This is a genomic window from Pseudomonas sp. GD04019 (assembly GCF_029837695.1).
Lineage (GTDB): Bacteria > Pseudomonadota > Gammaproteobacteria > Pseudomonadales > Pseudomonadaceae > Aquipseudomonas.
This window is the reverse complement of record NZ_JAOEEA010000006.1, coordinates 57,672-115,342: the sequence shown is the minus strand read 5'-3', so window position 1 is coordinate 115,342 and position 57,671 is coordinate 57,672. Positions and strand designations below refer to the sequence as shown.

48 protein-coding genes and 1 tRNA gene (2 of these 49 cut by a window edge) are annotated in these 57,671 nt (G+C 62.0%); 31 read left to right on the top strand and 18 right to left on the bottom strand.

Translation table 11 applies throughout. From position 1 onward, the window contains the following. From recC to N7607_RS11270, 6 genes are all read left to right on the top strand, one after another. Positions 1-1,320 carry the final stretch of an exodeoxyribonuclease V subunit gamma gene (recC, locus tag N7607_RS11295; RefSeq protein WP_279867886.1) on the top strand. Its footprint begins 1,953 nt before the window's first position, so the window shows 1,320 of its 3,273 coding nt (coding positions 1,954-3,273); its start codon lies off the left edge, out of view; it ends in the stop codon at positions 1,318-1,320. 74 nt (positions 1,321-1,394) lie between these two features. Next, positions 1,395-1,991 (top strand): nucleotidyltransferase domain-containing protein, encoded by a 597-nt coding sequence (locus tag N7607_RS11290; RefSeq protein WP_279867885.1) that lies wholly within the window; start codon positions 1,395-1,397, stop codon positions 1,989-1,991. Continuing rightward, positions 1,988-2,428, top strand: coding sequence for a DNA-binding protein (locus N7607_RS11285; RefSeq protein WP_279867884.1), 441 nt, complete (start codon positions 1,988-1,990; stop codon positions 2,426-2,428). The genes N7607_RS11290 and N7607_RS11285 overlap by 4 nt, the downstream gene beginning before the upstream one ends. Beyond that, positions 2,425-6,108: a UvrD-helicase domain-containing protein gene (locus N7607_RS11280; RefSeq protein ID WP_279867881.1), complete on the top strand. Its 3,684-nt coding sequence runs from the start codon at positions 2,425-2,427 to the stop codon at positions 6,106-6,108. The genes N7607_RS11285 and N7607_RS11280 overlap by 4 nt, the downstream gene beginning before the upstream one ends. 121 nt (positions 6,109-6,229) lie before the next feature. Beyond that, positions 6,230-8,068 (top strand): exodeoxyribonuclease V subunit alpha, encoded by a 1,839-nt coding sequence (gene recD / locus N7607_RS11275; RefSeq protein ID WP_279867880.1) that lies wholly within the window; start codon positions 6,230-6,232, stop codon positions 8,066-8,068. 9 nt (positions 8,069-8,077) lie between these two features. Next, positions 8,078-8,515: a hypothetical protein gene (locus N7607_RS11270; RefSeq protein ID WP_279867879.1), complete on the top strand. Its 438-nt coding sequence runs from the start codon at positions 8,078-8,080 to the stop codon at positions 8,513-8,515. Positions 8,516-8,596: 81 nt separating this feature from the next. Here N7607_RS11270 and N7607_RS11265 read toward each other — a convergent pair whose 3' ends face one another. Further along, a complete protein-coding gene (locus N7607_RS11265) occupies positions 8,597-9,358 on the bottom strand; it encodes a TerC family protein (protein ID WP_279867878.1) in 762 nt (253 codons plus the stop codon). Between the two features lie 89 nt (positions 9,359-9,447). Next, positions 9,448-10,752, bottom strand: a complete 1,305-nt coding sequence (locus N7607_RS11260; protein WP_279867877.1) for a CitMHS family transporter — start codon at positions 10,750-10,752, stop codon at positions 9,448-9,450. A 193-nt stretch (positions 10,753-10,945) separates the two neighbouring features. Between N7607_RS11260 and N7607_RS11255 the strand changes: the two genes are divergently transcribed. Continuing rightward, positions 10,946-11,347, top strand: coding sequence for a GFA family protein (locus tag N7607_RS11255; RefSeq protein WP_279867876.1), 402 nt, complete (start codon positions 10,946-10,948; stop codon positions 11,345-11,347). 9 nt (positions 11,348-11,356) lie between these two features. Here the strand turns inward: N7607_RS11255 and N7607_RS11250 are convergent, their stop codons facing one another. Together N7607_RS11250 and N7607_RS11245 are read right to left on the bottom strand one after the other, a co-directional pair. Continuing rightward, positions 11,357-13,318 carry a DUF4105 domain-containing protein gene (locus N7607_RS11250; protein WP_279867910.1) on the bottom strand — a complete coding sequence of 654 codons (1,962 nt, stop codon included), beginning with the start codon at positions 13,316-13,318 and terminating at the stop codon, positions 11,357-11,359. Next, the gene (locus N7607_RS11245) at positions 13,318-13,638 is read right to left on the bottom strand and encodes a DUF2388 domain-containing protein (RefSeq protein WP_279867875.1); all 321 of its coding nucleotides are present in this window, start codon (positions 13,636-13,638) and stop codon (positions 13,318-13,320) included. Before N7607_RS11245 ends, N7607_RS11250 begins: the two co-directional genes overlap by 1 nt. Before the next feature lie 342 nt (positions 13,639-13,980). Here N7607_RS11245 and N7607_RS11240 point away from each other — a divergent pair, with 342 nt between their 5' ends. The 14 genes from N7607_RS11240 (at position 13,981) to N7607_RS11175 (ending at position 30,243) form a co-directional block, all read left to right on the top strand. Next, positions 13,981-15,231, top strand: coding sequence for a glycosyltransferase (locus tag N7607_RS11240; RefSeq protein WP_279867873.1), 1,251 nt, complete (start codon positions 13,981-13,983; stop codon positions 15,229-15,231). Then, on the top strand, positions 15,228-16,769 hold the full coding sequence (locus tag N7607_RS11235; RefSeq protein ID WP_279867871.1) for a glycosyltransferase: 1,542 nt from the start codon (positions 15,228-15,230) through the stop codon (positions 16,767-16,769). The genes N7607_RS11240 and N7607_RS11235 overlap by 4 nt, the downstream gene beginning before the upstream one ends. Further along, positions 16,760-17,635: a class I SAM-dependent methyltransferase gene (locus N7607_RS11230; RefSeq protein ID WP_279867870.1), complete on the top strand. Its 876-nt coding sequence runs from the start codon at positions 16,760-16,762 to the stop codon at positions 17,633-17,635. The genes N7607_RS11235 and N7607_RS11230 overlap by 10 nt, the downstream gene beginning before the upstream one ends. Before the next feature lie 80 nt (positions 17,636-17,715). Continuing rightward, positions 17,716-18,861, top strand: a complete 1,146-nt coding sequence (locus N7607_RS11225) for an acyltransferase (RefSeq protein WP_279867869.1) — start codon at positions 17,716-17,718, stop codon at positions 18,859-18,861. 26 nt (positions 18,862-18,887) lie between these two features. Then, complete coding sequence (locus N7607_RS11220) at positions 18,888-19,742, top strand: FkbM family methyltransferase (RefSeq protein WP_279867867.1); 855 nt, start codon at positions 18,888-18,890, stop codon at positions 19,740-19,742. 9 nt (positions 19,743-19,751) lie between these two features. Continuing rightward, on the top strand, positions 19,752-20,648 hold the full coding sequence (locus N7607_RS11215; protein WP_279867866.1) for a GDP-mannose 4,6-dehydratase: 897 nt from the start codon (positions 19,752-19,754) through the stop codon (positions 20,646-20,648). 201 nt (positions 20,649-20,849) lie between these two features. Then, positions 20,850-21,821, top strand: coding sequence for a GDP-mannose 4,6-dehydratase (gmd, locus tag N7607_RS11210; protein ID WP_279867865.1), 972 nt, complete (start codon positions 20,850-20,852; stop codon positions 21,819-21,821). A gap of 6 nt (positions 21,822-21,827) precedes the next feature. After that, positions 21,828-23,270 (top strand): mannose-1-phosphate guanylyltransferase/mannose-6-phosphate isomerase, encoded by a 1,443-nt coding sequence (locus N7607_RS11205; protein ID WP_279867864.1) that lies wholly within the window; start codon positions 21,828-21,830, stop codon positions 23,268-23,270. A gap of 136 nt (positions 23,271-23,406) precedes the next feature. After that, complete coding sequence (locus N7607_RS11200; RefSeq protein WP_279867863.1) at positions 23,407-24,213, top strand: ABC transporter permease; 807 nt, start codon at positions 23,407-23,409, stop codon at positions 24,211-24,213. Between the two features lie 19 nt (positions 24,214-24,232). Continuing rightward, complete coding sequence (locus N7607_RS11195) at positions 24,233-25,591, top strand: ABC transporter ATP-binding protein (RefSeq protein ID WP_279867862.1); 1,359 nt, start codon at positions 24,233-24,235, stop codon at positions 25,589-25,591. An 81-nt stretch (positions 25,592-25,672) separates the two neighbouring features. Next, on the top strand, positions 25,673-26,545 hold the full coding sequence (locus N7607_RS11190) for an FkbM family methyltransferase (RefSeq protein WP_279867860.1): 873 nt from the start codon (positions 25,673-25,675) through the stop codon (positions 26,543-26,545). A gap of 92 nt (positions 26,546-26,637) precedes the next feature. After that, the gene (locus N7607_RS11185; RefSeq protein WP_279867859.1) at positions 26,638-28,014 is read left to right on the top strand and encodes a glycosyltransferase family 1 protein; all 1,377 of its coding nucleotides are present in this window, start codon (positions 26,638-26,640) and stop codon (positions 28,012-28,014) included. After that, the gene (locus N7607_RS11180) at positions 27,986-29,134 is read left to right on the top strand and encodes a glycosyltransferase family 1 protein (RefSeq protein WP_279867857.1); all 1,149 of its coding nucleotides are present in this window, start codon (positions 27,986-27,988) and stop codon (positions 29,132-29,134) included. Before N7607_RS11185 ends, N7607_RS11180 begins: the two co-directional genes overlap by 29 nt. Then, the gene (locus N7607_RS11175) at positions 29,134-30,243 is read left to right on the top strand and encodes a glycosyltransferase family 4 protein (RefSeq protein ID WP_279867856.1); all 1,110 of its coding nucleotides are present in this window, start codon (positions 29,134-29,136) and stop codon (positions 30,241-30,243) included. Before N7607_RS11180 ends, N7607_RS11175 begins: the two co-directional genes overlap by 1 nt. Here N7607_RS11175 and N7607_RS11170 read toward each other — a convergent pair. The 6 genes from N7607_RS11170 to N7607_RS11145 form a co-directional block, all read right to left on the bottom strand. Beyond that, the gene (locus N7607_RS11170; RefSeq protein ID WP_279867854.1) at positions 30,182-31,321 is read right to left on the bottom strand and encodes a hypothetical protein; all 1,140 of its coding nucleotides are present in this window, start codon (positions 31,319-31,321) and stop codon (positions 30,182-30,184) included. The two genes, N7607_RS11175 and N7607_RS11170, sit on opposite strands and share 62 nt — an antisense overlap. Before the next feature lie 35 nt (positions 31,322-31,356). Further along, positions 31,357-32,799 (bottom strand): MBOAT family protein, encoded by a 1,443-nt coding sequence (locus N7607_RS11165; RefSeq protein ID WP_279867853.1) that lies wholly within the window; start codon positions 32,797-32,799, stop codon positions 31,357-31,359. 99 nt (positions 32,800-32,898) lie between these two features. Beyond that, positions 32,899-34,347: an NAD(P)(+) transhydrogenase (Re/Si-specific) subunit beta gene (locus N7607_RS11160; RefSeq protein ID WP_279867852.1), complete on the bottom strand. Its 1,449-nt coding sequence runs from the start codon at positions 34,345-34,347 to the stop codon at positions 32,899-32,901. Continuing rightward, positions 34,347-34,661: an NAD(P) transhydrogenase subunit alpha gene (locus tag N7607_RS11155; RefSeq protein WP_137973808.1), complete on the bottom strand. Its 315-nt coding sequence runs from the start codon at positions 34,659-34,661 to the stop codon at positions 34,347-34,349. Before N7607_RS11155 ends, N7607_RS11160 begins: the two co-directional genes overlap by 1 nt. Positions 34,662-34,672: 11 nt before the next feature. Further along, positions 34,673-35,794, bottom strand: a complete 1,122-nt coding sequence (locus tag N7607_RS11150) for a Re/Si-specific NAD(P)(+) transhydrogenase subunit alpha (RefSeq protein ID WP_279867851.1) — start codon at positions 35,792-35,794, stop codon at positions 34,673-34,675. Positions 35,795-36,218: 424 nt separating this feature from the next. Further along, positions 36,219-36,743: an Mpo1-like protein gene (locus N7607_RS11145; RefSeq protein WP_279867850.1), complete on the bottom strand. Its 525-nt coding sequence runs from the start codon at positions 36,741-36,743 to the stop codon at positions 36,219-36,221. Between the two features lie 81 nt (positions 36,744-36,824). Between N7607_RS11145 and N7607_RS11140 the strand changes: the two genes are divergently transcribed. Together N7607_RS11140 and N7607_RS11135 are read left to right on the top strand one after the other, a co-directional pair. Further along, entirely contained in the window at positions 36,825-37,517 is a 693-nt protein-coding gene (locus tag N7607_RS11140) for a Crp/Fnr family transcriptional regulator (RefSeq protein WP_279867849.1), read from the top strand. 65 nt (positions 37,518-37,582) lie between these two features. Next, complete coding sequence (locus N7607_RS11135; RefSeq protein ID WP_279867848.1) at positions 37,583-40,456, top strand: EAL domain-containing protein; 2,874 nt, start codon at positions 37,583-37,585, stop codon at positions 40,454-40,456. 139 nt (positions 40,457-40,595) lie between these two features. Here N7607_RS11135 and N7607_RS11130 read toward each other — a convergent pair whose 3' ends face one another. After that, on the bottom strand, positions 40,596-41,147 hold the full coding sequence (locus N7607_RS11130) for a TetR/AcrR family transcriptional regulator (RefSeq protein ID WP_279867846.1): 552 nt from the start codon (positions 41,145-41,147) through the stop codon (positions 40,596-40,598). Between the two features lie 83 nt (positions 41,148-41,230). Here N7607_RS11130 and N7607_RS11125 point away from each other — a divergent pair, with 83 nt between their 5' ends. Then, positions 41,231-41,968 carry an SDR family oxidoreductase gene (locus N7607_RS11125; protein ID WP_279867845.1) on the top strand — a complete coding sequence of 246 codons (738 nt, stop codon included), beginning with the start codon at positions 41,231-41,233 and terminating at the stop codon, positions 41,966-41,968. A gap of 222 nt (positions 41,969-42,190) precedes the next feature. Beyond that, a complete protein-coding gene (locus N7607_RS11120; RefSeq protein WP_279867844.1) occupies positions 42,191-42,784 on the top strand; it encodes a 2-hydroxychromene-2-carboxylate isomerase in 594 nt (197 codons plus the stop codon). Between the two features lies 1 nt (position 42,785). Here N7607_RS11120 and N7607_RS11115 read toward each other — a convergent pair whose 3' ends face one another. The 4 genes from N7607_RS11115 to N7607_RS11100 all read right to left on the bottom strand — a co-directional run bounded on the left by N7607_RS11115 (position 42,786) and on the right by N7607_RS11100 (position 48,592). After that, positions 42,786-44,003 (bottom strand): HDOD domain-containing protein, encoded by a 1,218-nt coding sequence (locus N7607_RS11115; protein WP_279867843.1) that lies wholly within the window; start codon positions 44,001-44,003, stop codon positions 42,786-42,788. Between the two features lie 179 nt (positions 44,004-44,182). Next, positions 44,183-45,460, bottom strand: coding sequence for a 4-aminobutyrate--2-oxoglutarate transaminase (gene gabT / locus N7607_RS11110; protein WP_279867841.1), 1,278 nt, complete (start codon positions 45,458-45,460; stop codon positions 44,183-44,185). Positions 45,461-45,804: 344 nt separating this feature from the next. Continuing rightward, positions 45,805-47,256, bottom strand: a complete 1,452-nt coding sequence (gabD, locus tag N7607_RS11105; RefSeq protein ID WP_279867840.1) for an NADP-dependent succinate-semialdehyde dehydrogenase — start codon at positions 47,254-47,256, stop codon at positions 45,805-45,807. A gap of 328 nt (positions 47,257-47,584) precedes the next feature. Beyond that, positions 47,585-48,592, bottom strand: coding sequence for an AraC family transcriptional regulator (locus tag N7607_RS11100; protein WP_279867839.1), 1,008 nt, complete (start codon positions 48,590-48,592; stop codon positions 47,585-47,587). 136 nt (positions 48,593-48,728) lie between these two features. Here N7607_RS11100 and N7607_RS11095 point away from each other — a divergent pair, with 136 nt between their 5' ends. From N7607_RS11095 to N7607_RS11075, 5 genes are all read left to right on the top strand, one after another. Continuing rightward, positions 48,729-49,784 (top strand): fatty acid desaturase, encoded by a 1,056-nt coding sequence (locus tag N7607_RS11095; RefSeq protein ID WP_279867838.1) that lies wholly within the window; start codon positions 48,729-48,731, stop codon positions 49,782-49,784. 71 nt (positions 49,785-49,855) lie between these two features. Beyond that, a complete protein-coding gene (locus N7607_RS11090; RefSeq protein WP_279867837.1) occupies positions 49,856-50,575 on the top strand; it encodes an NAD(P)H-dependent oxidoreductase in 720 nt (239 codons plus the stop codon). Then, positions 50,572-50,736, top strand: coding sequence for a rubredoxin (locus tag N7607_RS11085; protein WP_279867836.1), 165 nt, complete (start codon positions 50,572-50,574; stop codon positions 50,734-50,736). Before N7607_RS11090 ends, N7607_RS11085 begins: the two co-directional genes overlap by 4 nt. Positions 50,737-50,791: 55 nt before the next feature. Beyond that, positions 50,792-50,868, top strand: a tRNA-Arg gene (locus N7607_RS11080). A 250-nt stretch (positions 50,869-51,118) separates the two neighbouring features. Beyond that, positions 51,119-51,310 (top strand): hypothetical protein, encoded by a 192-nt coding sequence (locus tag N7607_RS11075; RefSeq protein ID WP_279867835.1) that lies wholly within the window; start codon positions 51,119-51,121, stop codon positions 51,308-51,310. Between the two features lie 102 nt (positions 51,311-51,412). On the opposite strand, the gene gspD is transcribed toward N7607_RS11075, so the two are convergent. The 3 genes from gspD to N7607_RS11060 form a co-directional block, all read right to left on the bottom strand. Further along, entirely contained in the window at positions 51,413-53,215 is a 1,803-nt protein-coding gene (gene gspD, locus N7607_RS11070; RefSeq protein WP_279867834.1) for a type II secretion system secretin GspD, read from the bottom strand. Positions 53,216-53,338: 123 nt separating this feature from the next. Next, positions 53,339-53,977, bottom strand: a complete 639-nt coding sequence (locus tag N7607_RS11065) for a type II secretion system protein N (protein ID WP_279867833.1) — start codon at positions 53,975-53,977, stop codon at positions 53,339-53,341. A 29-nt stretch (positions 53,978-54,006) separates the two neighbouring features. After that, positions 54,007-54,501, bottom strand: a complete 495-nt coding sequence (locus N7607_RS11060) for a hypothetical protein (RefSeq protein WP_279867832.1) — start codon at positions 54,499-54,501, stop codon at positions 54,007-54,009. Between the two features lie 24 nt (positions 54,502-54,525). On the opposite strand from N7607_RS11060, the gene N7607_RS11055 reads away from it, so the two are divergent. Further along, on the top strand, positions 54,526-57,671 hold the beginning of the coding sequence (locus tag N7607_RS11055; RefSeq protein WP_279867831.1) for an Ig-like domain-containing protein. The gene runs 39,364 nt beyond the window's last position; 3,146 of the gene's 42,510 nt are visible here — the first part of the coding sequence; the start codon lies at positions 54,526-54,528; its stop codon lies off the right edge, out of view.

The window sequence follows — 57,671 nt, the reverse complement described above, 5'->3', positions numbered from 1 at the left end:
GCCGCCGGCTTCGACCTGATCGCCAAGCGTCCGCGCCGCGGCGACCGCGCGCGGCGCCTGGACGACCGCTACCTGTTCCTCGAGACCCTGCTCAGCGCCCGCGATGGCCTGTACCTCAGCTATGTCGGCCGCGACCCGCGCGACAACGCCGAGCTGCCGCCTTCGGTGCTGATCAGCGAGCTGCTGGAGGCCGTGGATCTCACCGCGAGTCAGGGGGCGAACAAGGCTAGCGCGCGCATCACCATCGAGCACCCGCTGCAGCCCTTCTCCCCCGGCAACTTCGAGCAGATCGGCGCGCGGCGGGGCTTCGCCGCGGCCTGGTTCCGCGCCGCCCAGCGCCTGGCCGAGGCACCGGCGGCCAGTGCGCCGGCCTTTATCCAGCGCCTGCCGGAGCCGAATGCGGACGGGCCGGGCGGCGATCCGCTGACCATCGAGCCGAGCCAGTTGCTCTACTGCTTCAAGCATCCGGCGCGCTTCCTGCTGGAGCAGCGCCTGGGCCTGCGCCTGGCCGAGGCCGAGGAGGCCATCGCCGCCGATGAACCCTTCGCTCTCGAAGGCCCGGCGCGCCGTGGTTTGCGTCAGCTGGCCCTGCAGGCGGTGGAGCGTGGCTGGTCCGAGGAGCAGGAACGGCGTATCGCCCGGGCCGCCGGCTGGCTGCCGCCCGGCGAGCTGGGCCACGCCCTGTGGGGCAAGCAGCGCGGCCCGGTGCGCGCCTTCGCCCCGCGCCTGTTCGAGGCGCGCCCGGAGGATGCACCCCAGCCGCTGCTGGTGGATATCGAACTGGCAGGCGTGCGTGTGCACGGCTGGCTCGACGGCGTCACCTCCGGCGGCCTGTTCGACTGGCGCCTGGCCGCTCCGGGCGCCTGGGACCTGCCCGGTTTCTGGCTACGTCACCTGCTGTTGAATGTGGCCGCCACGCCCGAGATCGCCCGCGAGAGCCTGCTGGTGTCGCCTGCCGGCGACTGGCAGCTCGGCCCGCTGGGCGATGCCCGCGCGCTGCTGGAGCCCTGGCTGGCCGCCTACCGCGAGGCGCTGTGCGAGCCGTCGCCCTTCATCACCCGCAGTAGCTACGAGTTCGCCAAGGCGCTGGTCACGCCCGCCGCCAAGAGCCGCAAGGAGCCCATCGACGCCGCCCGCGACAAGGCCTCGGCCGCCTGGCTCGGCGCCGAGTTCAGCCCTATCCCGGGCGAGATCAACGACCCTTGGTACGCCCTCGCCTTCCGCCAGCGCGAGCCGCTCGACGCACGCTTCGAGGCCCTGGCCGAACAACTGCTGGGCCCAGCGCTCAAGGCGCTGGCAGCTCCCGATGAGGAGGATTGAGGCATGCAGACGGCTTTCCATGTGTTGCCTTTTAGGCTACATATGTTGCCTTTAAAGCAACATATGAGGTTGCCATGAGCCTCGCCTCGCTGCTGTTTACCGACTACCGCCGCCGGGTTCTGGGTTTGCTGCTGCTGCATCCGCAGCGCAGCTATCACTTGCGCGAAATCGCCCGGCTGACCGCCACCCAGCCCGGCACCCTGACCCGCGAACTGGGCAAACTGGCGGAAGCCGGCGTGCTGACGAAGCAGAAGGTCGGCAATCAGCTGCAATACAGCGCCAACCGCCAGTGCCCGGTGTTCGAAGAACTGGCCAGCATCCTGCGCAAGACCAGCGGCCTGGCCGAAGTCCTGGCCGATGCCCTGCTGACCCTGCAGGAACAGATCGCGGTGGCCTTCGTGTTCGGTTCCATGGCCAGCGGCACGCCGCGTAGCGACAGCGATATCGACCTGCTGCTGATTGGCGAGCTCGGCTTCGCCGAGGTGGTGGCCGCGCTGTATCCGCTCCAGGCGACCCTGGGCCGCGAGATCAACCCGAAGCTCTACCGGCCCGCGGAATGGCGCCTGGCACTGCAGGAGCAGGGCAGCTTCATCCGCGATGTGCTGGGCAAGCCGAAGCTGTTTATCCTCGGCAGTGACGCCGACCTGAAGCACCTTGAGGAGCAGGGATGACCCTGGAGAACTTGCTCGGTCTGTCCTTGGAGGCGGTCGCCGCGGACGCCTCGACCATCCAGCGCCTGCTGGAGGCCGCCCGGCGCAGCCTGGCGGACTCGCGCCTGCCCGGCATCAGCCCGGAAGGCCGCTTCGACATGGCCTACAAGGCGATCATGCAGTCGGCCAATGCCGCCTTGCAGGCCAGTGGCTATCGCACCCTGACCAGCAAACCGGGGCACCACCAGACCATGCTGCAAAGCCTGCCGAAGACCATCGGCCTGGAGCAGCGCACCCTGATCCTGCTCGATAGCCTGCGCAAGCAGCGCAACGTGATCGACTACTCGGGCGATGTGGTGAGCGGCTCCATGGCGGACGCAGCCCAGGCACAGGCCGAGCAGTTGCTGCAACGGGTCATGGCCTGGCTGGGCGAGCACCACCCGGAACTGCTGGCATGAGTCTCGACCTGCACGACTCGCCCTTCGCCGGCCGATCGCTGATCGAGGCCAGCGCCGGCACCGGCAAGACCTGGACCCTGACCGCGCTGTACGCGCGCCTGCTGCTGGAGCAGCAGCTAAGCGTCGGGCAGATCCTGGTGGTTACCTACACCACCGCCGCCACCGCCGAGCTGCGCGAGCGTATCCGTGCGCGTCTGGCCGAGTTGCTGGCGCTGTACGAGGGAGGCACGAGCGGCGACGACTTCCTCATCGAGCTGCACCGTCGCCATCCCGGCGAGGCGGCGCGCCGGCGCCTGCTGCTGGCGGTGCACGGCTTCGACGAGGCGGCCATCTTCACCATCCACGGCTTCTGCCAGCGCGCCCTGCAGGACTCGGCCTTCGAGGCCGGTGGCGACTTCGACGCCGAGCTGACCCAGGACGACCGCGAGGTGCTCGACGCCCTGCTTGGCGACGTCTGGCGCCATGTGCTGGCCGAGGCCGACCCGGCCTGGGCGCGCTTCCTGGCCAAGCAGCGCATCACTCCGGCGACCCTGCGCCAGGCGCTGCGCAGCCATCTGGGCAAGCCCTACCTGCGGGTGGAGCCGCGCGAGGCGGCAAGCGACGCCGAGCTGAGCGCCGCCAGCACCGCCTGGCAGCGCGCTGCCGCGCTGTGGCACGACGCCGGCTGCGGCTGGATCGAGACCCTGCGTGGGCACGGCGGCCTCAGCCAGACCACCCACAAGGTCGCCAAATTGCCGCTGTGGTCGGCCGAGCTGGACGCTTACTTCGCCGACCCGGCGGCCCTGTTCGAGGCGCCGGAAGGATTGCTCAAGTTGGGGGCGGTCGCCCTGGGCAAGGCCTGCAAGAAGGGTTTTGACGCCCCCCAGTGCGAGCTGGCCGATGCGCTGGACACATTGTCCCAGGCCCTGGCCGCCGCCGAACCGGCGGGCCGGCAGAAGCTGATCGCCCTGCAGGTCGAGCTGCTCGACCGCCTCAACGTCGAGCTGCCGCAACGCAAGGCGGCCCAGCGCCTGCTGGCCTTCGACGACCTGCTCAACCGTCTCGACGAGGCCCTGCAGGGCCCGGCGGGCGAGGACCTGGCCACCCGGCTGCGCGAGCAGTACCCGCTGGCGCTGATCGACGAGTTCCAGGACACCGACCCGATCCAGTACGCCATCTTCGACCGCATCTACCGGGATGGCGGCGACCTCTGCTTCGTCGGCGACCCCAAGCAGGCCATCTATGCCTTCCGCGGCGCCGACCTGGCCACCTACCTGCAGGCCCGCGATGCCGCCGAGCGGCAGTACGACCTGCCCTTCAACTTCCGCTCCACGCCCGAGCTGATCGCCGCGCTGAACCGGCTGTTCGACCGCCCGCAGCCGTTTGCCGAAGAGGGCCTGGTCTATCCGCCGGTCAGCGTCGGCAAGAAGTCGCGGGCCACTCTGGTGCTGCCCGAGCAGGAAGGCAGCGCGCCGCTGGGCCTGGTCTGGCTCGGTGACGAGGGGCTGAACAAGGCTCGCGCCGGCGAACTGGCTGCGCTGGACACGGCGCGACGGATCGCCTCCCTGCTCGCCGCCAGCGCGCAAGGTGCCGCCTATTTCGAAGAGCAAATAGAGCCGTCGGAGTCCGTGCAAAGCGTCGCGAGCCCCGTGAGAGCAAGTCAGGCCCGGAGCGACGGACGAGACAGTACGGATAGTACGGCGAGTTCGGAGCGAGGGCCTGGCGCAGCTATCGCGGGGCGCAGCAGCTTTAAGCGGACTCCGCTCAAGGGCGGAGATATCGCGGTTTTGGTCAGCAACCATCGTGAGGCCGCCAGCGTCGCCGCCGAATTGGCCGCGCGCGGCGTGCCCAGCGTGCGCCGTGGTCGCGACAGCGTCTGGCACAGCGAGGAGGCCGCCGAGCTGGCAGCAGTGCTGGCCGCCTACGCCGAGCCTGGTCGCGAGGGCGTGCTGCGCTATGCGCTGGCCACCCGCCTGCTCGGTCGCGATGCCGCGCAGATCGCCCGCTGCCAGGACGACGAGCGTGCCTGGGACGCCGAGCGCGCCGCCGCCGAGCAGTACCACCAGCTGTGGCAGCAGCAGGGCTTTATGCGCGTCTTTAGAGCGTGGTTGGACCAGGAGCAGGTGGCCGAGCGCCTGCTGCAGGACATCGACGGCGAACGCCGGCTGACCAACCTGTTGCACCTGGGCGAGCTGTTGCAGGCCGAGAGCCTGCAGCGCTCCGGGCTGGAGCCGCTGCTGGCCTGGTTCCAGGCGCAGCGCGGCAGCGAGGGCGCCGGCGAGGATGCGCTGTTGCGCTTGGAGAGCGATGCCGAGCGGGTGCAGATCGTCACCATCCATACCTCCAAGGGCCTGGAATATCCCCTGGTGTTCTGCCCCTTCCTGTGGGACGGCCGCCTGCTCGGCCAGCACACCGACACCGCGCGTTGTCACGACGAGCACGGCCAGCCGCTGCTCGACCTCGGCAGCGCGCGCCTGGACGAGCGCCTGCAGGCGGCGCGGCGTGAGAGCTTCGCCGAGAAACTGCGTCTGACCTACGTGGCCCTGACCCGCGCCCGCGATCGCCTGTGGCTGCACTGGGGCCCGGCCGCCCTGCCCAAGGTGAAGAAGGACGGTTCGCTGCCCGACGAGGGCCTGCACAGCAGTGCCCTCGCCTGGCTGCTGCACGGCCGCGAGCTGTCCGGTACCGATGCCCTGGGCGAGCTGGCCCAGCATCTGGCGACGCGTGAAGGCCCGGCCCTGGCCGCCGAGCTGGACGCCCTGGCGCAAGGTAGCGACAACCTGATCGCCCGCCTGCCGCTGCTGATGGACGAGGCCAGCGCCGCCGGTGAAAGCCGCGCCGAGCCGCCGCAGGCTCTGCAGGGCTTCGCCCGCAGCCTGCACAGCGCCTGGCGCATCGGCAGCTTCTCCGGCCTGGCCGCCGGCATGCATATGGAGGCGCCGGACCGCGACAGTCTGGCCATGCCCGCCGCCAGCGAACCCGGTGCCGGCTTCTTCGCCTTCCCCCGCGGCGCCCGCGCCGGAACCTGCCTGCATGCCATTCTCGAAGACTGGATGCGTGGCAAGGGCAGCCTGGAGCAGCTGGTGCCGGCTGCCCTGCAGAACCACGGCATCGACGCGGCGACCTGGGCCGAGACCGCCACCGCACAGTTGCAGCGCGTGCTGGATTGCGACCTGGACGGCCAGGGCCTGAGCCTGGCCGCCCTCGACCCGACCCGCCGCCTGCCCGAGCTGGGCTTCACCTTCCCGGTGGAAAATCTCCAGGTCGAGCCTCTGCGCGCGCTGCTCGCCGACCCGGTGTACCGCTTGCCGCCGGCCATGCGCCAGGCCACTGAGCGCCTGCAGTTCGACGAGCTGCAGGGCTTCCTCAAGGGCTTTATCGACCTCACCTTCGAGCACGACGGGCGCTGGTACATCCTCGACTACAAATCCAACTGGCTCGGCCCGACCGTCGACCACTACGGCAGCGAACGCCTGGAGCAAGCCATAGCCAGCGAGCACTACCACCTGCAGTACCTGATCTACCTGGTGGCGCTGCGGCGCTTCCTGCGCACGCGCCTGGCCGGTTTCACCGACGCACAGCTGGGCGGCGCTTTCTATCTGTTCCTGCGTGGCATGCCGGAGGCCGGGGTGTACTTTGCACGCCCGGATGATGCGCTGCTGGATGCCCTGGACCGCCTGTTTGCGGAGGCGCAACGATGAACCGCGACGGTAGCCCGGACGTGGCGAACAACCACCCCCTCTCCCTGTGGGAGACGACTGCATGGATGCAGGAGCTAGGTCGCCGCAGGAAGCCGAGGGCTGGGGTGAGGGAGCGCGTCCTATGACCCTCACCGATCTACCCATCGGCCCATTGGAACGCGCCCTGCTGGCCAGCCTGCAGCGCCTGGAGCCGCAGGCGCCGGACGCCGTGCTGGCCTGCGCCGCGCTGTGCAGCGAGGCCCTGGCCAGTGGCGATGTCTGCCTGCCGCTGGCGCGGGTGGCCGGTCGGCGCCCCTGGGCGGAATTCGATTTCGTTCTGCCGCCGCTGAGCGAGCTGCGTACCCACCTGCGGGGCTCCGCGCTGGTCGCCGGCCCGAGTGCATTCGCGCCGCTGATTCTCGACGGCGAGCGCCTGTACCTGGCGCGTTACCAGGCCTACGAGCAGCGCCTGGCCGAGCGCCTGCTGGGCATGTCCAGCGAACGCCCGGAAGTGGACGAGGCGCAGCTGGCCGAGAGCCTGGCGCGGTTGTTCGCTTTCAACCAGCAACAGCCGGACTGGCAGCGCCTGGCCGCGGCCCAGGCGGTGCGCCGTCGGCTGGCGGTGATCTCTGGCGGCCCCGGCACCGGCAAGACCACCACCGTGGTGCGCCTGCTCGCCGCGCTGCTCGAACAGCCGGGCGGTGACAGGCTGGCCATCGGCCTGGCCGCGCCCACCGGCAAGGCGGCCGCACGCATGGCCGAGGCGATTCGCAATGCCAAGGCCGAGCTGCCACTGGCCGGCGAACTCAAGGCGCTGCTGCCGGAAGAAGCGCGCACCTTGCACCGCCTGCTCGGCAGCCGTGGCGACAGCCCGGCTGTGCGCCACGATGCGGCGCGGCCGCTGGCGCTGGATGTGCTGGTGGTGGACGAGGCGTCGATGGTCGACCTGGCGCTGATGGCCAAGTTGGTCGACGCATTGCCGCCGCAGGCGCGGCTGATCCTGCTCGGCGACAAGGACCAGTTGGCGGCGGTGGAGGCCGGCGCGGTATTCGCCGAGCTGTGCGAGGGGCGTGGCTTCGACGCGGCGGCTGCCGCCGAGCTGCAGCGCATCACCGGGCAGAACGTGCCGGTCGAGACGCCGCGCTCGGCGCTGGGCGACGCCGTAGTGCTGCTTACCCACAGCCATCGCTTCGCCGGCGACAGCGGCATCGGCGAGTTGGCGCGGCGGATCAACGGCGGCGATGCCGCCGGCACCCTCAACCTGTTGCGCGAGGGCCGCGCCGATCTGGCCTGGCAGGCCGAGCCGAGCCAGGCCGCGCTGCTGGATCGCCTGGAGCAGGGCTATCGCCCCTACCTGCTGGCGGCACGCAGCGGTGATGCGGCCGCGGCCTTCGCCACCTTCAACGCCTTCCGTGCTCTCACCGCCCAGCGCGAAGGCCCCTGGGGTGTGAGCGGTCTCAACGAGGCGCTGGAGGCACGCATCAAGCGCCGCTACTCGCTGGCCGAACGCGAACGCTGGTACCCCGGCCGTGCGGTGATGGTGCGGCAGAACGACTATGCGCTGGGCCTGTTCAACGGCGATATCGGCATCTGCCTGCACGGCGAGCACGGGCTCAGGGTGTATTTCGAGGGTGAAGAAGGCTTCCGCGCCTTCGCCCCGGCACGCCTGCCCAGCCACGACAGCGCCTTCGCCATGACCGTGCACAAGAGCCAGGGCTCGGAGTTCGCCGAGGTCCTGCTGGCCCTGCCGGAAAGCCCCAGCCCGCTACTGACCCGCGCGCTGTTCTACACCGGCATCACCCGCGCCAAACAGAAAGTGGAAATCTGGGGCCTGCCGGCACGCCTGTCCGAGGCGGTGAATACCAGGGCCGAGCGTGCGGCGGGACTGGCGGAGCGTCTAGGAGCTGGCCCGCAGGCAGTCGCCAGTGAGCCGCTGGCACCTGCGATGCCATCGGCAACCGACCAGCTCAGTCTGTTCTAGGGGAGTTGGATGAAGATTGTTTTCCTGATTATCTGGGCCGCGCTGAGCCTGCTGTTGTTGGCGGCCTCGGGTCTGTACCTGTGGCGTCAGCCGTCAGTGAGTAGCGTTTTAGTGTTTTCCGGCGTGTTGTATTACGCCTACTGTTTCCTGCGCCTGATTCTCGCGGCCTACCGACCCTGGGGTGTGTTAGGTCCTGGTCGAGGTGGCAACTGGTTGTGTCTGCTGTTGCTGCCCCTGTCGCTACTGCCGTTGCACTCCGCCTACCAGATCTGGCTGGCCGGGGGCTATACGCCCGAACCCCAGGAGCGGCGCTGGCGCCTGTCAATCGAACTGGGCCAGCAGGCGCTATTGGGCTTGCAGGAGCTGGTCGGCTACCTGGGCCCGGTGCTGCTTCTCAGCGCCGCTGGGCTGGGCATGGCGGCGTTTCTGTGGTCGCTGCGCCGCTAGCACCTTTCGCGGCGAGCGCTTCGTCGAGTGAAATGAAAAACGGGGCCATTCGGCCCCGTTTTTTTGTCCACAGCTGCCGGCTTATTCGCCCGGAATATCCTTGCGCAGCTTCACCGGATCTTCGCGGCGGCCCTTGAGGACGCGCATGCGGATGTTCAGTGCTTCCACGCCCAGCGAGAAGGCCATGGCGAAGTAGACGTAACCTTTCGGCACGTGGACTTCGAAGCTCTCGGCGATCAGCACGGTACCGACCACCACCAGGAAGGCCAGGGCCAGCATCTTCAGCGACGGGTGCTTGTCGATGAAGTCGCTGATGGTGCCGGCGGCCAGCATCATCACCAGCACGGCGACGATGATCGCGGCGACCATCACCGGCACGTGGGAGACCATGCCGACGGCGGTGATCACCGAGTCCAGGCTGAACACGATGTCGATGATGGCGATCTGGATGATGGTGCCGATGAAGTTGCGCGCGGCGGTGCTGCCCGGCGTCTGCTCGGCTTCATCTTCGCCTTCCAGGCTGTGGTACATCTCGGTGGTGCTCTTCCACAGCAGGAACAGGCCGCCGAAGAACAGGATCAGGTCACGCCCGGAGATGCCCTGGCCGAACAGCTCGAACAGGTCGTTGGTCAGGCGCATGATCCAGGTGATCGACAGCAGCAGGGCGATGCGGGTGACCATCGCCAGCGCCAGGCCGAAGAAGCGGGTGCGTGCCTGCATGTGCGGCGGCATGCGCCCGACCAGGATGGCGATCATGATGATGTTGTCGATGCCGAGGACGATTTCCAGGGCCGTCAGGGTGAGAAAGGCAACCCAGATCTCCGGGTTGGTGAGCCATTCCATTATGGATTCCTTTGTACGGTGGTAGGCGAAGGCCGCGCGGGCGGCGTGATTCTATCCGGCTTTGCGTGAAAATTCCGTCTGCCGTCGGGTCAGCCGCCGAACAGCGGGAACACGCCGAGCAGCAACGCTGCCACCAGTATGGCCAGGCAGATCAGCACTGCCCACTTGAGGGTGAAGCGCTGGTGGTCGCCGAACTCGATCTTGGCCAGGCCGACCAGCAGGTAGGTCGAGGGTACCAGCGGGCTGAGCAGGTGCACCGGCTGGCCGACGATCGAGGCGCGGGCCATCTCCACCGGGCTGATGCCGTAGTGGCTGGCGGCCTCGGCCAGCACCGGTAGCACGCCGTAGTAGAAGGCGTCGTTGGACATGAAGAAGGTGAACGGCATGCTCACCAGGGCGGTGATCACCGCCAGGTACGGCCCCATCGCCTCAGGGATCACTGCCAGCAGGCTCTTCGACATGGCCTCGACCATGCCGGTGCCGGACAGGATGCCGGTGAAGATGCCGGCGGCGAAGATCAGCCCGACCACCGCCAGCACGTTGCCGGCATGGGCGGCGATGCGCTCCTTCTGCTGCTGCAGACAGGGGTAGTTGATGATCATGGCGATGCTGAAGGCGATCATGAACAGCACCGGCAGCGGCAGCAGGCCGGCGATCAGGGTGACCATCAGCGCAGCGGTCAGCGCGCCATTGATCCACAGCAGCTTGGGTCGGCGCGCTTCCGGGTATTGCGAGACGCTGATCGCGGCGTGGTTGTCCTGCTCGTCCGGCAGGTGCAGCACGCCGAGGCGGGCGCGCTCGCGCTTGCCGTAGATCCAGGCGACGCCGAACAGGGCGATGCAGCCGGCGATCATGGCCGGGATCATCGGCACGAAGATGTCCGACGGATTGACGTGCAGGGCGCTGGCGGCGCGGGCGGTGGGGCCACCCCAGGGCGTCATGTTCATGATGCCGCCGGCGAGGATGATCAGCCCGGCCATGATCAGCGGGCTCATGCCGAGGCGGCTGTACAGCGGCAGCATGGCGGCGACGCAGATCATGTAGGTGGTGGCGCCGTCGCCGTCGAGGGAGACGATCAGCGCCAGCGCGGCGGTGCCCATCGACACCTTCAGCGGGTCGCCCTTGACCAGGCGCAGGATGGCGCGCACGGCCGGGTCGAACAGGCCGGAGTCGATCATCAGGGCGAAGTAGAGGATGGCGAACATCAGCATCACGCCGGTCGGGGCGAGCTTGCCGATGCCTTCGAGCATCATCGGGCCGATGCCGGCGGCGAAACCGCCGATCAGGGCGAAGCTGATGGGCACGATGATCAGGGCGATCAGGGCGGATAGGCGTTTGCTCATGATCAGGTACATGAAGGTCATGACCATGGCGAAGCCGAGGAAAGTCAGCATGGCTATCTCCGGGCGGGCGCACGGTGGCGTCGCGGCGAGGCCAGAGGCAGGCAGTGGCGAGGCATGGCGGGCACCCATCTTGTTGTTGTCGGGCCATCGGTCCGGGGACGACGGCGGACGGATGCTAGGTGGCGAAGCTTTCAGGCAGCTTTCGGCGTGCTAGCTTGGCGATGAAGGGATTGCGGAGGGTGTCATGAGCGAACTGCACCACGGCGGCTGCCATTGCGGGCAGCTGCGTTACAGCATCCGCGCGCCGCTGCGCGACATCGCCCACTGCCATTGCTCGGTGTGCCGGCGCACCAGCGGCGGCATAGTGGTCACCTGGCTGACGGTGCCCCGCGACAGCTTCCAGTGGACCCGCGGCAGCCCGGCGGCCTATGCCTCGTCGGCCAGCTGCACGCGCTACTTCTGCGGGCGCTGCGGCTGCCAGCTGAGCCTGTTCACCGACCTCAGCCCGGACAGCCTGGACCTGACGGTCGCCAGCCTCGACCAGCCTGAGTTGGCGCCGGCCGAGCGGCATATCTGGGTGAAGAACCGCCTGCCCTGGCTGCATCTGGACGAGCAGCTGCCCGAGGAAGATGAGGAACAGCTATAGGCGGTCTGCCTACGGCAGGATCAGGCCGCCGCTGGCCTTGTGCAGCGTGCGTAGGTGTTGGCCGAGCTGCTCCAGGTTGGCCTCGCCGGCCTCGATCTCGGCCAGCAGCTCGGGCTCCAGCAGCAGGCGGACTTCGCGGTCGAGATCGTCGCTGAGCTGGCGTAGCTTGAGCTGGCGCGCGCTGCTGGCAGCTTCCAGCTGCTGCCATTCGCCGGGCTGCGGCAGGCCGTAACCGGCGTCCAGCAGCTCGGCCGGGCGGCTGAGGAAGCCGCTGTTGTCGAGGATCTGCCGCAGAGTGGCATCGGCCTCGGCGAAGCGCTGCTCACCGGGTTCGTCACGGGCGCCCAGGTAGCGCTGCTTGAGCTGTTCCTGGGCCAGCAGCAGCTGGCGACGCAGGGCGGCCTGTTCCAGTAGCAGGAGGGCCGCGCTGGCGCGCAGGTCGGCCTTGGCGAACCAGGTGCGGCGCTGTTCCGGCGGCAGCGCCAGCCAGTCTTCCACCTCCTGCTGCGGCACCGCCAGGCGCTCGCGCAGGATCACGAACATGGCCTGGTAGCGGTCGCGGAACGAGTCGAAGCGATAACCCAGGCGCAGCGCCTCGCGCGAGTCGGCCAGCACACTGCGGTCAGCCAGGCCGCGCGTCTCGAGAATGTCCAGCAGGCCGTTGGGCATGATGCTGTCCAGCCCCTGCAGCTCGCTGCGCCCGGTGCCACCGCGCAGCAGCTTGAGGGTCTCCACCGCACAGTTGTTGGAGAGGAACCAGTAGTCGCCGTCGTAGCTCCAGTGCTGTTCGGCGGCGCGTGCCACCAGTTGCTCGGTCTCTTCGCGCGACAGGCGCAGGGGGATCGAGGACAACCCACGCAGCTCGACCTTGGTGTACTCCTCGATCACCTGGGCAAGCGGCAGGATGAACAGGCGCGAGGGATAGGCGCCGGTTAGCCCGTCCCAGCTGGACAGCTGCACGTCGCCGACGAAGGCGCGGTAGGACAGCACCAGATGCTGGTCCAGGTCCAGCCGGCAGGCCGGGCCGCGCGGACGACCAGGGGCGCACACCACCAGGCGCAGCATGCTGTGACCCCAGCGGCTGGCCCACTGCTGATTGGGCTCGGCGAGCAGGTAGTCGACTTCGTAGACCCGCTCGGGATCGAGCCGGCCCAGAGGCTGGCGGGCGAAGTCGCGGCCGGCGTTGAGGTAGGCATAGTCCGCGGCGCACTCGGCCTGTTGTGCCGGCTGCCAGGCGAAGTGCTGACGCAGGTAGCGCTGAAGGGTGGGGCGGCGGCAGGCGTAGGTCGGGTCGAGCAGGAAGTACTCCATGTTCACCGCGACGAACTCGCGCGGGTTGCTCAGCTCGTAGGGGTCGGGGCTGCGCGCCACCTGGCCATTGTCCTGCTCGCGGGTACCCCGCTTGCCGACCTGCTGCTGCCAGCCAGCCAGGTCGAGCAGCTGCGGGTCGTCGCTGAGGCTGAAGCGCCGCTCGGTCTGCCCGCGGCACAGGTCGCGTTGGCCGACCAGGCCGCTGCTGGCGAATTCGTTCCGGCAGCGCCACTGCTGCTGGCGCTCGCTGGCCGGCCACAGGCGGGCGCGGTCGTACAGGTGGGTCAGTTCGTGCAGCACGGTAGCCAGCAGCTCGCGCCGCAGACTGCCGTGGGCACGTCCGCTGCTGGCATCGGCCAGGGTGGGGTCGAGCAGGCGCGGCAATAGCTGGGCATTGAGGCTGAGGGCGTCGAGACGAGTGATGCGGCCGTAGACGTCGAACGGCAGATCAGCGGACCAGCGCACCTCGACCTGGCGATCCAGGCGCTGGACAAAACTCGGCGGCAGGGCCGCTACGGCCTGATCCAGCAGGGCCTGGCTGGCCTGGATTTCGGCGGGGGACAGGTCCTCCCGGTCCAGGTCCAGGCGCAGCTCGGCCTGAAGGCCGACGCTGGCGCCGGCGAGCAGCAGCGCGACCAGCCAGCGCGCGGCGCGGGGAATCACAGGGCGAGAATGGCTTCGGCGAGCACCTGGTCATCGGCCTGGCGAGCTTCCGGCAGGCGCTCGCGCAGAGTAGCGAAGGCTGCCTCCAGCTGCACCCCACGGAACTCGCCCTGGCTGGCGACGAAGCTGGCGGCGTCATCACGAGCGGCGCGGACGACCTTCATGTCACGCACCGAGGTGGTGGTGTCGGAGGTGAAGTCGAAGCTGCGATCCAGCGCGCGGACGATGATGTTGCTGGTGGCCACCAGGGTCTGCGCCTGAATATTGGCCAGTGGAATCAGAGTAGATAGCGCGAGGAGGACGACAGCAAGGCGCATGACATGGGCTCCATAGGTTAAAGGCGCATATTGGACGCGAAGCGTTGCCGCCGGTTCAAGCGACTGAAGCACATTGCCTTACCACATAGGCAGGTGTGCGTAGACAGATATGGGGTGACAATTGCCGTAAGGCTCTTGTTCGGCAACTGTCTGCCTCGTAGACTCGACTCAGTCCGGGGGCTTACCTGTTTACAGTATCCCTATCTTTTCGACGCAGTTCCAAGCGTTATAGCTATAAAAATGCCGATTCAGACTCGTTGTGTTCTCAATCCGAGGCTTCACCCATCTCAGTTAGGTAGTCCTGGCCAAGGACACCACTTCGCTGCTGAAGCTTTATCAGATTTGCTGACCCATCCAAAACTGGCGGAACAGGCTGCAATGCTTTACTTCTGCTTGCCATACCAGTTGCCACCGGCAGACCAAACCTTACGGCTGCTGGTCTGTGCTTGGCCATATGATGAGTTTCCGCCTGCATGTGCCCAGCAGCCGTTGGACGCTTGGCGACGTGGTTTTGCCTCGTGTCGTGGTGCTTTGGTATTTAGCCAACAGGCCGCAGGTGCTGTACGCCGGCTGATGGGCGATAGCTATCCAGTACAAGTTATTCCAGCGCAACCTGCAGAGCGCTTTTCCGGACTGTGTCCGGAGAGTGGAGTTTTCCCAAAGAACCGCCCGCGCTTATTGGAGTTTCACGGGCATTTGCTCGACAGCCCGCGTATTGGTCTATCCGTTGATGGCCTAGCGCAGGGTGATCAAGAGTTCGTTGCTGAGCCTGCTTCTTCTCGGCGGCTGAGCCTACGCCAGCGATTGGGAATAACTCGCCTGTTGATGCGAGGTTGGTGGCAAGATGCGGTTAGATCGTATCTGCGAAAACCCATTTTGGAGCCTGAGAGCTCAGCCCAACTACAGCGACTCAAGCTATATGGCACTGTTTACACATGTGTCTTGCGGGCGGAGGATACCCATTTTCGCTGGGCAGATATGCTCTCAGCGTTTTGTCTGACCTTTCGCGATGAGCCAAATGCCACATTGGTGCTCAAATTTACGCACCATAATGAATCCTCTGGGATTATTCCGCTGTTGACTGTGCTTTCACGCTTGTCTCCGTTCCGTTGCCGGGTAGTTGCAATTAGTGCCTTCCTGCAAGCTGATGAATATGCAGCGCTGATCTCAGCTAGCGACTATTTGGTGCAGGCTTCTGAGGCTGAAGCATCGGCGCTGACCGCGCAGGAATTTCTCAGCGCTGGACGGCCAGTGATAGGGCCTGCCTACAGTGCGCTAGCCGATTGGTTGACACCGGATAATGCCTTTTTGGTTAAGGGCGATCTGCAACCAGCCTGTTGGGTGGGGGATGTGGACAAGCAGATGCACCTACAGGCGCTTCGCCTGAACTGGGAGTCATTGTGCCAAGCGTTTGTACAGAGCTATGAGTTGGCCCAGCAGGCACCCGAGTTATATCGTCAGAAGTCCAAAATGGCTCGTGATGGCATGCGAGTCCATGCTTCTAATGAATATATTGGTGAAGTTTTAAAGCGTTTCTTTCTCCTGACATTAAATGCGCAAGAAGGAATAGATGCCCGACGGATGGTTTCATGAGAATTCTTGTCTACTCCGAAACCAGTGCTTCCAACTTACAAAGCCGTTTGGGTACCTCTGAGTACAGCTACTATTTCGTCCTCCGCGAGTTTTTGCCTGTGCTACGAGCCTTGGGTGAAGTTCAGGTTATGGAGAATCCTCAGGATGAGGTGGATCCCATTTATCTTGAGTGCAGAGCTAAGGGCGAAGCCTGTGTGTTCCTGAGTTTCTCGCCGCCGCACCGAACGTTACTTAACTTGCAATGCCCAACCATCCCGGTATTTGCTTGGGAGTTTGACAGCATCCCTAACGAAGCATGGTTGGGGCGGCCTGAGGAAGACTGGAGTTGGGTGCTTCGTCAGTTGGGTTTTGCTGTTACCCACTCTGTATCCACGATAGACGCTGCATACAAAGTGTTGGAGTCGAGTTATCGACTACTCAACGCTCCTGCTCCGGTCTGGGATGCTTTTGCTGGCCTGCGTGAATTACCGCGCCAGCAAGGACCGTGGTTGATTCGAGGGCAGGGGGCACTGTTTGACAGCAGGGTGCTGGATTTGCCAAGTTTCTTAGACGCAAAGCCTGACTACTGGCATTCACAAGTTCATGGCACGTCTATGCCGAAAGCGGAGTTAGAGGCTGAGGAGCGTCGGCGTGTTGAGCTTGAGGTTGTCCATCGGCGATTTGGTGAAGGTGCATCATATGAGGCTACGGCTGCTTTAAACATACACAATCCTCCACGACGTCTTTTGGATAGGAGTTGGTGGCAGATATCCAAACGCTATGCGGTAACATGGTACACCAGCGTGCTGGCAGATATGCTGCCTCGTACTGCTCAGTCGTTGAAGTCAGGCAGGCCTATTTCAGATGGGAATGTGCCAGCAGCGCTGTTTCAAGCGGCACCCTTTGAGTTGGTTGTTGAGGGAGTGGTATTTACCTCGGTTTTCAATCCGTACGACGGCCGCAAGAACTGGCAGGATTTACTCAGTGCATTCTGCAATGCGTTTGCCGAGCGCGATGATGCAGTGCTCCTATTTAAGCTCACCCATCGTGCCTGCACTTCCCCTATTGTTGACATGCTGCGCTATTTGGCACGTCTACCTGCATTTCGTTGCCGTGTAATTTTGCTGCATGGCTATTTGGATGATGCCGATTACCAAGCGCTGGTTGGTGCTACTGCTTATGTGGTTAACGCTTCCTATGGCGAGGGGCAGTGTTTGCCGCTGATGGAGTTCTTATCATGTGGCAAGCCGGCCATTGCCCCTGATCATTCCGGGATGATGGACTATATCGACAATCAAATGGCTTTTGTGGTGGAGAGCTGGGATGAGGCAACCGGTTGGCCCCATGATCCACGCTTTGCTACGCGTACACATCGCAAACAGATCAGTTGGACATCTCTGCGGGAAGCCTTTGTAGAGGCCTATACTATTTATCATGAATATCCTGAGCGATACGCTGCTATGTCTGAATATGCCATCGAGCGGATGCGCCAGCACTGCTCTCGTGATGTACTTGCGGTAAAACTCAGACCTTTTCTAGAGGCTGCTTCATGCGTGTGATTTTGGAGCGCTTAGCGGCGTGGTGGAGTAGGCATGTACGGCCTGATGAAATTCAGGCAGTGCACGTTTCTAATAGTCCAGTCGACTCTAGAGATTGCGGGCTATATGACGCAGTGCTTGGAGGAAGCTTTAATAACGCAACTGGGGAACTTTATCCAGGTTTTGCGGTTGGTCAGCAAGATGTTGTGCTCGACTTTGGTTGTGGTGGTGGCGGTGCTACTCGATTTTGTTCTCGCCAGGGTGCGAAAGTTATTTTTGCGGACAGCGACGCCAGCAAAATAGAGCAACTGAGTGCTTCTCTATCTGAGAGCAGAGCGGAAGCTTTTCAAGGAATCCACAGTGAGTCGTTGCCGCTACCTCTCGCAGATGCGTGTGTGAACCGAGTAGTAGCGCAGGAAGTTCTTGAGCATGTCGAAGATCCGGCAGAGATCCTTGCCGAACTATTTAGATTGGGTATGCCGGGAGCTCTCTACCTATTGAGTGTTCCTCATCCGCGCTCAGAGCGTATGCAGCAAGGTATTGCTCCGGATAGCCACTTCGAAGCGCCGAACCATATTCATATTTTGGAAGAAGAGCAGTTCGAACATTTGGTAAAAAGCGCGGGGTTGGAGATTCTCCATAGCGAGCGGAGTGGCTTCTATTGGGCATTCTGGATCGCACTGTACTGGGCGGATAGCCAGGCTCAGGGGAGGGTTCATATTGGCGCTACACATGACCAGATCGTTCCGCCGTACGCTTCTTTACTCTCTGACTGGGCCGGTTTGTGGAAGCGCATTTTGCAACTGCCTTCAGGGTTGTTGCTCAAGCAGCGATTAGATGATTTGTTGCCGAAAAGCCAGGTTATCATTGCGCGCAAACCTACATGAAAATTTCTTTGTCTGAATTGGCTTGTGGTTTGATAAGGGTCATGGGCTTTTTTTGTAATTTATAGCTGGGCGTCTTTTCTATGCGGCGAAGGATCGAGGATATAGAGTTTTTGCGAGGGTTCGCTGTTCTCTTTGTGGTTATTTATCACGCGAATGGTTCGCTTTTTACTTGGAGTACGCCTGCTCTTGCTAGGTTTTATGCGTATTTCTCTGGTGGCTTTGGCGTAGATTTGTTTTTCGCAATATCAGGATTTGTTATTGCTCGCGATCTGGTTCCAAAGCTACAAGCTGCCAATAGCACTGATGCTGCAGCTCGTATCACGCTCGCATTTTGGGTTCGCCGCGCATGGAGGTTATGGCCGTCCGCATGGTTTTGGCTGTTTGTTATATTGTTTGCAACGATTGGTTTTAACGAGTCCGGCGCGTTTAGCACTATACGGGCGAATGTAGAGGCTACAGTGGCCGCAGTTATGCAAGTGGCTAATTTTCGCTTTGCTGAGACATTTGGGCTCAGAGATTACGGCGTGAGCTTCCCCTATTGGAGTCTCTCGCTTGAGGAGCAGTTCTACCTTGTCTTTCCGTTAGTTGTACTGCTTGCTAAGCGGTGGTTGCCGTATGTGTTAGCTGCTTTGGTGTTAGTGCAAATCTTCTCGGCTCGTTCTCTTGTGGGAATGGTTGTAAGGACAGATGCTTTGGCTTTGGGTGTATTGATTGCTTTGTGGGTAGGGCATGCCACCTATAAACTCAGTAAGCCTCGCTTTATGAATGCTTATGTTGGAGGGGCTTTTCTTGCGCTGGCATTTATATGCATGAGTGCATTAAGTTCACATGAGCTGAAGATTGTCTCGTTTCGTATGGGTATGATTGCACTGATATCAGCTGCTCTTGTCTGGGTTGCTTCTTATGATGAGGATTTTCTTTGTCGTTCAGGTTTGTTTAAGCGAGTAATGTGCTGGTTTGGTTCTCGTTCATATGCCATGTATTTAATACATGTTCCAGCGTTTTGTTTTACGCGGGAAATTTGGTATCGCTTGTCGCCAAAGGCTCAAGAAGCTGGTCCTGATTATTTTTATCTATATTTGTTTACGGCCTCGGTGCTGATATTGCTGTTCAGTGAGTTGAATTATCGGTTTGTCGAAGAGCCTTTGCGGCGTCGTGGGAAAAATGCTGCGCAACGTATACAGCGCGATAGCAGTTTAAATGACGGTGCAGCGACTTCTGCGTAGCTTTGCCATTAATGGATTAGAATAAAATGACATTTATTTCTTATGCGCAAAATTTTGAGGATGTCACGCTTTGGCGTGCATTGAAATTGACAGGGCCTGGTTGGTATATCGATGTTGGGGCAAACCACCCCAATTTAGACTCCGTGACACGCTCTTTTTATGAGCGAGGTTGGAGGGGGATAAATATCGAGCCCGTGGAGCACTATTATGATGCTCTATGTGAGGCGAGGCCTGATGAAATCAATCTTTGTGTTGCGGTTGCGCCAGAGGCTGGCGAACTGAGGTTCTATGAGAACCGTGAGACCGGTCTATCTACTCTCAGTGAAGATATGCGGGAGGTCCATGAGGGTATTGGAATTCAGTTCGTTCCACGAACTGTGCAGACTAGACGTCTTGATAGCATTTGCGAAGAGTATATGCCATCCGATGTACCTCTTCATTTCCTCAAAATCGATGTAGAGGGTTTCGAGCGGCAAGTGCTCGAAAGCATGGACTTTACCCGTTGGCGCCCTTGGATAGTTGTGCTGGAGTCGGCTTTTGACAAGCATCCAGATTGGGAAGATCTTCTCATGGCCGCAGGTTATCTCTATGCTAGTTGCGACGGAATTAATCGGTATTTTGTTGCCAAAGAGCAGGCGCGGTTGATTGACCCGCTTTCGATGTTTCCTTGTGTTCTAGATGAATTTCGGTTATGTCCGGGACATCTACTGAGTAGCTCGGCTCAAGAGGTAGAAGTGTTGAGGGCAGATCTGCAGCAGGCCGAGCAGCGTGCTAGGCAAGCTGAACAGCAGTTGAGCGCATTACAGGCGAGCCGTTCTTGGCGGCTGTTGCGCTGTCTTGCACACTGGAAGGCCAGATTTGGTGGGCGTGCTCTTGCGTGAAGAACAGTGATGGCTGAGACGCTCCTGGTTACAGGTCTTGGTGGCTTTGTAGGCCAGCATATTCAGACGCAAGTACCGCCGCATTGGCGGTTGCTGCCGCCCATGGCTCTGGATGTGCTGGATACTGCATCTATTGATGGATGCCTTGCCCAATGTGTACCAGATGCGGTCATTCATTTGGCTGGTCAGACTTTTGTGCCAGAGTCGTTTCGCAATCCCGAGAAGACCTTACAAGTCAATTTAATGGGAACACTGAACTTGTTACAGGCGCTCAAACGCCACAAGTTCAATGGCAGCTTCCTCTATGTAAGCTCTGGGGATGTTTATGGGCAGGTCAATGAGGACTCGCTTCCAATAACGGAGAGTCTCCAACCGCGGCCATCTAACCCTTATGCAGTGAGTAAGGTTGCCGCAGAGTTATTGTGCCAGCAATGGAGCCGCGTTGAGCCATGGCGCATTATGGTAGCAAGACCGTTTAATCACATAGGCCCGGGCCAGCGTCCGGACTTTGTTATCGCCGATATGGCTAGACAATTGGTGCGAGTAAATAATGGGCTGCAGGATCCTCGATTAATAGTGGGAGATGTCGATGTGTCCCGAGATTTTTTAGATGTTCATGACGTCATCTCAGCATATTTCTCCCTGTTGGCAAATGGGCGAGATGGTGAGATATATAACGTCTGCTCAGGGCAGGAGCAGAGTGTCCGCGGTCTTATCGAGAAAATGGCAGGCCTTTTAGGCGTGAAGATTGAATTAGTTCAGGACCCTCAGCGATTTCGCCCAAGTGATCAGCGCCGAGTTATTGGGTGTTCTGAAAAGCTGCGGCAAGAGACAGGCTGGGCGCCAGCTGTGACTATCGATCACACGCTGCAATGCGTCTTGACCGACTGGAGGGCTCGAGTTTGATGTCGGGTGGTCGCCGTACTGTCATGCTATTGTGAGCGTGAAAGATAATGCGATAAGCGAAAAGGATAATACACGCATAGCTTATGTCTGAAGGCCAGCGAATAATGGCGCTTGATATATGGTATTGGGGTTGACGAGCATTTCTTTGTTCGAATTATGATTCATGCGGGCCGAATGCCTTAGATTATTGAGATAAAAATAATGTCAAAAAATGCCTTGATCACAGGTGTTACCGGCCAAGATGGCGCATATTTAGCAAAGCTGCTGTTGGAGAAAGGATATAAAGTATTTGGCTTGGCGGCGCGCCGTAGCAGCGATACCCGTTGGCGCTTGCGTGAACTGGGAGTTGAAAGTCAGATTAATTATATTGAGGGGGATCTGGCTGATGCTTGTTCGATTCAGCGGGCATTAATTAAATCTCAGGCGCACGAAGTCTATAATTTGGGTGCGCAAAGCTTTGTTGGGAGTTCTTGGGATCAGCCGGTTATCACCGGCGTGGTCGATGGGTTAGGCGTAACTCACCTACTAGAAGCTATTCGCCAGTTCAATCCCGAGGCGCGATTTTATCAAGCATCTACTAGTGAAATGTTTGGGCTTATTCAAGCAGAGCGTCAAGACGAAGATACGCCATTCTACCCGCGCAGCCCATACGGCGTAGCCAAATTATATGGTCACTGGATTACTGTTAACTATCGGGAGAGCTTTGGTTTACATGCTTCTAGTGGGATTTTGTTTAACCATGAATCTCCGCTAAGGGGCATTGAGTTTGTCACTCGGAAAGTTACTGATGCAGTGGCTCGGATTAAACTTGGTAGGCAAAGAGAGTTGCGCCTAGGCAACATAGACGCCAAGCGTGACTGGGGGTTTGCTGGCGATTATGTTAAAGCAATGTGGTTGATGTTGCAGCAGGACACGCCGGATGATTATGTGGTTGCGACAGGTGTTACAACAACTGTTCGCGATATGTGCAAACTTGCTTTTGAACACGTTGGTTTAAATTATGAGGACCACGTGGTTATTGACCCCCAGTTCTTCCGCCCTGCAGAAGTCGATATCCTACTTGGCAACCCCATTAAGGCTGAACGTCAGCTAGGTTGGCATCCAACTACTAGCCTCACGCAGTTAATTAGCATGATGGTTGAAGCGGATCTGCGCCGCGTTGCCAAGGAGTAAGGTTTCATGATCGTCCCTGTCGTATTGTCCGGTGGTGCCGGCACTCGTCTCTGGCCCGTTTCGCGCGAGGATCATCCGAAGCCGTTCATGCGGCTGCCCGATGGTCAGTCGCTGCTGCTAAAGACATACGTGCGTGCCGCGAATCTGCTGGTCGGTGATGGTGAGATCGTCACCGTGACTAACCGTGAACACTATTTCGAGAGTAGGGATCACTTCGCTGAGGCAAAGCTGTCCGGTTGCCGGTCGCGCTTTATTCTAGAGCCGCAAGGGCGCAACACAGCGCCAGCACTGGCGGTTGCTGCACTGGCGCTGGCTGCGGAATACGGCGAGGACACCGTATTGGTGGTGATGGCAGCCGACCACCTGATTCAAGACCTCCCAGGTTTTTCCGTTGCGACTGAGCACGCAGTACAACTGGCGAAAAATGGCTATCTGGTGACCTACGGCGTGCGGCCGACCGCACCAGAAACGGGTTTCGGCTACATCGAAGTGGGTGATGCCTTGGATGAACAGGGTGGTAGCCGGGTAAAGCGTTTTGTGGAAAAGCCTGACAGCGATACCGCCCAGCACTATCTGGAAAGTGGGCGTTTCCTATGGAACTCAGGGATGTTTTGCTTCGCTGCAGGAACGCTGATTCGCGAGCTGCAGGAGCATGCGCCGGAGCTGCTGGAGCGGGCGAGTACTTGTGTTGGGATCAGCAACGCACAAAGCGTTTCCGGAGGCACGCTGCAGGAGCTCGACGGTAAATTCTTCGCGGAGTTGCCGGACATTTCCATTGACTACGCCTTGATGGAGCACTCTCGGCAGGTTGCGGTAGTACCTGCGCAGTTCGACTGGAGTGACATCGGCTCATGGACTGCCTTGCGTGATCTAGTGAGTGCTGATACTGATCACAATCGGGTGCAAGGCGATGCCCTATTCATCGATAGCCGTAATACATATGTGCAGAGCCAGAGCCGTCTTGTAGCCACAGTCGGTGTGGATGACCTGATCGTGGTTGAGACCGACGATGCGGTGCTGGTGGCTCATGCGAGTTGTGCACAGCAGGTAGGCCAAGTGGCCAAGCGCCTGAAGCTGGAAAATCACGAGGCCTATCGTCTGCATCGGACAGTGTCACGGCCTTGGGGAACCTATACCGTACTGGAAGAGGGCGCACGCTTTAAGATCAAGCGCATTGTGGTTAAGCCAGGACGTGCGCTTTCGCTACAGATGCACCATCACCGTAGTGAGCACTGGATTGTTGTGCAAGGCATGGCCAAGGTGGTCAATGGAACAATGACTCAACTTATCAACAGCAACGAGTCCACCTTCATACCGGCAGGACATCGTCACCGTCTGGAGAATTCTGGTGTCATTGATCTGGTCATGATTGAAGTTCAAAGCGGCGAATATCTGGGTGAGGACGATATTGTGCGCTTTGAGGACAACTATGGCCGAGTTCCTGTCTGACAGTGCTGGTAGCGAAGCTTGGTGTGCTTTAAGAGTCTGCTCAGGGCTCGGATGTTTTGATGTGTGCACGAATGCTCGGAATCAGGGGAATATTCCGCTGTTTCACGGCGCTGCGTAAAGAAATTAGGCGGAAGAGATGGCGCGTAAGGCGGGGTTAAGATCAGGGTTGGCGCTAGCGTGGATGCTGGCGAAGCAGGATATTAGGAACCGCTACGCCAGCTCCTATGCCGGGGTTGCCTGGACCATTGGCGTGCCTCTTCTATACGCGGTTATCAATGTCGTGGTGTTCTCGATTTTGATGAATGGCCGCATGGGCGTGCGCTATGGCGATATCCCGTTCGCGCTGTTTTATTTCTTGCCATTTTCCTTGTGGATATTTTTCGCCGATACCGTCAACCGCAGCACCGTGGTGTTGCGCGAGTATGGCTATCTGATCAATAAGATCGCTTTTCCATTTTGGGTGTTGCCGCTTGTGCCGGTGCTCTCCGCGTTTATCAGTCAAGCCATCATCTTGGTTATTGTGACGGGGCTGATGGTGCAATTGAACGTGCCCTTGGCCAATACGGCTTACCTGTATGTATTGGTATGGGCGATCTGTGTAGTTCTGGCCTTGGGCATTGCCTATGGCATGTCAGCTCTTGCGGTATATATCCCTGACTTGGCACAGATTGTTCCAGTGGCAATGAACATCCTGTTTTGGCTAACGCCGATTCTCTATCCTGCCACGCTTGTGGAGGACCATGGGGCTCTGTGGGTACGGGGTGTCATCATGGATTACAACCCGTTCTATTACCTGGTCGAAATATCCCGCCATGCCGTGTTCGGCACGGGAGAAATCATGTGGTATGCGCTGCTCACGGTATTTGGCGTTGCCGTGGCGGTGCTGCTTGGCGGGGTATGCCTGTTCCGCAAGTTGAAGTCCGGTTTTGCTGATGTGATCTGAGCAGAGCGAGTAGTTGTTGGTGAAGAACAGTACTGATTCCAGCTCGATCATTGAGCTGACGAACGTTTACAAAATCTACCAGACCTATAGCAGTCCGCAGCATCGTATGATCGAGCTGCTGACTGCTGGACGGAAACGTTATGCTCGCGAAGTTCGGGCGCTGGACGATGTATCGCTGACGCTGGAGCGTGGCAGCCGGCTGGGTATCGTAGGCGAGAACGGCAGCGGCAAGAGTACCTTGCTGAAAGTGCTTTCGGGCGTGCTGATGCCGTCCTCGGGTACTGTGCGGGTCAAAGGGCGAATTTCCGCGCTGCTGGAGCTGGGCGCCGGATTCAATCCGGAGCTGCCTGGTCGGGAAAATATTCGTCAGTTCTGCATGCTGCACGGCATGACTCGCGGTGAGATTGACGAAGCGGTGCCGGACATTATTCAGTTCAGCGAGCTACGCGATGCCATCGATCATCCGGTGAAAACCTATAGCAGCGGTATGGCTGTGCGTCTGGGCTTCGCCTGTGCTGTGTATGTTGAGCCGGAGATTCTGATCGTGGACGAAGCTCTGAGCGTGGGTGACGCCTATTTTCAGAACAAGTGTCTGCACAAGATTAAGTCTCTGCTGGACCGTGGCACTACCTTCATTTATGTCACTCATGCTGCCGACTCGATTCGATCTCTTTGCCAGCAAGGGATCTGGATGGATAAGGGGCGTGTGCGCCTATCCGGTCCTTCTGCTGCAGTAGGTGCTGAGTACCAGAAAGATATCTTCCGGCGCATGGTGCAATCCGGACTCAAGGACAAGGCTGATATCGGTCGGGCTGGTACGCCTATCCGGGTGGATCAGGGAACCGCCGATCAACAGGCGCGCCACACTGCGTTTGCCGAGCGTGTAGGGCCCTTGCGCACTGGCAGCGGAGAGGCGCGTATCGTCGATATCGTGCTACGCGATCAACATGGCGTGGATACCGACAGAGTGCTCTTCAACACCAAGTGCAAGGTACAGGTGTTCTACCGTGCCGAGCAGCCATTGCCGGCCGACTACGGAATCACCTTGGGCATTGCCGATACCAGCGGCTGTCAGATCATGCATTTCAATTCGGTTCAGGCTGGTACATACATCACTGCAGACAATCCGCAGGCGCTGAAGGTTATCGAGTTCGAGTTTGTCAGTCCGCTATGCCCTGGTGAGTACGGTCTGATGGCGGGTATCGCTTCCTTTGTCCTGAGCCCGGTGAATAAGGGCCAGCTGATGCTCGATAAGGTCGTCGATTACTGCGTGGGGGGCGCACGTTACTCCATCCTCTATCCCGATGGTGAGCAGGAGCACAACCTTTGGGGTGTTGCCCATGCGCCCTGTGCTATCTCAACTCAGATCCTGGCATGACATTATGATGAGTGGTGCGATCCAGTGCGGAGTCTTGAGGTGGCCCCAAGAGGCAGAGAAAAAGCTTATGGCGGTTAAGACATGAAGGGCTGGGTAAATTGGCTGCGCCAGCGATCTAAGCCGATCCATCGGCTGGTGCAAGCGCAGGCTCTGGATCTTCCGAAATTCGAGTTTGCAATCCACGCGGGCACTGACGAATGTATTTCACGCGACTTGGAGCGTGACGGAATTTGGGAGCCCTTCGAAACAACCGTCTTTGGTCGGTTGTGCAGACCAGGTGACCGGGTGTTGGATTTGGGCGCTAACATCGGCTGGTACACTGCGTTGGCCGCTAAACTGGTCGGTGGTCAAGGCGCGGTGATCGCGTTCGAGCCGGACGCCACTAACTACAGAGTCCTCAGGCACAACGTGGCCCTTGCTGATCGGCATGGAGTGGTCCAGACCATCAATGCGGCGGTAAGTGATCGGCAGGGACAGCTGCCGTTCTACAGGTCGGAATCCAACCTAGGTGACCATCGATTATTTTCCGATACCACCGAGCGCATTATGGTGGCAGTTGACGTCACCACACTGGATGCTTTTTTTGTTGGGCGTAACGAGCTACTGCCAAGCATCGTCAAGTCCGACACTCAGGGTTCGGAGGCAAAGATCCTACGTGGCGCGGCAGGTTTGCTGGCAGCGGGTTGGAGGCCTGTGATGGTGGTGGAGTTCTGGCCCTTTGGTCTGACACGTTCAGGGGATGACCCTATGACTCTGGCCACGGAACTGCTCGGTTTGGGCTATAGCCTGTATGAAGTATCCGAGCATACTCCCAGGTTGCGCTGCCTCGACCTAGAGGCAATCGAGCGTCGCTTAGGCGAAGATATCTCACCTAATCATTGGGGCTTTTTGAATCTGCTTTGCATTCACAAAGACTCCAATCGCCTCACCGATTTGGCTGATCTGATGGCCTGATCTGGCTGAAAGCCTCACTCGTCTGCTATGGCTGCCTGATCGGCAAATGCCGATAGTGGTTGCTTTCTAGTTTATGGAGCAATTTGGAAGCTATGCGCTTACTCATCGAATGCACCTATGTCTTCGAACACCCAGACCTCAACTCTGGGATCCAGCGTGTGGTGCGTAACGTGATACGAGAGCTGAAGCATAATGATGCCAACTGTGAATGTATTCCTGTGGTCATGCAAAACGGCCAGCTTCGACGCGTATTGACTCTATTGCCTCAACCGGGGCTCAAGTTATCGTGGCAGCGACGATGGGCACAGTATCTGGATTACCTACGCGTACGTTACTGGGGGGCATATTCCGCGTTGCTCACGTGCATACCGGTGCTTGGCCAAGGGTTTTTACGTCTACCCTTCTTCACCCTATGCAAGGTTTTCAACTTGGCTATTACCTTGCCATTGCGCGCATGCCTATGGCTGGATCGGAGAAATGCCGCAGCTTTGCAGCGTAGTGAGCCGATAGACATCGTTGATGGTGACATATTTCTATTGCTCGACTCGTCTTGGCACCTGGACTTTTATGATCTTGCCGACCGCCTAAAGGCTCGGGGTGCCAGCATCATCTCAGTGGTCTATGACCTTATCCCGCTGACTCATCCGCAGTTCTGCGATGCCGGCTTGACCAAGGTGTTTGAGCGCTGGTTCGACTGGATCGCGCGCACTGCAGATGGCTTTGTCTGCATTTCCCGCACGGTAGAGCAGGATGTGCGCCACGCTGTGAACGCGCGCCAGGGGGCAGAGGTGGCTGACTCGCGCCTCTACGATCACTTCTATCTAGGGTCAGAGCTTGATCTGGCAACGCGTGACACTCAACTGGATCCGGCCCTGCAGGAGGTATTTTCAGGTTCAATGCCGGTATACCTGATGGTCAGTACCATCGAGCCGAGGAAGAACCACGCCTATCTGCTGGATGCCTTTGAGCGTCTATGGGCGCGCGGTGTAGAGGCCCGTCTGTGCATTATCGGTAAAGTCGGCTGGAAGAGTGAGGAACTGGTCGGGCGCATTCAGCATCATCCGGAGCTGAATCGGAGGTTGTTCATTTTCAATCGACTCAACGATTCAGGTCTCGAATATGCCTATGCACACGCCCGTGCGCTGGTGTTTCCGTCCCATGCCGAAGGCTTCGGTCTACCCTTGGTGGAAGCTATGCAACGCGGTGTGCCGGTAATGGCCAGCGATATTCCGGTGTTCCGCGAGATTGGCGATGATTATGTGGCCTATTTCGATCTGGCTGACCCGGAGGCTCTGGCAAGTTTGGTTGAAAAGCACCTGCACAGTGGGCAGTTCCCTGTCTCTAAGGCGTTAGCAGGATGGCAATGGATTGATTGGCGCGAAGCCAGTTTGCAGTTGTTGGACAAGACCCTGCGTATTGCCGGGCGCGCGGAGCAGGTTCATGAGTCCCCGGCCAACCGTCGCGCTTAACGCCAGCATCTTGCGTGCACCGCGTACTGGCATTGGCCAGTATGTGGCGGAGCTAGCGAGCGCCTTGCAGGCTCAGAAGCTTGTGTGCCCGGAATTGTTTACTGGCCTGGCCTGGCAGCGGACATTGCCGGCTGCGGCTATGCCTGGCTATTCCCAGATCAGTCGTTTAATCAAACGCGTGGTGCCAGATGCATATCGGGTGCGCAGGGTAGTGGAGCAAGCTCGTTTTAATCAGGGTGTGCGTCGTATTCGTCCGGCGCTATACCATGAACCGAGCCTGTGGCCGTTCGAGTTTGACGGCCCCATGGTCATGACCCTGCATGATTTGACTCACGTACATTACCCTCACACTCAGCCGAGAGATCGCCTGGCAGCGATAGAGCGACATGCGGGGCAGAGTGTGCTCAGAGCACAAAGAATACTTGTCGACTCGCAGTTCATTGCCGACGAAGTTTGCAAGCACTACGGTGTTCCAGCACAGCGTGTGGTGGTGGCGCCGTTGGGCCATGCTGCGCGCTTTCATCCCCGTTCGGCGGCTCAGCTCATGCCGCTGCTTGCTACCTTGGGCTTGCAACCAGGTAAGTACCTGCTATGCGTGGGTACGTTGGAGCCCCGTAAGAATCTCCAGTTGGCGCTTCATGCTCATGAGCGCCTGCCTGCCGCATTACGTGCGTGTTACCCACTGGTGTTGGCTGGAATGGCCGGATGGAAAAGTCAGCAACTTGCTGAGCCTTTGCAGCGAGCTATCGCACGCGGTCAGGTGCGGCTGCTGGGTTATCAAAGCAATGAAAGTCTGGCGCAGCTGTTTGCAGGGGCTCGGCTGTTGCTGTTTCCATCACTGTATGAAGGCTTCGGCCTGCCTGTACTGGAGGCCATGGCCAGTGGTACGCCTGTCATCGCTACTCAAGCCTCGGCGCTACCGGAAGTGGCAGGTGAGGCAGGGCACTACATCGATCCGTGTGACGATAGCGGTTGCGCGGCTGCCATGACCCAACTGATCGAAGATCATTCCCACTGGCAGCGGCTGCGTGAAGCTGGGCTAGCGAGAGCGCAAAGCTATACCTGGCAGCGTTGTGCCCAGATTACCGCTGGCGCCTACCATGAGGCATTGGCTGGCTAATGAAAGTGCTGCACTTTTTCAAAACCTACCTGCCAGAAACGGTCGGTGGCATTGAGCAGGTGATTTACCAGCTGTGCGAGAGCACTGGCATACAAGGGGTCGAGGCTCAGGTGCTCACCCTGAGCACCAGCCAGCTTGATGATTCTCGAGTGGGAAGCCACCCGGTGTATCGGGCTAAGCTTGATTTACAGGTGGCATCCACAGGGTTTTCCTTCAGCGCTATAGGGCGCCTACGAGCGCTGGCGGCGCAGGCCGATCTGGTGCACTACCACTTCCCCTGGCCTTTCATGGATGTGGCGCATATGCTGGCCGGCGTCGAAAAGCCCTATGTGGTGTCATATCACTCCGATATCGTTCGCCAGAAGTACTTGTTGCATCTGTATCGCCCATTGATGCACCGCTTTCTCTCCAAGGCCGAGCGCATCATTGCAGCCTCGCCTAACTACCTCGAGAGTAGCGAGGTATTAAAGGGCTTTCGCGACAAGACTCAAGTGATCCCATATGGGCTGGATGAAGCGATTTATCCAAAGCCATCCGAAGCGCGCTTGGAGCATTGGCGCGCGCGGCTGGGTTCACGTTTCTTCCTGTTTGTGGGGGTGCTGCGTTACTACAAGGGCCTGCATATCTTGCTGGAGGCTGTAGCGGGTACAGGTTATCCGCTGGTCATTGTTGGCGCTGGCCCGATGGAGCAGGAGCTACGTGGTCAGGCGGCTGCGCTGAAACTAACTAACGTCACTTTCGTGGGACGCGTAGGTGAAGATGACAAATGCGCTTTGCTACAGCTATGCAGTGCTTTTGCTTTTCCATCGCATCTCCGTTCCGAGGCCTTTGGTATTTCCCTGCTGGAAGCAGCGATGTACGGTAAGCCACTGATCTCCTGCGAGATCGGCAGTGGCACTAGTTATATCAATATCAATGGCGAGACTGGGCTGGTTGTGCCGCCAGCCTCTTCAGAGGCTTTTCGCGACGCGATGCGGACTCTTTGGGAGCAACCCTTGCTGGCGGAGCAGATGGGGGTGGAGGCCGGTCTCCGTTACTCTCAGTTGTTTACTGCGGAGCTGATGGGGCGTCAGATGACGCAGGTATATAACGAAGTGCTGGCCCGCTAAAGCTTGTCGTTTGGCTGCTAGCGTGCTCCCTCAAATAGTTCAGTAGGTGTTTCTGGATCGTAGTTTCATCGAACTGGGGTTTGCGCATAAGCCCATGGGCTTGCAGGTCTGTGATCAGTTGCTGCGTGCGGATTTCCGCGCATTTGGAGCTGACATGGTAGTAAGTGTCCAGCATGCAACTGTGATCGAAGCGGCTCTGTTCGGGGGTGCCCAGAAAGCTAAAGCCCTGCTCCTTGGCTAACTGGCGAATTCCGGATACGTAGCTTTCTATCTCTTGGCTGTAGACCTGGTAGCACTCATTTTCGTCTCGCGCCACAACGGCAGGCCAGGCAAAAAATATTCTTGCGCCGCTGCTATCGCGTAATGCAGCCAGGCGCTGCAGGTTATCGCGGAAGGTGTCGCTAATTTGCGGAAATTCGAATACCCCGAAGAGATAGTGGTCGCAGGCCAGATCTCGTGTCAGCGAATCTAGCTCCGACCGCTCACCAATGAGCTGGCTGCCACGTGCAGATAGACGTATCTCGCTTTCGAAGCGGACCAGAGACTCTTGACTACTCGCAGCAATGTGGGGATTGCGTGATGCGAGCCCGTTGAGCCGCAGGGCTGCTTGCAAGCCAAGTCTGGGTGGGACGCTCTGATAGACGAAGCGAAAGCGTTCGGGCCAACTCAGCTCTCGATAGTAAAAGGCATTGGAGCCACGTTCATCCAGGATGGACTCGACATAGACGGCAGGCAGTATATCGTCGGCTCGATACTGCACCCACTCCAAAGGAAGAACTAGGGTGTCGCCGGCCTTCAGGTGGTTGGCTAGGCGCTCAATCTTGTGGCTGAGCGGATATCCTCCGCTATCCGAAATAATTACGGTCGGTCTGCCGAAGTGTTGTTCGATGGCCTGAGCATCCACTGCATGAATGGAGTTGGATCCGCTTTCCACAATGACTCGGTCGGGAATGTCGTCGGTGGCGCGCAGCAGAAATTGGCGGTACGACACTCCCAAAGGGTTGTTGACTATTGCCAGGCGATCAATAAGTAGGAAGTAGCTTCCGCTAAGTGTCATGAAGCTCGCGAAACAGGCCATAACGAATCGTGCTTTATGCATCTCGATAGCCATTGTCAGAAGTTGAAATAGAGGAAGTCGGACGGGGCGTTCTGTACCTGTGCGACCAGTGCGTAGAAGAACGCAAAGCCGACCAGTGTGGCGGCGATCAATCCCTCCTTGAAGCGTAAGCGTCCAGTATGAGGCACGAGGCCGGCAACCTGTTGCGAGTTCGGTGCCAGGAATGCCAGTAGCGCGGCGAGTCCCAGGCTCAGCATTGCTTCGAGTGGTAGTAGGGTGCTGCCAATCCCTCCCAGGCCTGCGCCGCCTAGGCCGAACATGCTGGACAGCATGTGCTGTGCCGCCGGCAGGTCCTCGGCACGGAAGAACACCCAGGCGAAGTTGACGAACAGGAAGGTCACCCCCCAGCCCAACAAGCTGGGAAGCCGCAGACCCAGGTCCTGCCAGCTGCGATGTGCCACGACCGCAGCGCCATGCAACGCTCCCCAGATCAGGAAGGTCCAGCCTGCACCATGCCAGATGCCGCCGATCAGGAAAGTGGTGAACAGGTTGAAGTAGACGCGTGGCAGAGTGGCTCGCTTCCCGCCGAGGGGGATGTAGATGTAGTCGCGTAGCCAGCTGGACAGCGTCATGTGCCAGCGGCGCCAGAAGTCCTGGATGTTCCTGGCTTGATAGGGCGAGTTGAAGTTCTGCGGCAGCCTGATGTTGAACATCAGGCCGAGGCCTATGGCCATGTCCGAATAGCCGGAGAAGTCGAAATACAGCTGGAAGCTATAGAGCAGGCTGGTACTCCAGGCCTCGATCATCGTCAGCGTCTGCTCGCTGGCATAGCCGGCGTTGGCCCAGTGCCCGAGGTTGTCCGCGATCAGCACCTTCTTCACCAGGCCGATGGCGAAGACGAACAGGCCGAGCGAGAAATTATCGAGGCGGAAGCGCAGGTTGGTGGTGCTGGCGAACTGCGGCATCAGGTCCTTGTGGTGGACTATCGGCCCGGCGATCAGGTGGGGGAAGAAGGTCACGAACAGGGTGTAATTGACCAAGCTGTAGTCACGCACTCCCCATCTTCCGCAGTCCACCAGATAGGCGATCTGGGTGAAAGTGAAGAAGCTGATGCCTAGCGGTAGCAGCAGGTTGAGGCTGGCTAGTTCGCTGCCGCTCAAGGTGTTGAACGTCTCGATCAGGAAATCGGTGTACTTGAAGTAAACGAGCCCGGCGACGTTCAGCAGAATGCCGATTAGCAGCAGAACCTTGCTCTGCCGAGTAGGGCCGCCGCCAGCCAATACCAAGCGCGAGATTCGAGTGCCAAGGAGATAGTTGACGATGATCGACAGGCCGATCAGGAGCAGATATTTCGGCCCCCAGTAGCCGTAGAAGAACAGCGACGCTATAGCCAGCCACAGCCGCGAAGCCGAGCCTTGCCCGATCCGGGCCAGGAGAAAATAACCGGCCAGGGCGATGGGTAGGAAGGCGTAGATAAAGATGGATGTGCTGAAGAGCATGTGCCGCTTGTCCTATTCGCGAGGCCAGCAGCTTAACCGGCTGCACTGAAACGAAAAACCCGGCGTGAGCCGGGTTTTTCGTCGAGTGGAGAGAGCGTCTTATTCGACCGCCTTCACCATATCCTCGATGACTTTCTTGGCGTCGCCGAAGACCATCATGGTCTTGTCCAGGTAGAACAGTTCGTTGTCCAGGCCGGCGTAGCCGCTGGCCATCGAGCGCTTGTTGACGATCACGGTCTTGGCTTTATAGGCCTCGAGGATCGGCATGCCGGCGATCGGCGACTTCGGGTCGTTCTTCGCGGCCGGGTTGACCACGTCGTTGGCGCCCAGCACCAGCACCACGTCGGCCTGGCCGAACTCGGAGTTGATGTCTTCCATCTCGAACACCTGCTCGTAAGGCACTTCGGCCTCGGCCAGCAGGACGTTCATGTGGCCAGGCATACGACCGGCAACCGGGTGGATCGCGTACTTCACGGTGACGCCGCGGTGAGTCAGCTTCTCGGCCAGCTCCATCAGCGCGTGTTGGGCACGGGCCACCGCCAGGCCGTAGCCCGGGACGATGATCACGGTGTCGGCGTTGGTCAGCAGGAAGGCGGCGTCGTCGCTTGATCCGGACTTCACCGGACGAGCTTCCTGGGAGCCAGCTGGGCCGCCGGCATCTGCCGCGCCGCCAAAGCCACCGAGGATCACGTTGAAGAACGAACGGTTCATCGCCTTGCACATGATGTACGAGAGGATGGCGCCGCTTGAGCCGACCAGCGAACCGGCGATGATCAGCATCGAGTTGTTCAGCGAGAAGCCGATACCGGCCGCAGCCCAGCCCGAGTAGCTGTTGAGCATCGACACCACGACCGGCATGTCCGCGCCGCCGATCGGGATGATGATCAGCACGCCGATGATGAACGACAGGGCCACCAGCACGGCGAAGGCGCGGATATCACCGGTGAAGGTGAAGTACAGGCCCAGGCCGAGGATGGCCAGGCCGAACGCCAGGTTGACCAGATGTTGGCCCTTGAACACGACCGGGGCGCCCTGGAACAGGCGGAACTTGTACTTGCCGGACAGCTTGCCGAAGGCGATCACCGAACCGGAGAAGGTGATGGCACCGATAGCCGCGCCGAGGAACAGCTCCAGGCGGTTACCGGCCGGGATCGGATCGCCCAGGGTGGCGACGATGCCCAGGGACTGCGGCTCCACTACAGCTGCAATAGCGATAAACACGGCGGCCAGGCCGATCATGCTGTGCATGAAGGCGACCAGCTCCGGCATCTTGGTCATCTCGACGCGCTTGGCCATGATGGAGCCGGCGGTGCCGCCGACCAGCAGGCCGACCAGCACGAAGCCCAGGCCCTTGGCGGCGCCGCCCTCGGCCATTTCCGCGCCCAGCTTGAACACCAGGAACACGGTGGTGACCACGGCGATGGCCATGCCGACCATGCCAAAGGCGTTGCCCTGGCGGGACGAGGTCGGGTGGGACAGGCCTTTCAGCGCCTGGATGAAGCAGACGGACGCCACCAGGTACAGCAGGGTGATCAGGTTCATGCTCATCAGTGCTTCTCCGCCGCCGCCTTGGGCGCCTTCTTCTTGAACATTTCCAGCATGCGGCGGGTGACCAGGAAGCCACCGAACACATTGACCGCGGCCAGGGCCACGGCCAGGGTGCCCATGGACTTGCCGAGCACGGTCTCGGTCAGCGCGGCGGCCAGCATGGCGCCGACGATGACGATGGCGGAAATGGCGTTGGTCACGGCCATCAGCGGGGTGTGCAGAGCCGGGGTGACGTTCCATACCACGTGGTAGCCCACGTAGATGGCCAGCACGAAGATGATCAGGTTGTAGATGCTGGGGGAAATCAGTTCCATGTCTCTACTCCTTAGCCGTTCTTGCGCACGACTTCGCCGCCTTTGCACATCAGGCAGGCTGCGACGATGTCGTCTTCGAGGTTGAGCTGGAACTGGGCATCCTTGTCGATCACCAGCTTGAGGAAGTCCAGCAGGTTGCGGGCGTACAGGGCGGAGGCATCCGCCGCTACCAGCGCGGCCAGGTTGGTGTGGCCGACGATGGTCACGCCGTGCTTGACCACGACCTGGTCGGCCTCGGTCAGCGGGCAGTTGCCACCCTGAGCGGCGGCCAGGTCGATGACCACGGAGCCCGGTTTCATCTCAGCCACTGTGCTCTCATGAAGGAGCGTCGGGGCCTTACGGCCCGGAATCAGCGCGGTGGTGATGACAATATCGGCCTGCTTGGCGCGCTCGTGCACGGCCTTGGCCTGGCGCTCCATCCACGAAGCCGGCATCGGGCGGGCGTAACCGCCGACACCCTGGGCGCACTCGCGCTCTTCGTCGGTCTCGAACGGCACGTCGACGAACTTGGCGCCGAGCGATTCGATCTGCTCTTTAACGGCCGGGCGTACGTCGGAGGCCTCGATCACCGCACCCAGACGCTTGGCGGTGGCGATGGCCTGCAGGCCAGCCACGCCGGCGCCGAGGATCAGCACGCGAGCAGCCTTCACGGTACCGGCGGCGGTCATCAGCATCGGCATGAAGCGCGGATAGTGGTGAGCGGCCAGCAGCACGGCCTTGTAGCCGGCGATGTTGGCTTGCGACGACAGCACGTCCAGGCTCTGCGCGCGGGAGGTGCGCGGGGCGGCCTCCAGGGCGAAGGCGGTGACGCCGCGGGCATTCATGCGCGCGATGGTGTCGTTGCAGAACGGGTTGAGCATGCCGACCAGCACGGCGCCGGACTTCATGTGGGCCAGTTCGGCCTCGGTCGGGGCGACCACTTTCAGCACCAGATCGGCACCGAAGGCGGAGGCGTCGTTGCCGATGGTCGCGCCTGCGGCTTCATAGGCGTTGTCCGGGATGCTGGCGCTGATGCCGGCACCGGCCTGAACAGTCACCTGATGGCCTTGGCCAACCAGTTTTTTGACGGTTTCGGGCGTCGCGGCAACCCGCGTCTCCCCGGCGTGGGTCTCGAGAGGAACACCGATGTGCACTTCAAAATCTCCTGCGTGATCGTTCTGATGAACCGGCGCACTACGTGTGGCACGCGGGTGTGTGGGATCAGCACAAAGCCGCACCGGAAGAGGGCGGGCGCGGCATTTTGCAGGCGAATGCCGAGGCCTTCAAGAAATTCTGAAGCGATACTCTTTGATAACTACAAGTCATCGCGTGACTATTGGTTCCTGGTGGCGTTCGCAAAGTGCCGTTATTGCTGGGATGAGGGCGAATTTGCGGCAGATCACGGCGCAGAGCGGTATTCGGGGCGTGAATGGCCGTTCGTCGATTTGCTGGGGTATGGCGGGGCGTGGGAGAGGGGCGGCAGAAACTGTCGAGGAGGCGACGCGATGTAGTAGCCGGCGCAGCAGGACTACGCCTGTGCGCCGTGGATGGCGGCCACTAGGTGTGGCCGCGGGGAAATCAGGCGATGGCCTTGGGTTGGCGGATGCAGGTGGGGCCGGCGCGGTGCTCGACCGCTTCCTGCACTTCGGGGCGCAGGCCGAGCAGGAAGCCCAGTTCGGCGACCACGAACAGCGGGCCGACCACCAGGCCCATCAGATCATCGACAAAGGCCGGTTTGCGGCCTTCGTAGTAATGACCGATGAACTGGATGATCCAGCCCACCACGAACAGGCCGAGGCCGCCGCTCAGCCACACCAGGGTGCTCTGCTGCGCCAGCGCGGCGCCGGCCCACAGGCACAGGCCGAGCAGGGTGGCCATCAGCAGGCCGAAGCGCAGGTCCAGGCGTAGATAAAAGATGCCGGCGGCCAGCGCGGTGAGCAGGGCCGGCGACAGCCACAGGCCGGCGATGTCCCAGCCCGGGCGCGACAGCAGCACGGCGACGGCGACCACGATCATCGGGATGCCGATGAAGTGGCTGAGGATATTGCGGCGGTCGCGGTGGTATTCCGCGTACTGGCCGAGATGATCGACGAGGGTTTTCATTATTAGAGTCTCAGCAAGGCAGGGTTGGTGGCATGATCACGCCAGCCCCCGGTGCACGACTGTCAGTTAGGCGACAAAGCCATGTCCGAGTCCCCCTCCCGCTATCGCCCCCTGCTGGAAAGTGGCCAGTGGTTCAGCCATCTGCCCGCTACCTTACGCGACGAGCTACTGGGCGAGGCGCGCCTGCTGCAACTGGAGCCGGGGCAGCGTCTGTTCCGCCGCGGCGATCCGCCCTGCGGGCTGTACGCCGTGCTGGAGGGGATGATGCGCGTCGGAGCGGTCAGCCGTGATGGCAAGGAAGCGTTGCTGACCTTGGTCGAGCCACCCTACTGGTTCGGCGAGATCTCCCTGTTCGACGGCCAGCCGCGCACCCATGACGCCTACGCCGAGGGCCCGGCGCGCCTGCTGCAGATACCGCAGGCGGCGCTGCTGGCGCTACTCGCCCGCGAGCCCGTTCATTGGCGCGACTTCGCCCTGCTGATGAGCCAGAAGCTGCGCCTGGCCTTTATCGCCCTGGAAGAGATGAGCCTGCTGCCGGCTGCCCCGCGCCTGGCCCGGCGGCTGTTGATGATGGCCGAGGGCTACGGCGAGACCGGTCCGCGCCGGGTGCTGCACCTGGCCCAGGAGCAGCTGGCGCTGATGCTCGGCCTGTCGCGGCAGACCACCAACCAGATCCTCAAGGAGCTGGAGGCGCGCGGTGCCTTGCGGCTCACCTACGGCGAAATCGAGATCACCGATCTCGGGACTTTGCGCCAGGCCGCAGGCGTGGCCTGAGCCTTGGGCTAAGCTGGCAGAAGGCGTTTCGCCAGCACTCCCCCTCCCGTTTCCAGGTCGTGTCGATGTTGTCTGTCCTCCACCGGCTCCTGCCGCTGTTGTGCCTGCTGCTGTTCTGCGGTGCCGCGCGAGCCGAACTGCCACTGCTCGACCTGCGTCACGCCGATATCGATACGGTGCCCGGCGTGCGTCTGCTGGAGGATCCCGCCGAGCAGCTGGCGCTGCACCAGGCCCGTGCGCGCCTGCTGACCGATGGCCAGGACCTGCGGAGCATTCCCTCGCTGGGCTGGAGCGACAGCGCCTGGTGGCTCGGCCTGCGCCTGCAGGGTCGCTCCGGCGAACGCTACTACCTGTGGCTAGACCACACCTACCTCGACGACGTGCAGATCTGGGTGTTCGCCGACGAGCGCCTGCAGCTCTACCGCCAAGTCGGCGACCACCTGCCGTTCGCTCGCCGCGACGAGCCGCTGCGCGGCTTCCTGGTGCCGCTACCGACCCAGGGTGTCGGCGCGCAGGAGGTCATCCTGCGGGTGCGCAGCACGTCCTCGCTGAGCCTGCCGATCAGGCTGCTGCCGGCGGTCGACAAAGACCGCCTGCTGGCCACCACCTGGCTGAACAACGGTCTGATCGTCGGCGCGCTGCTGGTGATGGCGCTGTTCCACCTGCTCAAGTTCGCCGTCGCCCCGGACCGACGCCTGGGCTACTACTGCGCGACCATCCTCAGCGTGGCCTGGTACAACGCCGCGATCAACGACCTGACCAACCTGTTGCTGTGGCGCAACTGGCCGCCGGCCATGCAGTTCGAGACCAACCTGTTCGGCGCGCTCACTCTGCTTTTCAGCACCCTGTTCATCAGCGCCTCGCTGCGCCTGGACGAGGGCCTGCCGCGGCGCCTGCGCGAGCTGCTGCTGGTGGCGCTGGCCGGCGTGCTGGCGTGGGTGCTGCTGAGCCCGGCGCATAGCCAGGCGGCGCAGGTGATGAACCTGATGATGCTGGCTACCGGCCTGTTCCAGCTCGGCCTGACCCTGCTCGCCCTGCACCTGCGGCGGCCCTATGCCGGCTGGTTCGCGCTGTTCTGGAGCGCGGCGATCCTGCTCATGCTGATGCTCTCCCTGAGCCGCGCCGGCGTGGTGCCGCGCAACGCCTGGGTCGACGTGCTGCACGCCTGGCTGCCGGTGGTCTGCGTGTTCCTCTTCGGCGTGCTCAACGGTCGCCAGCTGGACGACGTGCGCCAGGCCCTGCTGGCCTCGCGCGAGCAGGCAATCGTCAACCTGGAGCAGTATCGCGGCCTGTTCCGCAATGCCGCCGAGGGCATCTTCCGCTGCAACCGCCAGGGCCTGCTGCTGGAGACCAACCCCAGCTTCCTGCGCCTGCTCGGGCGTGCGGAAGCCGACGCCGAGCTGCTGCAGGCCCAGCCGATTCAGGGCCTGCTGGCGCCTGGCGACTGGCAGCGCCTGTGTGGCCAGCTCAGTGCGGCGCAGCCCACCGCCAGCGGCGAGGTGCAGCTGCAGACGGCCGACGGGCGCAACCGCTGGGTGCACCTGTCGCTGCACGAGCAGGCCAGCCTGCACTGCATCGAAGGCATAGTCGTCGACCTCAGCGAGCGTCGCGCCCTGGAGCAGCGCCTGGCGCGCCTGGCCGCGCACGACTCGCTGACCGGACTGGTCAATCGCCGCGAACTGGAGCGCCTGCTGCAGGGCAGCCTGGAAGGTGACGGGCGGCACTTCAGCCACCTGCTGTTCCTCGACCTCGACCAGTTCAAGCAGGTCAACGACCTCTGCGGCCATTCGGCCGGCGACCAGCTACTGCGCCAGCTGGCCGGCCACCTGCTCGGCTGCCTGCCGAGCCAGGCCGAGCTGGCCCGCATCGGCGGCGACGAGTTCGCCGTGCTGTTGGCCGGCTACGACCGGCCCCTGGCGCTGCAGCAGGCCGAGCGCCTGCGCCTGGCGGTGGAGCAGTTCGTGTTCAGCTATGGCGGCCGGCCGTTCCGCCTGTGCGTCAGCATCGGCGTGCTGGAGCTGGAGTCCGGCGTGCGCGATTGGGAGGAGGCGCTGAACTGGGCGGACAACGCCAGCAGCATGGCCAAGGCCCAGGGGCGTAACCGCGTGCACCTGTTCAACCCGGCCGACGGCGCGCTGGTCGAGCACCAACGCCAGCTGCAATGGATCACCCGCCTGCGCGAGGCCATCGAGCAGCAGCACTTCGAGCTGTTCTACCAGCCGGTGCGGCCGCTGCAGGGCGAGGAAGCGGGCGCGCACTACGAGGTGCTGCTGCGCTATCGCGACCCGGCATCCGGCGAGTGGGTGGCGCCGGGGCAGTTCTTTTCCGCCGCCGAACGCTACGGTTTCCTCGCGCAGATCGACCGCTGGGTGCTGCGCCGCTACTGCGAGTGGCTGGCGGCCAACCCGCGCCACCAGACGGCGCTGGCCCAGGTCAATATCAACCTCAGCGCGCCGTCGCTGCTCGATCCGGAGTTCCACGCACTGCTCGACGAGCTGCTCGACACCCACTGCCTGCCGGCCGACCGTCTGTGCATCGAGATCACCGAGATGGTCGCCCTGGCCGAGCTGGGCAGCTCGGCTGGCTGGATCGAGCGCCTGCGCCAGCGCGGCCTCAAGGTGGCGCTGGACGACTTCGGCAGCGGCTTCGCCTCCTACGCCTACCTGCGTCATCTGCCGCTGGACCTGCTGAAGATCGACGGCACCTTCGTGCTCGGCATCGAGCGTGATCCGATCAACCGCGCGATGGTCGGCTCCATGGTGCAGATCGCCCGCCAGCTGGGCCTGCGCACGGTGGCCGAGTTCGTCGAGAGCGAGGCGGCGCAGAACTGCCTGCGCGAGCTGGGCATCGACTACGCCCAGGGCTATTTCATCGACCGTCCACGGCCGCTGGGCGAGCTGGCCGATGCCTTGGTCGCCGAGCAGCCGCTGGCGCGTTAGAACCTGTTTACGAGCTTCTGAATTAGAGCCAGACAAGGCAAAAAGCGCCGAGGAAGCGCAGTTTACGAACTGTAAATGAGCATTCCGAGGCGGTTTTTAACGCCGTATGGCCGACAGTCGGGAGATCGTAAGCAGGTTCTTAGGCCAGGCTGGTGTTGATCAGCGTCTTGCTCGATTCCAGTACTTCTTCCTGGCGCTGCGGGCTGGCCAGCATGCGCGCCACCACCAGCGCGCCGACGCACTGGGCGAGGATCGCCCAGGCCAGCTGCGGGTCTTTCAACTCTTCGGCCCAGGCCTGTTGCAGACGCACCAGCCAGTGCTCGGCCAGTTCGCGCACGGCGATGTCGGCACGGGCGATCTCGGCGCCCAGGGTCGGAATGGCGCAGCCGCTGTCCGGCTGCTCCACGTGCTTCATGCTCAGGTAGATGGCCAGGCAGCGCTGCAGCTTGTCGCGGCTGGCCACGCCGCTGCCGAGCAGTTCCAGGCTGTGGCTCAGCTCGCGCTCGACGATGGCGGCGAACAGCTCGTCCTTGGACGAGAAGTGGCCGTAAAAGGCGCCGCCGGTCAGGCCGATGGCCTTCATCAGCCCGTCCACGCCGGTACCGGCGAAGCCGCCGCGCTTGGCCAGCGCGCCGCTGCTGAGCAGCAGCTTCTCGCGGGTCTGGGCCTTGTGTTCGGCGGAATAGCGCATGGCAGAACTCCTGCTTGACGGGTGCCCGGAGCTTAGCATAACGTCCGTTTACTAAACGATCGTTTATCAAAGAGGTGGACGGTATGAGCGATAACAACGACAAGAAGGTGGTGCTGGTGATCGGTGCCGGCGACGCCACCGGTGGCGCCATCGCCAAGCGCTTCGCCCGCGAGGGTTACATCGCTTGCGTCACCCGGCGCAGCGCCGACAAGCTGCAGCCGCTGGTGGACAGCATCCGCGCCGAAGGCGGCGAGGCTCACGGCTTCGCCTCCGATGCGCGCAAGGAAGAGGAGGTGACGGCGCTGGTCGAGCAGATCGAGAGCACCATCGGGCCGATCGAGGCCTTCGTCTTCAACATCGGCGCCAACGTGCCGTGCAGCATCCTCGACGAGACCGCGCGCAAGTACTTCAAAATCTGGGAGATGGCCTGCTTCGCCGCCTTCCTCTCCGCCCAGGCGGTGGCGCGGCGCATGGTCAAGCGCGAGCGCGGCACCATCCTCTTCACTGGCGCCACCGCCGGCCTGCGCGGCGCCTCGCACTTCGCCGCCTTCGCCGGCGCCAAGCACGGCGTACGCGCCCTGGCGCAAAGCATGGCGCGCGAACTGGGGCCGAGGAACATCCACGTCGCCCATGTGGTGGTGGACGGCGCCATCGACACCGCGTTCATCCGCGATACCTTCCCCGACCTGTACGCGCGCAAGGACCAGGACGGCATCCTCGATCCCGAGCATATCGCCGACAACTACTGGTTCCTGCACAGCCAGCCGCGCGATGCCTGGACCTTTGAACTCGACCTCCGCCCCTGGATGGAGAAGTGGTGATGTGCTCCGACCCGCTGCGCGACGGCCAGGCGTAACCGTCCGCTTCGGCGGACGAACGCTTCGCGCTATCTGACGACGTGCTGGGTAGGAGCGAGCTCTGCTCGCGAACCAGGCGCCGCAACAGCTTAGCGAGCAGAGAACTAGGCGTCCTCCTCGCTCCTACAGTTTTCGGCTCGCCTCCAGACGAACCACAACAGAACAAGCACAAGAGAGAAGTCATTCATGAGCAAGACCGTCGAGTTCTACTTCGATTTCGGTAGCCCCACCACCTACCTGGCCTGGACCCAGCTGCCGGCGCTGTGCGCCGAGACCGGGGCGACCCTGGTGTACAAGCCCATGCTGCTCGGCGGCGTGTTCCAGGCCACCAACAACGCCTCGCCGGTGACCATTCCGGCCAAGGGCCGCTTCATGATCCAGGACCTGGCCCGCTATGCCCGGCGCTACCAGGTGCCGATGCAGTTCAACCCGCACTTCCCGATCAACACCCTGCCGCTGATGCGCGCCGCCGTGGCCGTGCAGCAGCGCATGCCGGAGCGCTTCGAGGCCTTCCTCAAGCTGATCTTCGAGGCCATGTGGGTGCAGGCGCGCAATCTCGGCGACCCGGCCGTGCTGGGCGAGGTGCTGGCTGGAGGTGGTTTCGAGCCGCAGCAGTTGCTGGCGCTGATTGCCGAGCAGGAAGTGAAGGACGGCCTCAAGGCCATCACCGACGAGGCGATCAAGCGCGGCGTGTTCGGCGCGCCGGCGATGTTCGTCGGTAACGAGCTGTTCTTCGGCCAGGACCGTCTGGACTTCGTGCGCGAGGCGCTGGAGGCCTGACTCAGCACACGTCGGTCAGCCGCGGCATCTGCTCCAGGGTCGCGGCGTCCACGTGCAGCATGCGCGCGGTCTTGTGCTCGGCCAGCGGCGCGAATGGCTGCTCGGCGCCGAGCGGCGCGGCCTGGGCGGCCAGGTTGAGCACCAGCGCTTCGCGCGAGTACACGCCACTGCCCAATTGGTAGACCGCGGCAATCAGCTGGCGCAGTTCCAGCGGCAGGCGCCAGCGCGTGCGCAGGGCCGAGCCGAATGGCGCCGCATGTTTGTGCAGCGCCGCTTCGAGCTGCGGTTCGTCGAGTGCGCCGCCACGGCTGTGCCAGTCCTGCAGGGTACGCAGCAGGGCCAGGTCGCCCAGGCGGTGCAGCAGGCCGGCGGTGAAGCAGCGTTCGGCGTCGGCGCCCAGGCGGCAGGCCAGCCAGTGGGCCAGCTCGGCCAGGCGCTGGGATTGCGCCCAGATCCTCAGGCCGGCGGCCACCAGCAGCGGGTCGTCCAGGCTGGCGCCGCGTTGCAGGGCCAGGCCGAGCGCCAGGTTCAGGCTGTGCTTGGTGCCCAGGCGGTGCAGGGCCTGGGCCAGGCTCTGGCAGCCGCTGCCACGGTGCTCGGCGGCGCTGTTGGCGGCGGCGATCAGCTGGGCGGTGAGCTGCGGATCGTTGTGAAAGCGTTGCTCCAGTTCATCCAGATCGGGCGCCGCCGGCGCCTGCAGCAGCTCCAGCGCCTCGTGCACCTGGTTCAGCAGCGGCGCGCCGGCCGCCGTCTCGCGGGCCTTGTCCAGGTACTGATCGAGGGATTCCTGCGGGGCCAGCTCGGGCAGCGGGCAGCTGACCTCCTCACCCGGTTGCAGCAGCACCTGGCGCAGGCGGCGCAGCAGGTCTTCGGCGTCGAACGGTTTGGCCAGATAGGCGGTGGGCGCCAGCGGGGCGGCGGCGCGCACGCTGCTGGCATCGATCTTCTCGGTGATCAGGAAGAACGGCAGCGGCGGCTGGACCTTCTGTCGGCGCACCTCGCGCAGCAGATCGAGACCGCCGATGCCGGGCAGGCCGAAGTCGACGATCAGCAGTTGCGGCAAGGCCTGGCGACATTGCTGCAGCACGCTGGCACCGTCACTCAGGGCGACTATGTCGGCATCGCAGCGGGCGCTGCGCACCAGCTGGCCGATCAGGTCGGCGGTCCAGCGGTCCGCTTCGCCGATGATCACGCGGGGCACCCGCTGCGACTGGGGCATGGCAAGTCTTCCCTGGGATGGCCGCACAGCGACCGTTACCCAAGCAGCCTAGCCCATGGCACGGGCAAAAAAAGACCCGCCGAAGCGGGTCATGAGGGAGTCGCCCGGCCTGGTGAGACCGCGGGCGAATCTGGACCGCCCCCATGCACAGGGGCGGCACGCAGGACTGTTGCTGGCGCTTAGGCCAGCTCGTCGAAGCACTCGGCGACGATGGCGATGCCTTTTTCCAGCTGGGCATCCGGAATGGTCACCGGCATCAGGAAGCGCAGGACGTTGTAGTAGGTGCCGCAGGACAGCAGGATCAGGCCCTTGTCGCGCGCCTTGGCGACGATCTTTCCGACCAGCTCGGCGGCCGGTTTGCTGTGGTCGCCGCCTTCGAACAGCTCGATGGCGACCATTGAACCCAGGCCGCGCACGTCACCGATGACCTTGTGCTTGGCGGCGATGGCGTTGAGGCCGGCCTTGAGCTTCTCGCCCACGGCCTGGCTGCGCTCCAGCAGTTTCTCTTCCTCGAACACTTCCATCACGGCCAGGGCCGCGGCGCAGGCGATCGGGCTGCCGGCGTAGGTGCCGCCCAGGCCGCCCGGGGCGATGGCGTCCATGATCTCGGCCTTGCCGCACACGCCGGAGATCGGGAAGCCGCCGCCGACCGATTTGGCGAAGGTGGTCAGGTCCGGGACGATGCCCAGCTGTTCGGTGGCGAAGAAGGTGCCGGTACGGCCGGCGCCGGTCTGTACTTCGTCAGCGATCAGCAGGATGCCGTGCGCATCGCACAGGGCGCGCAGGCGCTGCATGAACGGCTTGGAGTTGACGTAGAAGCCACCCTCGCCCTGCACCGGCTCGATGATGATCGCGGCGATGTCCTGGGGCTGGGCGTCGTTCTTGAAGATGCGCTCGATGCTGGCGATCGACTCGTCTTCGCTGATGCCGTGCAGCGGGCACGGTGCCAGGGCACGGAACACGCCGCCCGGCATCAGGCCCATGCCGGCGGAGTAGGGCACCACTTTGCCGGTCAGGCTCAGGGTCATCATGGTGCGGCCGTGGTAGGCACCGGTGAAGGCGATCACGCCGGCGCGGCCGGTGGCGGCACGGGCGATCTTCACTGCGTTCTCCACCGCTTCCGAGCCGGAGGTGACCAGCAGGGTCTTCTTGGCGAAGTTGCCCGGCACGCGCTTGGCGATTTCTTCGCACAGGGCGATGTAGGGCTCATAGGCCAGCACCTGGAAGCAGGTGTGGGTCAGTTTGGTCAGCTGTTCCTGCACGGCGGCGATCACCTTCGGGTGCAGGTGGCCGGTGTTCAGCACGGCGATACCGCCGGCGAAGTCGATGTACTCGCGGCCGTCGACGTCCCACACGGTGGCGTTCTCGGCGCGCTCGGCGACGATCGGGTGGATCTGGCTGACGCCACGGGCCACGGCGGCCTGGCGACGTTGCAGGAGGGATTCGTTCTTGCTCATGTTGTCCTCATAAGCCGCTTATGGCGGCCCGGTCCAAGGATGATGACGGGGCTGGGTGGGCGTAACAGCTAACGATGATCGAACTGTCGCCTACCCGCTGGCCGTCGGCTGGGTTAGCCGGTGCCACCACCGGAAACGCCGACGCCGGGTGACCACGACTCCTGCCTGTCACCCGACACCCACGGATTCATATCTGGAAAGCTTGAAACTGATTCATAGCCCCGCGAGCTAGAACCAGGCAAGGCGGAAGTGGCCGAGGGAGCGCAGTTTACGAGCTGTAAATGAGCATCCCGAGGCCGCTTCCAACGCAGGCTGGCCGACGCGCAGCAGGCTAGGGATCGGTTTCACACGCCGCCCAGGCACATGTATTTGATCTCGAGGTAGTCCTCGATGCCGTACTTGGAGCCTTCGCGGCCCAGGCCGGAAGCCTTCACGCCGCCGAACGGCGCCACTTCGGTGGAGATCAGGCCGGTGTTGATGCCGACCATGCCGTACTCCAGCGCTTCCGCCACGCGGAACACGCGGCCCAGGTCGCGGGCGTAGAAGTAGGAGGCCAGGCCGAACTCGGTGTCGTTGGCCTTGGCGATCACTTCGGCCTCGTCCTTGAAGCGGAACAGCGGCGCCAGCGGGCCGAAGGTCTCTTCCTTGGCCACGGCGGCGTTGCTCGGCACGTCGATCAGGATGGTCGGCTCGAAGAAGCTGCCACCCAAGGCGTGCGGCTTGCCGCCGGCGACCAGCTTGGCGCCCTTGCTGATGGCGTCCTCGATGTGTTCCTGGACCTTGGCCACGGCCTTGTTGTCGATCAGCGGGCCGGTGGTGGTGCCGTCTTCCAGGCCGTTGCCGATCTTCAGTTTGGCCACCGCGGCCTTGAGCTTGTCGACGAAAGCGTCATACACGCCGTCCTGGATGTACAGGCGGTTGGCGCACACGCAGGTCTGGCCGTTGTTGCGGTACTTGGAGATCAGCGCGCCTTCCACGGCGGCGTCCAGGTCGGCGTCGTCGAACACGATGAACGGCGCGTTGCCGCCCAGCTCCAGGGACACCTTCTTGATGTCGTGGGCGCACTCGGCCATCAGCTGGCGGCCGATCTCGGTGGAGCCGGTGAAGGTCAGCTTGCGCACGATCGGGTTGCTGGTCAGCTCGCCGCCGACTTCGCCGGCGCTACCGGTGACCACGCTGAACACACCGGCGGGGATGCCGGCACGCTGCGCCAGCTCGGCCAGGGCCAGGGCGGAATAGGGGGTCTGCGAAGCCGGCTTGAGCACCATGGTGCAGCCGGCGGCCAGGGCCGGGCCGGCCTTGCGGGTGATCATCGCCGCCGGGAAGTTCCACGGGGTGATGGCCGCGGTCACGCCGATCGGCTGCTTGATCACGATGATGCGCTTGTCCGGCTGGTGGCCGGGGATGGTGTCGCCGTAGATGCGCTTGGCTTCTTCGGCGAACCACTCGATGAAGGAGGCGGCGTAGGCGATCTCGCCCTTGGCTTCGGCCAGCGGCTTGCCCTGCTCCAGGGTCATCAGGCGGCCCAGGTCGTCCTGGTTTTCCATCATCAGCTCGAACCAGCGACGCAGCTTGCCCGCGCGTTCCTTGGCCGTCAGCGCACGCCAGGCCGGCAGGGCGCGCTCGGCGGCCTCGATGGCGCGGCGGGTCTCGGCGCGGCCCATTTTCGGCACGCTGCCGAGGATCTCGCCGGTCGCCGGGTTGTTCACGGCGAGGGTCTGGCCGCTGTCGGCGTTCAGCCACTGGCCGTCGATGAAGGCTTGCTGACGGAACAGCTGGGCGTCTTTCAGTTGCATGGTGTTCTCCAGGTGCGCGGCGCCGACGGGGCAGGCGATCAAGCAAATAGCGGGCAGCCGATGGCGCTGTCCGGCGTTTGAAATGTCAAACGAATCCTAGGGCCGGCGTCGACAAAGGGCAAGAGCTATGTTCGATAAAACCAACAAAATAACCAAAAAGAATGAATGCCGGGCGAGTCTCGGTTGTTTCGCCGGCAACCTCGCGCGAGGCGAGATGGAGCGCGCGTTCCAGATGCTGGGCGCTCATTGTCAGCCGATGCTTCTTGTGTTCGATATAAAGAACGTTTGTGTCGAATGGCCTGTAGTCCTATTCGCCACGCGCTACCGGTCAGCCCTGTAGCGAATCGCGGTACTGGCTGGGGCTCTGCCCCGTCCAGCGCTTGAAGGCGCGGCTGAAGCTGCTGCTGTCGGCGAAGCCGAGCAGGTAGGCGACTTCGCTGATCGAGCAGTCGGCCTCGCGCAGGTGATCCAGCGCCAGATCGCGACGGGTGTCGGCCAGCACCTGCTCGTAGCTGCTGCCCTCGTCGCTCAGGTGGCGTTGCAGACTGCGCAGGCTCAGGTGCAGGCCATGGGCCAGGGCCTCGGCCGAGGGTTCGCCGTTCGGCAGGCACTGCTCCAGGGCGCGGCGCAGGCGGCGTGCCACGGTGTCCGGCTGCAGCGCCTCCAGGCGCTTGCGCAGCACCGCCTCGTTGTGTGCGGCCAGCTCCGGGTTGCCATCGCCCAGCGGGCGGTCGAGATCGGCGCGGGCGAAGCACAGCACGTCCTCGGCGGCGGCGAAGTGCACCGGCGCGCGGAACACTTCCTGCCAGGGGCTCGGATCGCTCGGCAGCGGCCGGCGCAGGTGCACGGCCAGCGGCGCGTAGTCGCGGCCCAGGCGATTGCGGCAGGTACGCACGTAGATGGCGGCGAAGGCGTCGATGGCCTCGGGCGCCGGCGCTGGCGAACCGGGTGGCAGGCGCAGGTGCAGTTCGCACACCTCGGCCGCCTCGCGCAGCTCCAGTTCCAGGGCATCGCTGACCACCTGGTGGTAGCGCACGATGCGTTCGAATACTTCGCGCAGGGTACCGCTGGCCATCACCGCCATGCCGAGGGCGTGGAAGGTGGTCGGCGCCACGTGACGCGAGGTATGCAGGCCCAGGGTCGGGTCGCCGCTGGCGGCCACCGCCAGTTGCCACAGGCGCGTGGTGGCGTGCAGCGGGTAGCGCGCGTTGGCGTCGTCCAGCAGCGCCGGGTCGAGGCCGGCTTCGCGGCACAACTCGGCGCTGTCCAGGCCGAGCGCGTCGAGCTGGCGGCGCAGGGCGCGGGTCCAGCTGGCCAGGGTGGAGGGTTCAGTCATGCAGGTTGGCATTCTCGGTCAACAGGTTGGCGTTGTCGGTCAGGCGGGTCGGCGCGTGGTCGCGCACTCTAGCCTGGCCTGATTCCAACAACGATCCCCGGCGCCCCGCATGGCGCCGCCACAAGAGGATGCGTGCATGACCCCGACTCCTGCAACCCACCAGCAACGCTCGGCGCATATCCGCAGCGTGGTGATGGCCCATGGCGATGCCCTGCGCCAGCGCTATCCGATCCTGCGCCACCAGGACGCCATCGGCGCTGGCATCCTGGCATTCGCCCTGGCCGGCATGATTGGCAGCGCCTGGCTCTATGCCGAGGGCGTCATCGCCTGGTGGGTGTGCCTGCTGGCCAACGCCTTCTTTGCCTCGCTGACCCACGAACTGGAACACGACCTGATCCACTCGATGTACTTCCGCAAGCAGCGCGTGCCGCACAACCTGATGATGGCGCTGGTGTGGATGGCGCGACCGAGCACCATCAACCCGTGGATTCGCCGCCACCTGCACCTGAACCACCACAAGGTCTCCGGCACCGAGACCGATCTCGAGGAGCGCGCCATCACCAACGGCGAGCCCTGGGGCTTCGCCCGCCTGCTGATGGTCGGCGACAACGTGATGTCCTCGTTCATTCGCTTCCTGCGCGCGCCGACCTGGGAGCGCCGCAAGATGATCGTCAGCCGTACGCTCAAGGGCTATGCGCCGCTGGGCCTGCTCAACTGGGGCGCCTGGTACGTGTTTCTCGGTTTCCACCTGATCGACTTCGTCGCCTCCGTCGCCGGTAGCCCGATCGCCTGGTCGGCCACCACCCTGGCGGTGATGGATGGCATCACTTTCGCCGTGGTGGTGCTGGTCGGCCCCAACGTGCTGCGCACCTTCTGCCTGCACTTCGTCAGCTCCAACATGCACTACTACGGCGATGTCGAGCTGGGCAACGTGGTGCAGCAGACCCAGGTGCTCAACCCCTGGTGGCTATGGCCGCTGCAGGCGTTCTGCTTCAACTTCGGCAGCACCCACGCGATCCACCACTTCGTGGTCAAGGAGCCTTTCTACATCCGCCAGATGACCGCGCAAGTGGCGCACAAGGTGATGCGCGAGATGGGCGTGCGCTTCAACGACTTCGGCACCTTCGCCCGCGCCAACCGTTGGAATGCGCCGAGCCAGGAGGCCGCCGCGCCCGTCCAGCAGACCGCCTGAGTATCATCGTCAGCCCCGGTCCGCCGGGGCGCTTCCGGGGCCTGCGGGCCCCGCGCTTTTTTGGAATCGCCATGAACATCCTGATCGTCCACGCGCATCCCGAGCCGCAATCCTTCTGCACCGCCATGAAGGATCTCGCCGTCGTCACCCTGGAGGGCGCCGGCCACGCCGTACAGGTCTCCGATCTCTACGCGATGAACTGGAATCCGGTGGCCTCGGCCGCCGACTTTCAGGTCCGCGGCAATCCCGACTACCTGACTTACGCCCTGGAGCAGCGCGAAGCGGCGAAGAGCGGCAAGCTGGCGCCGGACATCGCCGCCGAGCTGGACAAGCTGCTGTGGGCCGATCTGCTGATCCTCAACTTCCCCCTGTTCTGGTGTTCGGTGCCGGCCATGCTCAAGGGCTGGATCGACCGCGTGCTGGTTTCTGGCACCTGCTACGGCGGCCTGCGCTTCTACGATCGCGGCGGCCTGGCCGGCAAGCGCGCGCTACTCAGCTTCAGCCTTGGCGGGCAAGGCCACATGTTCGCAGACGAGAGCGCCATCCACGGTGACTGGGAGCCCATGCTGCGCCCGCTACAGCGCGGCACCCTGGCCTATGTCGGCATGCAGGTGCTGCCGCCGTTCGCCGCCTACCACGTGCCCTATATCAGCTCCGAGGCGCGCGGCGTGATCCTCGAGCAGTACCGCGACTATCTGCTCGGTCTGCAGAGCATGGAACCGCTGCGCTTCCCCTCGCTGGCCGACTTCGACCGCGGCCTCAACCCCCTGCGCCAGGAGGTGCCGGCATGAAGAGCTGGATCTGCGTGATCTGCGGCCTGATCTACGACGAATCCAAGGGTTGGCCGGACGACGGCATCCCCGCCGGCACGCCCTGGGCCGAGGTACCGGATGACTGGCTGTGCCCCGATTGCGGCGTGAGCAAGGCCGACTTCCACATGCAGGAGCTCTGAGCGACAGGCCGCATGGACGCCCGCGAGGCGGATGCGTATGATTGCGCCCCGCAACGCATCCGTAGCTCAGCTGGATAGAGTACTGCCCTCCGAAGGCAGGGGTCGTGGGTTCGAATCCCGCCGGATGCGCCAGATACTGGCTTCGACATCTCAACACATGCTTCGCAAGCCCCTCGAAAAGCCCGCCCTGATGCGGGCTTTCTTGTTTCTGCGTTTTGCCGCTTTATCCACAACTAATCTGAGCGCCGCCGACCCCGTGGGCCTTGGTGGCCATCGCACCAGGAATTACGCAACGTCTGGTCGCCATGGCATGGCTCGTCAACGCTGGCGCTTCGCTATAGGATTCCAGGCACAGCAGTAGCCACAGTAGGAAGGCGCAGAAATGATCGGTTCGGACGAAGATCTACGCGAGGCTGAAGAAGGGCTGGAGCGCGACTCGAAGGAGACCGCCCAGGCCGAAGATGCCGGGCAGGTGGATGCGCTGAACGATATCGCGCCCTCCCTGCCGGAAGATGTCGCCAAGAAGATCCTGCGCGAAGCGTTCAAGCACTTCCCGATTCCCGGAAAAAAGTAACCCCTGCTTTAGTGCGAGCTGGAGAGTCGGTGCCTTGTTGGGTGCACTGGAAAGAAAAAAGCCCCCAAGCCTGAGCTTGGGGGCTTTTTGTTTTCGGCCCATTCAGTCGAGAGGAACGGTCTTCTCGATTCTGAGTTCCTTCTCCGGGGAGCCGACACGGGGCGGCAAGGCTGGTACACCTTCCGGTATGTCCTGATCGGCGTAGCGCAGCTGTCGCTCGCGGATGAAGTTGTACTTGCCCTCGGTCAGCTCGTCCGCATGGGCGAAGTCATTGATGATGGTCGGCTTGATAAAGACCATCAGGTTCTTCTTGCTGACTTCCTTGCGGTCGTTGCGGAACAGTTTGCCGATGACAGGAATCTTGGCGAAGAACGGGACGCGGTCCCCGGAGTCGCGCATTTCGTCCGAGATCAGGCCGCCCAGCACCAGCGTCATATTGTCCTTGATCAGCACTCGGGTCTCGATGGAGCGCTTGTTGGTCACGATATCGGCAGCACTGGTGTCGTTGGTGACGCTGGATATCTCCTGGTAGACATTCAGGGTGACCGAGTCGCCTTCATTGATCTGTGGCTTGATCTTCAGCGTGATGCCCACGTCCTGCCGCTCGATCGTCTGGAAGGGGTTGGTCGATGGGTTGGACGCGCTGGTGGAGCTGCCGGTGACGAAGGGGACGTTCTGGCCTACGACTATCTTGCCCTCTTCGTTGTCCAGCGTGACCAGGTTGGGCGTGGACAGGATGTTCATCGAGTCGTCGGTGGACAGCATTCGCACCAGGGCGCGCAGCGAGCCGCTGCTATAGAAGCCCAGGCTCAGGCCGGCATCCAGCTTGACTGGCGAACCTGGGAAGCTGTCGATGCCGTTGCCCTTCATGGAGGACTTGAAACCACCGAACAGGCCGTCGCCGCCCAGTGCCGCCTCGGAGGTTTTCCATTGCACGCCCAGGTCGTTCACCTTGTTGTCCGAGACCTCGACGATGACTGCTTCCACCAGGACCTGCGCGCGGCGGATATCCAGGCGTTTAACCACGCCATCGATGGTGGTCATGATGGCTGGAGGAGCGCTGATGACCAGTGCGTTGGTCGTGTCGTTGGCCTGGATGGAGATCTCGGCGCCGCTGACTCCTACGTCCTTGTCCTGTTTCTGCACGCTGGTGGCGACGTTCTGTAGTACCTGGGCTACTTCCGATGCCTTCAGGTAGTGCAGGTAAATGACTTTGGTGTCGCGGATGAGGTTGCCGGGTTTGTCCAGGCTGGCGAGTACATCGCGCAATTGCTGGCGCTTGCTGGGGTCGCCGGAGATAAGAATGCTGTTGGTGCGCTCGTCGACGGAGACATTGATCTTGCTGGCGCCTTCCTGTCCGCCACCCTGGGGGGTCAGGGTGCCGAGCATGGTCGACAGCTCTTTGGCGTTGGCAAACTTCAGCGGTATGACGTCAATCTCAAACTGGCCGGCCTGGTCTATCTCGGCGACCAGCTTCAGCAGTTGATTGATGTTGGAGGCCCGGTCCGAAATGATCAGGGCATTGCTGTCCGGGTAGGCGGCCAGGTGGCCAACCTGGGGAACCATCGGACGCAATATGTTTACCAGCTGTGTTGCTGGGACATGTTCCGAGCGTATTACCCGCACAACTTGCTGGTCGTCGTTGAGCTTATCGTCATCGACCAGTGGGACGCCGCTCTGCTTTGCGTTCGCATCGGGAATGACCTTGACCACGCTATCGGATTCGATTGCAGAGAATCCGTGTACCTGCAATACCGAAAGAAAGACGCGATAAGCCTCGTCGGGACTCATGGCGCCATTGGATATCACCGTTACCTTGCCGGTTACGCGAGGGTCGATGATGAAGTTCTTGCCGGTCGCCTTGGCGATCCACTCGATGAACGAACGGATGTTGGCGTCCTGCATGTTGATCTTTACTTCCGCGCTTTCCGGGGAAGTTGGCTCTTCGGCTAGTGCCGAGTTGGACAGGAGGCAGAGAGACAGCAGCAGGGGAAGTAAGATACGGATGGGCACTTCTCTATCACTCGACTACTTGTTCTGCGCAAGCTTGCGCTGAATGAATTGCTGATATGCGGTGGGTGGCGATTCGGCTGACTTCGCGACGGCGGGTGTTTCATTCGTTGCGGTCGGAGGTTCTGCTGGGGCTGCGGGCAGACTTTCCGGGGCAGCGGACTCTCCTTCGCCAAAGCCGCGGAAACTGAGTTGTTCCAGTTTTCCATTACGCTTGAAGGTAACTCCGTTGCTTTCGATTTTGGCAATGGCTATCCCGGGGCGCGCCTCTTCACCAGGCTTGAGAATCAGGGTCTTATTACCGTCCTCAATAATGACCGAGCTCTCTTCGGGGGCTGTCATGAAGAAGATGGCGGAGATCTGCAGGTCCAGGTTGCTTTCGGGTAATGCTTCGCGCTGTGCCTGATCGGGCTGCTCCTGATCGGCACTGCCGAAGATGCCGAGCAGGTGTTTATCTAGCGATCGCTTTGCGGATTCGGATTGCGCGGCGGGCTGAGCCGCTTCAGCTGCTGGGGCTTGCTGCCTGGTTGTCTGGGCAAACTGGAATGCCTGCCAGCTAATGCTGGCCAGTATGAGTGCCGGCAGAACAAGCCAGATACCGAGCTTGGCGCTTGTTGCCGCGAGAGGGCTGGATAATGTCTGAACAAAGCTGGCCATGGACTCATCCCTGTGATGGCGCGGCAATACTATCGACAGGTCTGTCGCATGCCTAGAAATGCAGCGTACTTCACAACTGTCCCAGAGCTTGGCGTGATGTGAGTCACGCTTTTTTGTGCCTTATTCGCTTTGGTTATTTTCAACATGCTTGAAATGAGCAATGTCTGTGTATAGCATTGGGCCATTGCAAGATTGAGTCTATCAGCTGGCTTAATCTGTATGTGCAAATTAAATGGAACTTTTTGTCGAATATGCTGCACGGATGCCGTCATATCGGTTTGCGCTACATGCTCGCTGCGCTCGCTGCGCTGCCTGCATTCGCATCCGCATCCCCACAGTTCGATATTCGTGCCGCCGCGCCACTCGGTAGTGCCGGTAACGCCGCTGAGTACATCCTCTCCATAGATGACTGTCGCGATCTTGCCGAAGTGCAGGTTGTGGCTACTGCTCAGCGATTCCTCCCGACAGATGCTTTGCGCGACGGCGAAGCCGCAAGCAGCTGCTCGTTCGGGTTCAGCCTGCAAGGTGCAGAATCTCTACAGCCGGCCGTGAAGCTCGGCTTCGCCGATGGCAGCAAGCAGGATTACAGCGAATCTTTCCAGGCTGAGGCGGTGGCGCCCAGCCTGCAGCTTACTCAGCTGGCCTTCGATATGGAGGAGGGTGGTCAATATCTGACCGCCAGCTTCGAGGCCTCTGATGAAGTCGATCTCAGCTATCTGAGCATCTCTCTGACGGGCCTGCGTGCCTCGGATCTGCGAGCGGCTGGCGGTGTGGTCAGCCAGGCGGAGCGCAAGGCGTTTCTGCGCATGGATGAGGTGAGGCGGGTATTTCCGCGGGTGGATGGTCAGAGCAGCTTCAGCCTGCGTCAGCGCATAGAGCCGGCGCTGTCTGCAGAGGAGATCTCTCGTAATGCCCTGGTCATGGTTCAGGCGACCGCCGTCGATGCGTCTGGGAACCAGCGCAGCTTCTCTGATGTGCGCACGACCGGCAGCAGCGTCGAGGAGGGCGTGCGCGGTATCAGTGTGCAGCCGGGCAGCCTGCTATTTACTGATGCGCTGCAGTCGGCGCGGCTAATCCCTGAGGTCGACTTCGAGTTTCGCGGGCCTACGCCGCTGCCCGGGCTGGGACACGGCGTCAGCTATCGCTCCTCCAATCCCGACAAGGTTTGGGTAAGCGCCGAGGGTGTTGTCTATCCCATACAAGAAACCGCCAGTGAGGCGGTTTTCGTCTATCTGAGCTACCCAGGGCTGGCTGAGATCAGCATGCCGGTGCGGGTCGATTTCAGCCGCCGGCTGACTGCTCTGCGTTTTGCGGATCAGGCCCTGGATCAAGCGTTGGTGCTGCCTCGACTGAACAGTTTCGAGAAGCTGCCGCCGCTTCTTGCCGTATTCGATGACGGTAGCGAGGCGCCGCTGGCCGATAGCCTGGCTTTCGAGCTGCAACTGCCAGTGGGTAGCGATGCGGTTCTGCAAGTCAACGAGGCGCGCGCCCTGTTGGCCAAGGCGCAGATCCCCGAGCAGAATCCTCTCAAGGTCAGAGCGCGCCTGCAGCGTTACCCGGAGATTGGAGTTGATCTGCTGGTGGCGGCACAAGATGCAACGCCTACGGTAGAAATGACTCCGGAGGCCACTGTCGCGGTAGGCACGGTTCTGGAGCTGACGGCCAAGGCTGGCGACGATGTCGGTATCAAGAGTGTCGAGTTCTGGCTGGATGATGCCCTGGTCGGACGTCGCCTCACTCCTCCGTATGCCCTGAGTCTGCCCATCGAGCAAGAGTTGGAAGGGCGTAACCTGCGCGTGCGGGCCGTGGCCTACGACGACAGCGGCAAGAGCCAGAGCACGCCGGAACGTGTTGTGCGTGTCGTGGCGCAGAGCAAGCCGCAGGTACCGGCCTTCGTGTTCGAGGCGCCAGTCGATGCTCAGCGCGTGATCGAGAACAGCCGGGTACGTGCCACCATCAGTGCCTATCTGGGCTCGATGATGAGTGGCAACTACCAGAGCGGGATTAGTCAGGTCGAATTCTTCATGGATGGGCGCAAGGTCGGTGAGAGCCGCTTCCCTGCGTTGGATCAGCGGCCCGTGGCTAGCGATCCCAAGGAGAAAGAGCTGTTCGAGCTGTGGCAGGCCGATTTGCCGATACCGGACATCTCTGTGCGCGAGACCAGTATCGGGCTTTCCGCCCGCGTGCACAGTCGCAACGGTGGTGTGAAGGATGCTTCGACTCGTTTGTTACGTGTTCTGGAGAACCAGAAGCCCATCGCGCGCCTGACCCAGCCGGCCGCTGGCAGCCAGGCGACTGTTGGGCAGACCGTTGCCGTTACGGTCGAGGCCAGTGATGACACCCTGGATGGTGGTACGGACATCTTCCTGCTGGTGGATGGCGTGGAAGTGCAGTCGTTCCATCATCAGGTGGATAAGTACGACGGCAATTCATTCGGCATGCGTAGCGTCAGTCATACCTTCCAGCTACCTATTAAGCAGGAGTGGCTTGGGCGGACTCTCGAGTTGCGCGGTCAGGTGTCCGACCAGCACCAGCAGGTCAATCGCTCCGAGCGGCTGCTGCTGCCGGTCAAGGGCGATCAGATACCTACAGTCGCACTCAGCTATCCCGTCGAAGGTGCCCACCTGGTCTCCGGGCAGCCGATCGAGCTGCGTGCCAACGCGACCGATGATCTGGCTCTGCGCCAGGTGGATTTCTACGTCAACGGCAAGCTGGTTGGCAGCGATCTGAAGGCGCCTTTCGCAACCATCTATCAGACTCCGGCTGGCATTGAGAACGAGGTGCCGCTGGCGGTACATGCCGAAGCATTCGACAGCGCAGGTCAGCTGGCTCGTAGCCCGGTGGTCAATGCGACGCTGGGCAAGGACGAAGATGACCCGGTCATCAACCTGGCCTCGCCGAGCATCACGGTCAGTGATGCGGGCGCCGATCTGGCTCCGGTTGTGGAGAACAGCACCTTCGTTCTCAAACTGACCGGCTACGACAATGTGGGTGTCGAGCGCCTCGACCTGTATGGCGTGAAGAAGCAGGATGGCCTTGGCTATGTACTTACCGGTGATCTCAACGACAAGCTGAGCAGTGTCGATGGCGATCTTCTGGTGCAGGCCATTCCCGGAGCGCTCAAGGCCTTCTCCACTTTGAAGGTGGTTGCTGCGCCGGTATTCAAGCATCTCGATGGTGTGCGCTACGACCGCTACCCGATACGTGCGGTGGCCAGCGACAAGACGGGCAACGACTCCGAACTGGAAGTGCTGATCGGCATCGAGGACGACAGCAAGCCGGAAGTGCGGGCAATCAGTCCGAGCCAGAGTCGACTCTACAGCCAGGACACTCTGGCCGCAGATGTCGTGGCTCGTGATGATCGTGCCGTCCATGCCCTAGAAGCGAGCCTATGGCTGGAGGGTGGTTCGGCTCCGCTGTGGGAGCGACGTATCGATGCGCAAGCCGGGCTGATACCCGGACCGGAAACCGTCAACAAGCTGAGCATCGATCTGAAACCGCTGGCGCTAGGTAATCAGGAGCGCAACCTGCGCCTGCGTATCGCTGCCGTGGATGATGGCGGTCAGCGTGGTGACGTCAAGGAGATACCTCTGCAGATTGTGGCGGACACGCTAGGTCCGCGCCTTGCTGTGGTTTCGCCGATCCAGGGAGCGCCGCTCTACGTTGGCAATACGGTGCAGATGAAGCTTCGCGG

What these genes read in the sequence shown, in the direction of transcription:
- gmd (WP_279867865.1), top strand. Translation starts at nt 20,850, where the DNA reads ATGTCAAAAAATGCCTTGATCACAGGTGTTACCGGCCAAGATGGCGCA.
- gspD (WP_279867834.1), bottom strand. Translation starts at nt 53,215, where the DNA reads ATGCAGGACGCCAACATCCGTTCGTTCATCGAGTGGATCGCCAAGGCG.
- N7607_RS11085 (WP_279867836.1), top strand. Translation starts at nt 50,572, where the DNA reads ATGAAGAGCTGGATCTGCGTGATCTGCGGCCTGATCTACGACGAATCC.
- N7607_RS11220 (WP_279867867.1), top strand. Translation starts at nt 18,888, where the DNA reads ATGACATTTATTTCTTATGCGCAAAATTTTGAGGATGTCACGCTTTGG.
- N7607_RS11090 (WP_279867837.1), top strand. Translation starts at nt 49,856, where the DNA reads ATGAACATCCTGATCGTCCACGCGCATCCCGAGCCGCAATCCTTCTGC.
- N7607_RS11135 (WP_279867848.1), top strand. Translation starts at nt 37,583, where the DNA reads ATGTTGTCTGTCCTCCACCGGCTCCTGCCGCTGTTGTGCCTGCTGCTG.
- N7607_RS11225 (WP_279867869.1), top strand. Translation starts at nt 17,716, where the DNA reads ATGCGGCGAAGGATCGAGGATATAGAGTTTTTGCGAGGGTTCGCTGTT.
- recD (WP_279867880.1), top strand. Translation starts at nt 6,230, where the DNA reads ATGACCCTCACCGATCTACCCATCGGCCCATTGGAACGCGCCCTGCTG.
- N7607_RS11185 (WP_279867859.1), top strand. Translation starts at nt 26,638, where the DNA reads ATGCGCTTACTCATCGAATGCACCTATGTCTTCGAACACCCAGACCTC.
- N7607_RS11120 (WP_279867844.1), top strand. Translation starts at nt 42,191, where the DNA reads ATGAGCAAGACCGTCGAGTTCTACTTCGATTTCGGTAGCCCCACCACC.
- N7607_RS11140 (WP_279867849.1), top strand. Translation starts at nt 36,825, where the DNA reads ATGTCCGAGTCCCCCTCCCGCTATCGCCCCCTGCTGGAAAGTGGCCAG.
- N7607_RS11235 (WP_279867871.1), top strand. Translation starts at nt 15,228, where the DNA reads ATGAGAATTCTTGTCTACTCCGAAACCAGTGCTTCCAACTTACAAAGC.
- N7607_RS11155 (WP_137973808.1), bottom strand. Translation starts at nt 34,661, where the DNA reads ATGGAACTGATTTCCCCCAGCATCTACAACCTGATCATCTTCGTGCTG.
- N7607_RS11095 (WP_279867838.1), top strand. Translation starts at nt 48,729, where the DNA reads ATGACCCCGACTCCTGCAACCCACCAGCAACGCTCGGCGCATATCCGC.
- gabT (WP_279867841.1), bottom strand. Translation starts at nt 45,460, where the DNA reads ATGAGCAAGAACGAATCCCTCCTGCAACGTCGCCAGGCCGCCGTGGCC.
- N7607_RS11245 (WP_279867875.1), bottom strand. Translation starts at nt 13,638, where the DNA reads ATGCGCCTTGCTGTCGTCCTCCTCGCGCTATCTACTCTGATTCCACTG.
- gabD (WP_279867840.1), bottom strand. Translation starts at nt 47,256, where the DNA reads ATGCAACTGAAAGACGCCCAGCTGTTCCGTCAGCAAGCCTTCATCGAC.
- N7607_RS11285 (WP_279867884.1), top strand. Translation starts at nt 1,988, where the DNA reads ATGACCCTGGAGAACTTGCTCGGTCTGTCCTTGGAGGCGGTCGCCGCG.
- N7607_RS11215 (WP_279867866.1), top strand. Translation starts at nt 19,752, where the DNA reads ATGGCTGAGACGCTCCTGGTTACAGGTCTTGGTGGCTTTGTAGGCCAG.
- N7607_RS11255 (WP_279867876.1), top strand. Translation starts at nt 10,946, where the DNA reads ATGAGCGAACTGCACCACGGCGGCTGCCATTGCGGGCAGCTGCGTTAC.
- N7607_RS11175 (WP_279867856.1), top strand. Translation starts at nt 29,134, where the DNA reads ATGAAAGTGCTGCACTTTTTCAAAACCTACCTGCCAGAAACGGTCGGT.
- N7607_RS11125 (WP_279867845.1), top strand. Translation starts at nt 41,231, where the DNA reads ATGAGCGATAACAACGACAAGAAGGTGGTGCTGGTGATCGGTGCCGGC.
- N7607_RS11200 (WP_279867863.1), top strand. Translation starts at nt 23,407, where the DNA reads ATGGCGCGTAAGGCGGGGTTAAGATCAGGGTTGGCGCTAGCGTGGATG.
- N7607_RS11115 (WP_279867843.1), bottom strand. Translation starts at nt 44,003, where the DNA reads ATGCCCCAGTCGCAGCGGGTGCCCCGCGTGATCATCGGCGAAGCGGAC.
- N7607_RS11260 (WP_279867877.1), bottom strand. Translation starts at nt 10,752, where the DNA reads ATGCTGACTTTCCTCGGCTTCGCCATGGTCATGACCTTCATGTACCTG.
- N7607_RS11100 (WP_279867839.1), bottom strand. Translation starts at nt 48,592, where the DNA reads ATGACTGAACCCTCCACCCTGGCCAGCTGGACCCGCGCCCTGCGCCGC.
- N7607_RS11230 (WP_279867870.1), top strand. Translation starts at nt 16,760, where the DNA reads ATGCGTGTGATTTTGGAGCGCTTAGCGGCGTGGTGGAGTAGGCATGTA.
- N7607_RS11280 (WP_279867881.1), top strand. Translation starts at nt 2,425, where the DNA reads ATGAGTCTCGACCTGCACGACTCGCCCTTCGCCGGCCGATCGCTGATC.
- N7607_RS11265 (WP_279867878.1), bottom strand. Translation starts at nt 9,358, where the DNA reads ATGGAATGGCTCACCAACCCGGAGATCTGGGTTGCCTTTCTCACCCTG.
- N7607_RS11205 (WP_279867864.1), top strand. Translation starts at nt 21,828, where the DNA reads ATGATCGTCCCTGTCGTATTGTCCGGTGGTGCCGGCACTCGTCTCTGG.
- N7607_RS11170 (WP_279867854.1), bottom strand. Translation starts at nt 31,321, where the DNA reads ATGGCCTGTTTCGCGAGCTTCATGACACTTAGCGGAAGCTACTTCCTA.
- N7607_RS11165 (WP_279867853.1), bottom strand. Translation starts at nt 32,799, where the DNA reads ATGCTCTTCAGCACATCCATCTTTATCTACGCCTTCCTACCCATCGCC.
- N7607_RS11160 (WP_279867852.1), bottom strand. Translation starts at nt 34,347, where the DNA reads ATGAGCATGAACCTGATCACCCTGCTGTACCTGGTGGCGTCCGTCTGC.
- N7607_RS11130 (WP_279867846.1), bottom strand. Translation starts at nt 41,147, where the DNA reads ATGCGCTATTCCGCCGAACACAAGGCCCAGACCCGCGAGAAGCTGCTG.
- N7607_RS11145 (WP_279867850.1), bottom strand. Translation starts at nt 36,743, where the DNA reads ATGAAAACCCTCGTCGATCATCTCGGCCAGTACGCGGAATACCACCGC.
- N7607_RS11290 (WP_279867885.1), top strand. Translation starts at nt 1,395, where the DNA reads ATGAGCCTCGCCTCGCTGCTGTTTACCGACTACCGCCGCCGGGTTCTG.
- N7607_RS11075 (WP_279867835.1), top strand. Translation starts at nt 51,119, where the DNA reads ATGATCGGTTCGGACGAAGATCTACGCGAGGCTGAAGAAGGGCTGGAG.
- N7607_RS11270 (WP_279867879.1), top strand. Translation starts at nt 8,078, where the DNA reads ATGAAGATTGTTTTCCTGATTATCTGGGCCGCGCTGAGCCTGCTGTTG.
- N7607_RS11190 (WP_279867860.1), top strand. Translation starts at nt 25,673, where the DNA reads ATGAAGGGCTGGGTAAATTGGCTGCGCCAGCGATCTAAGCCGATCCAT.
- N7607_RS11180 (WP_279867857.1), top strand. Translation starts at nt 27,986, where the DNA reads ATGAGTCCCCGGCCAACCGTCGCGCTTAACGCCAGCATCTTGCGTGCA.
- N7607_RS11065 (WP_279867833.1), bottom strand. Translation starts at nt 53,977, where the DNA reads ATGGCCAGCTTTGTTCAGACATTATCCAGCCCTCTCGCGGCAACAAGC.